Origin of the sequence: Rummeliibacillus sp. NPDC094406, assembly GCF_044763875.1 — a bacterium.
In the GTDB taxonomy this organism is placed as follows: Bacteria; Bacillota; Bacilli; order Bacillales_A; family Planococcaceae; genus Rummeliibacillus.
In genome coordinates this window covers 115344-173014 of record NZ_JBIWGZ010000005.1, presented here as the reverse complement: position 1 = coordinate 173014, position 57671 = coordinate 115344, and the positions used below count along the sequence as shown (strand labels likewise).

The 57671-nt window shown below is 36.6% G+C and carries 58 protein-coding genes, 1 pseudogene and 2 riboswitches (2 of these 61 cut by a window edge); of the genes and pseudogenes, 42 read left to right on the top strand and 17 right to left on the bottom strand.

What is annotated here, in order from left to right:
• Window positions 1-461, top strand: partial view of a MetQ/NlpA family ABC transporter substrate-binding protein gene (locus ACIQ4I_RS14625; RefSeq protein WP_403097178.1) — the 3' portion only. The gene continues 379 nt to the left of window position 1, outside the view; only the last 461 of its 840 coding nucleotides appear in the window; its start codon lies off the left edge, out of view; the stop codon is at window positions 459-461.
• Window positions 462-582: 121 nt separating this feature from the next.
• Here the strand turns inward: ACIQ4I_RS14625 and ACIQ4I_RS14620 are convergent, their stop codons facing one another.
• A complete protein-coding gene (locus ACIQ4I_RS14620; RefSeq protein WP_403097175.1) occupies window positions 583-1218 on the bottom strand; it encodes a hypothetical protein in 636 nt (211 codons plus the stop codon).
• Between the two features lie 244 nt (window positions 1219-1462).
• Here ACIQ4I_RS14620 and ACIQ4I_RS14615 point away from each other — a divergent pair, with 244 nt between their 5' ends.
• Window positions 1463-2410 carry an L-threonine 3-dehydrogenase gene (locus ACIQ4I_RS14615; RefSeq protein ID WP_403097172.1) on the top strand — a complete coding sequence of 316 codons (948 nt, stop codon included), beginning with the start codon at window positions 1463-1465 and terminating at the stop codon, window positions 2408-2410.
• A 131-nt stretch (window positions 2411-2541) separates the two neighbouring features.
• Here ACIQ4I_RS14615 and ACIQ4I_RS14610 read toward each other — a convergent pair whose 3' ends face one another.
• Window positions 2542-2868: a YflT domain-containing protein gene (locus ACIQ4I_RS14610; RefSeq protein WP_403097170.1), complete on the bottom strand. Its 327-nt coding sequence runs from the start codon at window positions 2866-2868 to the stop codon at window positions 2542-2544.
• A 289-nt stretch (window positions 2869-3157) separates the two neighbouring features.
• Here ACIQ4I_RS14610 and ACIQ4I_RS14605 point away from each other — a divergent pair, with 289 nt between their 5' ends.
• Window positions 3158-4765, top strand: a complete 1608-nt coding sequence (locus tag ACIQ4I_RS14605) for a long-chain fatty acid--CoA ligase (RefSeq protein WP_403097167.1) — start codon at window positions 3158-3160, stop codon at window positions 4763-4765.
• 66 nt (window positions 4766-4831) lie between these two features.
• Here ACIQ4I_RS14605 and ACIQ4I_RS14600 read toward each other — a convergent pair whose 3' ends face one another.
• The gene (locus ACIQ4I_RS14600; protein WP_403097165.1) at window positions 4832-6013 is read right to left on the bottom strand and encodes a DUF418 domain-containing protein; all 1182 of its coding nucleotides are present in this window, start codon (window positions 6011-6013) and stop codon (window positions 4832-4834) included.
• A gap of 103 nt (window positions 6014-6116) precedes the next feature.
• A complete protein-coding gene (locus tag ACIQ4I_RS14595; protein ID WP_403097162.1) occupies window positions 6117-6608 on the bottom strand; it encodes a QueT transporter family protein in 492 nt (163 codons plus the stop codon).
• Between the two features lie 7 nt (window positions 6609-6615).
• Window positions 6616-6660, bottom strand: a riboswitch (PreQ1 riboswitch).
• A gap of 407 nt (window positions 6661-7067) precedes the next feature.
• On the opposite strand from ACIQ4I_RS14595, the gene ACIQ4I_RS14590 reads away from it, so the two are divergent.
• The 4 genes from ACIQ4I_RS14590 (at window position 7068) to ACIQ4I_RS14575 (ending at window position 10888) form a co-directional block, all read left to right on the top strand.
• Complete coding sequence (locus ACIQ4I_RS14590; RefSeq protein WP_403097160.1) at window positions 7068-8075, top strand: ABC transporter substrate binding protein; 1008 nt, start codon at window positions 7068-7070, stop codon at window positions 8073-8075.
• A 17-nt stretch (window positions 8076-8092) separates the two neighbouring features.
• Window positions 8093-9118, top strand: a complete 1026-nt coding sequence (locus tag ACIQ4I_RS14585) for an ABC transporter permease (protein WP_403097158.1) — start codon at window positions 8093-8095, stop codon at window positions 9116-9118.
• Window positions 9111-9908 (top strand): ABC transporter ATP-binding protein, encoded by a 798-nt coding sequence (locus tag ACIQ4I_RS14580; RefSeq protein WP_403097155.1) that lies wholly within the window; start codon window positions 9111-9113, stop codon window positions 9906-9908. Before ACIQ4I_RS14585 ends, ACIQ4I_RS14580 begins: the two co-directional genes overlap by 8 nt.
• Window positions 9909-10381: 473 nt before the next feature.
• On the top strand, window positions 10382-10888 hold the full coding sequence (locus ACIQ4I_RS14575; RefSeq protein ID WP_403097153.1) for a hypothetical protein: 507 nt from the start codon (window positions 10382-10384) through the stop codon (window positions 10886-10888).
• A gap of 301 nt (window positions 10889-11189) precedes the next feature.
• Here the strand turns inward: ACIQ4I_RS14575 and ilvA are convergent, their stop codons facing one another.
• Window positions 11190-12452 carry a threonine ammonia-lyase IlvA gene (gene ilvA / locus ACIQ4I_RS14570; protein ID WP_403097152.1) on the bottom strand — a complete coding sequence of 421 codons (1263 nt, stop codon included), beginning with the start codon at window positions 12450-12452 and terminating at the stop codon, window positions 11190-11192.
• Window positions 12453-12634: 182 nt separating this feature from the next.
• Between ilvA and ACIQ4I_RS14565 the strand changes: the two genes are divergently transcribed.
• Window positions 12635-14797, top strand: a complete 2163-nt coding sequence (locus ACIQ4I_RS14565) for an ATP-dependent helicase (protein ID WP_403097149.1) — start codon at window positions 12635-12637, stop codon at window positions 14795-14797.
• 274 nt (window positions 14798-15071) lie between these two features.
• Window positions 15072-16250, top strand: coding sequence for an amidohydrolase (locus ACIQ4I_RS14560; RefSeq protein WP_403097148.1), 1179 nt, complete (start codon window positions 15072-15074; stop codon window positions 16248-16250).
• Window positions 16251-16424: 174 nt separating this feature from the next.
• Here ACIQ4I_RS14560 and bshB2 read toward each other — a convergent pair whose 3' ends face one another.
• Together bshB2 and ACIQ4I_RS14550 are read right to left on the bottom strand one after the other, a co-directional pair.
• Window positions 16425-17117: a bacillithiol biosynthesis deacetylase BshB2 gene (gene bshB2 / locus ACIQ4I_RS14555; RefSeq protein WP_403097145.1), complete on the bottom strand. Its 693-nt coding sequence runs from the start codon at window positions 17115-17117 to the stop codon at window positions 16425-16427.
• A 15-nt stretch (window positions 17118-17132) separates the two neighbouring features.
• On the bottom strand, window positions 17133-17486 hold the full coding sequence (locus tag ACIQ4I_RS14550) for a YojF family protein (protein ID WP_403097143.1): 354 nt from the start codon (window positions 17484-17486) through the stop codon (window positions 17133-17135).
• A 624-nt stretch (window positions 17487-18110) separates the two neighbouring features.
• On the opposite strand from ACIQ4I_RS14550, the gene ACIQ4I_RS14545 reads away from it, so the two are divergent.
• Window positions 18111-19556: a hypothetical protein gene (locus ACIQ4I_RS14545; protein WP_403097141.1), complete on the top strand. Its 1446-nt coding sequence runs from the start codon at window positions 18111-18113 to the stop codon at window positions 19554-19556.
• Between the two features lie 120 nt (window positions 19557-19676).
• Here the strand turns inward: ACIQ4I_RS14545 and thiD are convergent, their stop codons facing one another.
• Window positions 19677-20510: a bifunctional hydroxymethylpyrimidine kinase/phosphomethylpyrimidine kinase gene (gene thiD, locus ACIQ4I_RS14540; RefSeq protein ID WP_403097138.1), complete on the bottom strand. Its 834-nt coding sequence runs from the start codon at window positions 20508-20510 to the stop codon at window positions 19677-19679.
• Between the two features lie 171 nt (window positions 20511-20681).
• Entirely contained in the window at window positions 20682-20951 is a 270-nt protein-coding gene (locus tag ACIQ4I_RS14535) for a hypothetical protein (RefSeq protein WP_403097135.1), read from the bottom strand.
• 154 nt (window positions 20952-21105) lie between these two features.
• On the opposite strand from ACIQ4I_RS14535, the gene ACIQ4I_RS14530 reads away from it, so the two are divergent.
• From ACIQ4I_RS14530 to ACIQ4I_RS14515, 4 genes are all read left to right on the top strand, one after another.
• Window positions 21106-21849, top strand: a complete 744-nt coding sequence (locus ACIQ4I_RS14530; protein ID WP_403097133.1) for a DUF4230 domain-containing protein — start codon at window positions 21106-21108, stop codon at window positions 21847-21849.
• A 6-nt stretch (window positions 21850-21855) separates the two neighbouring features.
• The gene (locus ACIQ4I_RS14525) at window positions 21856-22533 is read left to right on the top strand and encodes a uracil-DNA glycosylase (protein ID WP_403097131.1); all 678 of its coding nucleotides are present in this window, start codon (window positions 21856-21858) and stop codon (window positions 22531-22533) included.
• A gap of 306 nt (window positions 22534-22839) precedes the next feature.
• Window positions 22840-23130, top strand: a complete 291-nt coding sequence (locus ACIQ4I_RS14520; RefSeq protein WP_403097129.1) for a YwdI family protein — start codon at window positions 22840-22842, stop codon at window positions 23128-23130.
• A 17-nt stretch (window positions 23131-23147) separates the two neighbouring features.
• The gene (locus ACIQ4I_RS14515; RefSeq protein WP_403097424.1) at window positions 23148-23528 is read left to right on the top strand and encodes a DUF423 domain-containing protein; all 381 of its coding nucleotides are present in this window, start codon (window positions 23148-23150) and stop codon (window positions 23526-23528) included.
• 110 nt (window positions 23529-23638) lie between these two features.
• Here the strand turns inward: ACIQ4I_RS14515 and ACIQ4I_RS14510 are convergent, their stop codons facing one another.
• Window positions 23639-24028, bottom strand: coding sequence for a spore coat protein GerQ (locus ACIQ4I_RS14510; protein ID WP_403097127.1), 390 nt, complete (start codon window positions 24026-24028; stop codon window positions 23639-23641).
• Between the two features lie 20 nt (window positions 24029-24048).
• Window positions 24049-24300 (bottom strand): annotated as a pseudogene (locus tag ACIQ4I_RS14505) (cell wall hydrolase); the annotation flags it as partial.
• Window positions 24301-24576: 276 nt separating this feature from the next.
• Between ACIQ4I_RS14505 and ACIQ4I_RS14500 the strand changes: the two are divergent.
• Window positions 24577-25341 carry an HAD-IIB family hydrolase gene (locus tag ACIQ4I_RS14500; protein WP_403097126.1) on the top strand — a complete coding sequence of 255 codons (765 nt, stop codon included), beginning with the start codon at window positions 24577-24579 and terminating at the stop codon, window positions 25339-25341.
• Window positions 25342-25388: 47 nt separating this feature from the next.
• Here ACIQ4I_RS14500 and hemQ read toward each other — a convergent pair whose 3' ends face one another.
• Window positions 25389-26156 (bottom strand): hydrogen peroxide-dependent heme synthase, encoded by a 768-nt coding sequence (hemQ, locus tag ACIQ4I_RS14495; RefSeq protein WP_403097124.1) that lies wholly within the window; start codon window positions 26154-26156, stop codon window positions 25389-25391.
• Between the two features lie 165 nt (window positions 26157-26321).
• Between hemQ and lipL the strand changes: the two genes are divergently transcribed.
• Window positions 26322-27155 (top strand): octanoyl-[GcvH]:protein N-octanoyltransferase, encoded by an 834-nt coding sequence (lipL, locus tag ACIQ4I_RS14490; RefSeq protein WP_403097123.1) that lies wholly within the window; start codon window positions 26322-26324, stop codon window positions 27153-27155.
• Window positions 27156-27393: 238 nt separating this feature from the next.
• Here lipL and ACIQ4I_RS14485 read toward each other — a convergent pair whose 3' ends face one another.
• Complete coding sequence (locus ACIQ4I_RS14485; protein ID WP_403097121.1) at window positions 27394-28035, bottom strand: RsfA family transcriptional regulator; 642 nt, start codon at window positions 28033-28035, stop codon at window positions 27394-27396.
• Window positions 28036-28203: 168 nt separating this feature from the next.
• Here ACIQ4I_RS14485 and ACIQ4I_RS14480 point away from each other — a divergent pair, with 168 nt between their 5' ends.
• From ACIQ4I_RS14480 to ACIQ4I_RS14470, 3 genes are all read left to right on the top strand, one after another.
• A complete protein-coding gene (locus ACIQ4I_RS14480) occupies window positions 28204-28464 on the top strand; it encodes a YuzB family protein (protein WP_397536998.1) in 261 nt (86 codons plus the stop codon).
• A 248-nt stretch (window positions 28465-28712) separates the two neighbouring features.
• Window positions 28713-30011, top strand: a complete 1299-nt coding sequence (locus tag ACIQ4I_RS14475) for an HD domain-containing protein (RefSeq protein WP_403097118.1) — start codon at window positions 28713-28715, stop codon at window positions 30009-30011.
• Window positions 30012-30035: 24 nt separating this feature from the next.
• The gene (locus tag ACIQ4I_RS14470; protein ID WP_403097116.1) at window positions 30036-30542 is read left to right on the top strand and encodes a YwgA family protein; all 507 of its coding nucleotides are present in this window, start codon (window positions 30036-30038) and stop codon (window positions 30540-30542) included.
• A 344-nt stretch (window positions 30543-30886) separates the two neighbouring features.
• Here ACIQ4I_RS14470 and ACIQ4I_RS14465 read toward each other — a convergent pair whose 3' ends face one another.
• Window positions 30887-31072 (bottom strand): 2-hydroxymuconate tautomerase, encoded by a 186-nt coding sequence (locus tag ACIQ4I_RS14465; protein WP_397537001.1) that lies wholly within the window; start codon window positions 31070-31072, stop codon window positions 30887-30889.
• Between the two features lie 68 nt (window positions 31073-31140).
• Between ACIQ4I_RS14465 and ACIQ4I_RS14460 the strand changes: the two genes are divergently transcribed.
• Complete coding sequence (locus tag ACIQ4I_RS14460) at window positions 31141-31653, top strand: YwhD family protein (protein WP_403097114.1); 513 nt, start codon at window positions 31141-31143, stop codon at window positions 31651-31653.
• A 356-nt stretch (window positions 31654-32009) separates the two neighbouring features.
• On the opposite strand, the gene ACIQ4I_RS14455 is transcribed toward ACIQ4I_RS14460, so the two are convergent.
• Window positions 32010-34064 (bottom strand): transglycosylase domain-containing protein, encoded by a 2055-nt coding sequence (locus ACIQ4I_RS14455; protein WP_403097111.1) that lies wholly within the window; start codon window positions 34062-34064, stop codon window positions 32010-32012.
• A gap of 274 nt (window positions 34065-34338) precedes the next feature.
• Entirely contained in the window at window positions 34339-34485 is a 147-nt protein-coding gene (locus ACIQ4I_RS14450; RefSeq protein WP_403097108.1) for a GGDEF domain-containing protein, read from the bottom strand.
• A gap of 176 nt (window positions 34486-34661) precedes the next feature.
• Between ACIQ4I_RS14450 and ACIQ4I_RS14445 the strand changes: the two genes are divergently transcribed.
• Together ACIQ4I_RS14445 and argS are read left to right on the top strand one after the other, a co-directional pair.
• Window positions 34662-35102, top strand: coding sequence for a YwiB family protein (locus ACIQ4I_RS14445; RefSeq protein ID WP_403097106.1), 441 nt, complete (start codon window positions 34662-34664; stop codon window positions 35100-35102).
• Entirely contained in the window at window positions 35099-36766 is a 1668-nt protein-coding gene (gene argS / locus ACIQ4I_RS14440) for an arginine--tRNA ligase (protein WP_403097103.1), read from the top strand. The genes ACIQ4I_RS14445 and argS overlap by 4 nt, the downstream gene beginning before the upstream one ends.
• 520 nt (window positions 36767-37286) lie before the next feature.
• Here the strand turns inward: argS and ACIQ4I_RS14435 are convergent.
• Window positions 37287-37838 (bottom strand): DUF4822 domain-containing protein, encoded by a 552-nt coding sequence (locus tag ACIQ4I_RS14435; protein WP_403097101.1) that lies wholly within the window; start codon window positions 37836-37838, stop codon window positions 37287-37289.
• 164 nt (window positions 37839-38002) lie between these two features.
• Here ACIQ4I_RS14435 and ACIQ4I_RS14430 point away from each other — a divergent pair, with 164 nt between their 5' ends.
• The 20 genes from ACIQ4I_RS14430 to icmF form a co-directional block, all read left to right on the top strand.
• Window positions 38003-38542 carry an NADPH-dependent FMN reductase gene (locus ACIQ4I_RS14430; protein WP_403097099.1) on the top strand — a complete coding sequence of 180 codons (540 nt, stop codon included), beginning with the start codon at window positions 38003-38005 and terminating at the stop codon, window positions 38540-38542.
• A gap of 152 nt (window positions 38543-38694) precedes the next feature.
• Window positions 38695-38889, top strand: a riboswitch (cobalamin riboswitch).
• Between the two features lie 100 nt (window positions 38890-38989).
• On the top strand, window positions 38990-39958 hold the full coding sequence (locus ACIQ4I_RS14425) for an ABC transporter substrate-binding protein (protein ID WP_403097096.1): 969 nt from the start codon (window positions 38990-38992) through the stop codon (window positions 39956-39958).
• Window positions 39959-40002: 44 nt separating this feature from the next.
• Window positions 40003-40950 carry a FecCD family ABC transporter permease gene (locus ACIQ4I_RS14420; RefSeq protein WP_403097422.1) on the top strand — a complete coding sequence of 316 codons (948 nt, stop codon included), beginning with the start codon at window positions 40003-40005 and terminating at the stop codon, window positions 40948-40950.
• Window positions 40951-40954: 4 nt separating this feature from the next.
• A complete protein-coding gene (locus ACIQ4I_RS14415; RefSeq protein WP_403097094.1) occupies window positions 40955-42430 on the top strand; it encodes an adenosylcobinamide amidohydrolase in 1476 nt (491 codons plus the stop codon).
• 1 nt (window position 42431) lies between these two features.
• Window positions 42432-43388 carry an adenosylcobinamide-phosphate synthase CbiB gene (gene cbiB, locus ACIQ4I_RS14410; RefSeq protein ID WP_403097093.1) on the top strand — a complete coding sequence of 319 codons (957 nt, stop codon included), beginning with the start codon at window positions 42432-42434 and terminating at the stop codon, window positions 43386-43388.
• The gene (locus ACIQ4I_RS14405; protein WP_403097090.1) at window positions 43375-44463 is read left to right on the top strand and encodes a pyridoxal phosphate-dependent aminotransferase; all 1089 of its coding nucleotides are present in this window, start codon (window positions 43375-43377) and stop codon (window positions 44461-44463) included. Before cbiB ends, ACIQ4I_RS14405 begins: the two co-directional genes overlap by 14 nt.
• Window positions 44436-45014: a bifunctional adenosylcobinamide kinase/adenosylcobinamide-phosphate guanylyltransferase gene (locus tag ACIQ4I_RS14400; protein WP_403097087.1), complete on the top strand. Its 579-nt coding sequence runs from the start codon at window positions 44436-44438 to the stop codon at window positions 45012-45014. Before ACIQ4I_RS14405 ends, ACIQ4I_RS14400 begins: the two co-directional genes overlap by 28 nt.
• Before the next feature lie 16 nt (window positions 45015-45030).
• Complete coding sequence (cobS, locus tag ACIQ4I_RS14395) at window positions 45031-45807, top strand: adenosylcobinamide-GDP ribazoletransferase (protein ID WP_403097084.1); 777 nt, start codon at window positions 45031-45033, stop codon at window positions 45805-45807.
• Entirely contained in the window at window positions 45780-46379 is a 600-nt protein-coding gene (locus ACIQ4I_RS14390; protein WP_403097082.1) for a histidine phosphatase family protein, read from the top strand. The genes cobS and ACIQ4I_RS14390 overlap by 28 nt, the downstream gene beginning before the upstream one ends.
• The gene (locus ACIQ4I_RS14385; RefSeq protein WP_403097080.1) at window positions 46331-46729 is read left to right on the top strand and encodes a bifunctional adenosylcobinamide kinase/adenosylcobinamide-phosphate guanylyltransferase; all 399 of its coding nucleotides are present in this window, start codon (window positions 46331-46333) and stop codon (window positions 46727-46729) included. Before ACIQ4I_RS14390 ends, ACIQ4I_RS14385 begins: the two co-directional genes overlap by 49 nt.
• Before the next feature lie 15 nt (window positions 46730-46744).
• The gene (locus ACIQ4I_RS14380; RefSeq protein ID WP_403097077.1) at window positions 46745-47341 is read left to right on the top strand and encodes a cob(I)yrinic acid a,c-diamide adenosyltransferase; all 597 of its coding nucleotides are present in this window, start codon (window positions 46745-46747) and stop codon (window positions 47339-47341) included.
• Window positions 47342-47347: 6 nt separating this feature from the next.
• Entirely contained in the window at window positions 47348-47830 is a 483-nt protein-coding gene (locus tag ACIQ4I_RS14375; protein WP_403097075.1) for an ECF transporter S component, read from the top strand.
• The gene (locus tag ACIQ4I_RS14370) at window positions 47831-48511 is read left to right on the top strand and encodes a hypothetical protein (protein WP_403097073.1); all 681 of its coding nucleotides are present in this window, start codon (window positions 47831-47833) and stop codon (window positions 48509-48511) included.
• Window positions 48512-48806: 295 nt separating this feature from the next.
• Entirely contained in the window at window positions 48807-50951 is a 2145-nt protein-coding gene (locus ACIQ4I_RS14365; protein WP_403097071.1) for a heterodisulfide reductase-related iron-sulfur binding cluster, read from the top strand.
• 202 nt (window positions 50952-51153) lie between these two features.
• Window positions 51154-52362: an acetyl-CoA C-acetyltransferase gene (locus tag ACIQ4I_RS14360; protein ID WP_403097069.1), complete on the top strand. Its 1209-nt coding sequence runs from the start codon at window positions 51154-51156 to the stop codon at window positions 52360-52362.
• Window positions 52359-53210 (top strand): 3-hydroxybutyryl-CoA dehydrogenase, encoded by an 852-nt coding sequence (locus ACIQ4I_RS14355; protein WP_403097067.1) that lies wholly within the window; start codon window positions 52359-52361, stop codon window positions 53208-53210. The genes ACIQ4I_RS14360 and ACIQ4I_RS14355 overlap by 4 nt, the downstream gene beginning before the upstream one ends.
• A 91-nt stretch (window positions 53211-53301) precedes the next feature.
• Complete coding sequence (locus tag ACIQ4I_RS14350; RefSeq protein WP_403097065.1) at window positions 53302-54432, top strand: acyl-CoA dehydrogenase; 1131 nt, start codon at window positions 53302-53304, stop codon at window positions 54430-54432.
• 256 nt (window positions 54433-54688) lie between these two features.
• Complete coding sequence (locus ACIQ4I_RS14345; protein ID WP_403097062.1) at window positions 54689-55825, top strand: acyl-CoA dehydrogenase; 1137 nt, start codon at window positions 54689-54691, stop codon at window positions 55823-55825.
• 78 nt (window positions 55826-55903) lie between these two features.
• Window positions 55904-56455, top strand: coding sequence for a TetR/AcrR family transcriptional regulator (locus ACIQ4I_RS14340; RefSeq protein WP_403097059.1), 552 nt, complete (start codon window positions 55904-55906; stop codon window positions 56453-56455).
• A 112-nt stretch (window positions 56456-56567) separates the two neighbouring features.
• Window positions 56568-57671, top strand: the 5' end (the start) of a protein-coding gene (gene icmF, locus ACIQ4I_RS14335) for a fused isobutyryl-CoA mutase/GTPase IcmF (protein WP_403097056.1). The gene runs 2145 nt beyond the window's last position; only the first 1104 of its 3249 coding nucleotides appear in the window; the start codon lies at window positions 56568-56570; its stop codon lies off the right edge, out of view.

Below are 57671 nucleotides of genomic sequence, written 5' to 3'. Positions count from 1 at the left end.
ACAAAACAGTAGATGATATCAAAAATGGTTCAACAGTAGCAATCGCAAATGACCCATCAAATGAAGCGCGTACATTGAAGTCTTTACAAGAGCAAGGGCTAATTAAAATTAACGATAAAATCGATCAATTAAAAGCTTCAACAAAAGACATTAGAGAAAACCCTAAAAACTTAAAATTCCAAGAAATTGAAGCAGCTGGTTTGCCACGTGCTGTTGAAAGTGCAGATCTTGTCGGGGTACCAGGTAACTTCGCATTAGCAGCAGGTATGAATTTACAAGATGCTGTATTCCTTGAAAACATGCCAGATCAATTCCGTAATGTCGTAGCAGTACGTGAAGCAGATGAAAAATCTCAATTGTCTAAAGATATAATCGAAGTAGTAAAATCTGCTGAATTTGAAAAAACAATCGACTCAGACTTCAAAGGATTCGGCAAGCCTGACTGGATGAAAAATAAATAAATTTCAGGGGAATACAATTTAGTTATTATAAAAGTATTAGCAACAAGCTTTTTTCTACAAATATAAAGGACCACCTCAAACTGGAGTGGCCCTTTTTGTATACACAAATATTGAAATATCTCTACTTCAGTTTTGCCTCCATCTCCTGAAAACTATGGGTGAGTAAGTATTTTTGAATACCTCGCGCTTGTTTAATGGCTTTTGTGGAGTAGTGTTTGAAATTTTCCTCATCCTGCCTTTTAAATGAGATCAAACTTTCAATCGAAGATGACATCCATTTTTGCGTTAGCTTAGGCAGTAGAGCTTCTGCTTGTTCAAAATTTCCTAAGTACGCTTCGCTGTGAGCGATCATGTAACTATGGAAAGGTTCTTTTGCAATTTGCTTTGCTTCAGATAAAGCTTGGTCATAATTATTCTCAAGAATAGCGAGTAGGGCTGCGTAGTTATGTTTTACATAAGGTTGCTTATAGGTAATGATAATTTTGTGTAGAGCCGCTTTTTGCTCGGCTTTGGATTGATTGGCGATGGCATATGGATAGGCATATAGAGCTTTGTGTTTATTTACCTCAAGGAAACGTTCTACTTTTTTTAGATTATTGGTCCATAATAATGCGTTGAAGTGAGGATACATGGTGAATAAAAAAACATAAAGAAAAAGTAAGATGAAAATTTGCCATTTAGGAACATCCATCAGCAATAAAAAAGTGCAAGCAATAATTGCGAATAAATATATAAGCGTTAATTTCCATAACTGCATCAATTTCACTCCTTTTTGCCTATTATAAACAAAATTTTCAGAAAAGTCTTTTTCGGCATATGTACATTGATAGGAAACAAATATTGTGTTTTTAAAAAATACATTATATAATCTATCTAACGGAAAACGTTGGTGAAACGTTGAAAATAGGTTAATAAATGTACTTTCCATAAATACAATTGTATTTATATAAAATATGTACACTCCAAAAACACATATGTAACTGACTAGAGGAGGAAATAAAATGAAGAAAATCATGATTACTGGTGCGTGCGGTCAAATCGGTTCAGAGTTAGTAGCGAAACTGCGCGATGAATATGGCAAAGAAAATGTATTAGCAACAGATATAAGAGAAGTTTCAATGCAAGCAGGACCTTTTGAAGTACTTGATGTCATGGATGCACAGCGTATGCACGATATTGCTAAAGACTTTGGTGCAGATACAATGATGCATATGGCAGCATTGTTATCAGCAACTGCTGAAGCAAAACCACTATTTGCTTGGAATTTAAACATGGGTGGTCTTGTCAATGCATTAGAAGTCTCTCGTGAATTAGGCTTGCAATTCTTTACTCCAAGTTCTATCGGTGCATTTGGGCCATCAACTCCAAAACACAATACACCACAAGACACATTACAACGCCCAACAACGATGTACGGTGTGAACAAAGTAGCTGGTGAATTATTATGTGATTACTACCATACCCGCTTTGGATTAGATACACGCGGCGTTCGTTTCCCCGGCTTAATCTCAAACGTTACACCTCCAGGTGGTGGTACGACAGACTATGCAGTGGATATTTATTATAAAGCTGTACAGGAAGGGAAATATACATCTTATATTGCGAAAGGTTCATATATGGATATGATGTATATGCCAGATGCCTTGCAAGCAATTGTTGATTTAATGGAAGCAAACCCAGAAAAATTAATCCATCGCAATGCATTCAACGTAACAGCAATGAGCTTTGAACCTGAAGAAATTGCAGCGACTATTCGAAAACAAATGCCAGACTTCCAAATGGATTATGATGTAGATCCAGTTCGCCAAGCTATTGCAGACAGCTGGCCAGATTCAATTGATGCAAGTGCCGCAAAAGAAGAATGGGGATTTAAAGCAAAATACGATTTAGATGCTATGACAATCGATATGTTAAAAAAGTTGGAAAAAAAAATTAGTCATTCAGCATAAAGCGAAAATTCAATCAGTAATAGCCACCAACACATGGATACTAGATTGTACAATCAAAAAGAGCGCTCTATAAGCCTAATTTAAAGGCTTACAGAGTGCTCTTATTTTTTGTTAAGAGGGAATAAATCTATTTATTGTAAACCTTTAGCAATTATAATAAGCTTTCCTTTGTCTAATTCCTTCTCTGCAGCAGCTGCTTCTTCTTTACTTAAGCCAATAGCTTGCATTTGACTACGGAGTTCATCACCACGAGAAACTACATAATTTTTCATCGTATTAAAAAATCCTTGATCTTTCATATTAACTTCAGCTGTATCTAATGCATCTGTAATATCATCTTCTCTTTCTTGGAAATGAGCGAAAATATAAATATTATCTCGGTTGTAACCTTGTGACTCTAATTTTGCAATTTGATCTCTTGCTTGTAATGCATTTTCCACGGGAATATTGTTAATCATTTCAATCTCCTCCTATTTGGACTCTACTTATGGTATTCCCAAAAATAAAAAGATTAAACGTTCATCTTTCTTTGTGTAAAAAGTAATACCTTTTTATAGTAATCATTCATAATTTTGAACGAAAAATCATAAATAATAATTAGGTTGATAGAACCTTTTATAGCAATATTTGATTCGATGAATAACCAATGTTGATGAAGAAGTCACTACTGAGCAAAGTTTTGTATTACAGTAGGTAGCCTAAATGCTTTGAAGTAGTACTTATACAAACAAAGGGGGTTGGTTAAGTATGATGCAAACACCATTAGTATTAACAGATTTTATAAAGAGGGCAGAGCGTTATTTTCCAAAGAAATTAATTATTTCAAGAACGGCTGAGAATACGATCCATCGTATAACTTACAAAGAGTTCGGGAAACGTACTAGAAAGTTAGCCGCAGCTTTAACGAAACTTGGTATGAAGCGAGGAACAAAAGTAGGATCTTTTGCATGGAATCATCATCGACATCTAGAGGCCTATTTTGCTGTTCCTTGTGCAGGAGCTGTCTTGCATATGATCAATATTCGACTATCACCTGAACATATTATTTATATTATCAATCATGCAGAAGATGAAATTCTATTGATTGATGGAGATTTATTCCCATTAGTTGAGAAAGCGATTCCATTGTTGAAATCTGTTAAACATATTGTTGTAATGCAGGATGGTCTAGAACTACCTGAAACAGAATTAGAAAATGTTTATTCATATGAGCAATTACTAGCGGAGGCAGGAGAGGATTACGAGTTCCCAGAAGATTTAGATGAGAATATGCCAGCTGGGATGTGCTATACAAGTGCAACTACAGGATTCCCAAAAGGAGTTGTTTATACTCATCGAAGTTTAGTGCTTCATAGTATAGCGCTTGGGTTAGCAGATTCGCTTGGGCTTCGTGAAAATGATGTAGCAATGCCTGTTGTGCCAATGTTCCATGTCAATGCATGGGGAATGCCTTTTGCAGCAGTTAATTTTGGGGCAACGCAAGTGTTACCGGGACCAATGTTTACACCTGCATTGTTACTCGATTTAATTGAACAGGAAAAAGTAACATTGACAGCAGGTGTACCAACCATTTGGCTAGGAGCTTTAAAAGAACAAGAAGAAAAACAAAGAGATCTTTCTTCATTGCGTGCAATTATTTGTGGCGGATCTGCATCACCGAAAGGTTTAATTCAAGCTTTTGAAGAAAAATATAAAGTTCCTTTTATCGTTGGTTATGGAATGACAGAAACAACACCAGTTGTGAGTTTATCAACCTATACTTCTGAAATGGAGCAATGGCCAAAAGAGAAAAAGCTGGATATTCGTGCAACACAAGGTTTAACAGTATCCTTAGTTGAAACAAGAATTGTGAATGAAAATGGGGAAGTTCCTTGGGATGGCAAAACAATGGGAGAGTTAACAATCAAAGGACCATGGATTGCAGATGAATATTATAAAGATGAAAGAACGGCAGAAGCATTTAAAGATGGATGGCTATATACAGGCGATATTGCTGTGATGACGCCAGAGGGCTATATTAAAATAACTGACCGAGTTAAAGACTTGATTAAAAGTGGTGGAGAATGGATCTCTTCTGTTGATTTAGAAAATGCATTAATGACACATGAAGGTGTGTTCGAAGCAGCGGTTATTGCAGTGCCAGATGAAAAATGGCAAGAAAGACCACTCGCTTGTGTTGTTTTGAAAGAAGGAAGCAGAGCCACGAAAGAAGAATTACTTACTTATTTGGAAGGTCAATTTGCAAAATGGTGGGTGCCAGACGATGTTGTATTCCTTAAAGAAATTCCAAAGACGTCTGTCGGTAAATTCTTGAAGGCAAAACTTCGCGAAGATATAAAGGAACAAAAATTATAATTTGTTTAAATAAAGCAGTCGCCTGACTCAGTAGGACTACGGAGCTTTGACGACTGCTTTTTATTTCTAAACCTTTTCTGATCTTATACGTACTTTACCATTCCAAGAGAAGTTTGTTACTATTCGAAGGATAATCTCTAAAGGACCACGTTTGAACTTTTTTAAATAGAGTGTACTGATATAGCCTTGGATAGCAATAATTATTATTCCAAGAATAATGCTATTGAATGTACCAAAGTTCTCAAACCAGCCGAAACCATAGCCATAAAATAAAGTTGTACAAATAATGGTTTGCATAATGTAATTTGTTAAAGATAATTTACCAATACTCTCGAATCCTCGGAAAAGGAAATGAGAAGAATGTTTCGTATATAGATGGGAAAAAGCAGCGATATAGCCAAGCGCAAGAATCGGACCACCAATGATTAATCCTATACCTGACCAATTACTATTTTCCATTAAATGTCCCCAAGCCTTCAATGCAACCCCAACGGGTATTAACAAAACCCATTTTTTGTAAGTTGCGAGAAGCTTATGGGGATCAGAAAATAGATTAAGTTTAGCAGCCGCCATTCCAAGTAGAAATAGGGGGGCAGATAAAATAGGCGTAATCATCAAGATGAAGAATATAATAACGGGATTTTCATCAAGCATACCAGATAAGGGATCTTCCTCATTATTACGAAAATCATAAATTTGGCTATAAGATCCATCACCATAAATAAGTTTAGATTTTTCAATATAGTCACTTGTTAGTTGCGTATCCAAATTTGTTTCTTCTAATTGGCCATAACCAAATGGTATTGTTAATACGAAAGAGATGATCGCCCAAATAATTAATGTTTTTGGTTTTCTCTTTATGAAGAACAATAAGAGAAATCCAAATAGACCATAGAAAGTTAAAATATCTCCTTCCCAAAGAAAAGCAGAATGTAATAACCCCATTGTCAAAAGCATAAGAAATCGACGAACTAAAAACCATCTGGAATGATAACCGCGATTATGTAAAGATTCTACTAATTTTATGAGAGAAAAACCGAAAAGAAATGTAAAAATAGGAAGAAAAGTTTCTTCTATAAATATTTGTATAAATTTATAGGAACCGTAATCGAAATTGGATAAATCGAAATGATTAATTTCATCTTTCCCGAAGATTCCATATTGAAATATAAGCATATTAGCTAGAAGAATTCCAAGTAAACTAAAACCTCTTAAACTATCAATTAAATGAATCCTTGCTGTTTGCATAGCGTAACTCCTTTAACGTTTCATTTATTATCAGATAAAGAAAAAAGCATTTCCATGTTGATTTTAACATGAAAATACTTTTCTTGAATTTTATAGAAAAAAATCAATCTTCAATTAATTTCTTGAAATTGATGCGCTTATTTAATGCAGTCATTAAAGGAATACTTACAGCCATAACTGCAAATTCGCCGGCAGCACAAAAAAGCCATGTTAATAGAAATGGAAGCTTAGAAAGAAGATGTATTTCTATAGCTATGATGAACATTGTAAAAGTAAATACGACCGTATTGAAAATCATACGTGTTAGCTGTCCTTTAATAAAGCGAGCAGAGAAAATAGTAAGTCCAAGTGCAAGAATTGATTGCCCTACACCAAATACTAAATCATACGTACCATATGGTGAGAAGAACAGATTCGTGATAAATACACCAATTACGATGCCAATCATATATTTTTTGTTGAAAACAACAAGGTGGTTGAACATTTCTGATATACGAAATTGCACATTAGTAAAGCTAATAGGTGCAATAAGGATTGAAACCGCAATGTAAAGAGCAGCAATAATTGCGCTGACAGTTAAAGATTTTGTCTTCATTATTTAGTTCCCCCTAGTTTTTTTACGTGGGATGGTTTCGAACCACGTTATTATTTAGAAACAAAATAACATTGTAAATATATTGAGTGAATATGTCAAATTGCATTTTACTAATATTTTACCCGTGGCTCGCTTTCCAGCAGGACTATGAATGAACTTCTCTGAATTAATATCGCACGAGTAAATGCGAATGTATTTAATGTATTTTCAGGGAGTCGCCATCATTCGCTCAAATCTAGCTTTAAAAAGTTCACAAAATAGACATGAATAGGTGGAGGTGTGTAAAAACCTTATATATAATCGATTTATTGAATTGAAGCGTTGAAGTTCAGTCTACTAAAATAGTCAAAAAATTCATAATATTATTGACTATTGTAAAAGCCTTCTGTAATATAACAATAATTAGTTGCTTTCAGTAAAGAAAAATAAGAGATAACAAGAAATCGAGGAGGAAACTTCATGAAAAAAATGAAAAAGTATGGATTACTTTTAATGTCAGTGATCATCGTATTAGCGCTGGCTGCATGTGGTAGTAAAGATGATTCATCATCAGCTGATACAAAAGATAAGAATGCAGCGACAGATGAAAAAACTTATAAAGTTGGAATCACGCAAATCGTTGAACATCCATCGTTAAATGAGGCAACAAAAGGTTTCAAAGCCGCACTTAAAGATGCGGGCTTAAAAGTTAAATATCAAACTGAAATCGCTCAAGGAGATCAAAGTGTTAATACAACAGCTGCTAATAACTTAGTAGGTAGTGGAGCAGATTTAATTTTTGCCAATTCTACGCCAAGTGCTCAAGCAGTAGCTGCCGCAACTTCAGATATTCCAATTGTATTTACTTCTGTAACAGATGCAGTTGGTGCCGAACTCGTAAAATCAATGGACAAACCTGGTGGTAACGTAACGGGTACTGTTGATACTCACCCAGATGCTATTCCAAATACAGTAAAATTCTTATCAGAACAATTAGGTGCTAAAAAAGTAGGGATGGTGTTCAACTCAGGTGAACAAAACTCGCGTGCACAAGTAGACAACGTGAAGAAAGAAGCAAAAAAAGCAGGTATTACAATCGTTGAAGCTTCTGCAGCAACTTCAGCGGAAGTAAAACAAGCAACTGAATCATTAGTAGGTAAAGTAGACGCAATCTACATCATCACAGATAATACAGTAGTTTCAGCTCTTGAATCTGTATTAGATGTAGCAAACGAAAAGAAAATCCCAGTTATGGTAGGGGAACTTGACTCCGTAAAACGCGGTGGTCTTGGGGCATACGGCTTCAGCTATTATGATATCGGTTACGAAGCAGGTCAAAAAGCTGTCGAAATCTTAAAAGACGGTAAAAAACCAGCGGATATTCCAGTAGCATATCCAGCAAACTTAAAACTTGAAATTAACAAAACAACAGCAGATAAAATCGGTGTAAATATCAAAGAGGATTGGAAAGCAGAAGTAGTCAAATAGATTGGAGATGATTCTATATGTTTACAGCAATTTTTGGCTCAGTGGAGCAAGGGATCATCTATGCAATAATGGCACTCGGAGTGTATTTAACATTCCGAGTGTTAGATTTTCCTGATTTAACAGTAGACGGTAGCTTTGTGACAGGTGCCGCGACAGCAGCAACGATGATTACACTAGGGTACAATCCAATTATTTCCACGCTATGTGCAACATTAGCTGGGTTTGTTGCCGGTTCCATTACAGGTCTTCTTCACACAAAAGCAAAAATCAACTCACTGTTAGCAGGGATTTTAATGATGATTGCTTTATACTCCATTAACTTACGAATTATGGGAATGACGACAGATACAGCTGTCGGGCGTCCGAATATTCCACTCGCAAATTCTGATTCACTATTCACATTATTCTTTGGATTTTGGGAAAAACTCGGGCTAGACAAAGCTTTAAATGGTATGTTATCAAGCATGGGTATAGAACATGTACCTAAAACTTGGGGCACGATATTTATCATGTTCATTTTGACATTTGCCATTAAGTTTGTCTTCGACTGGTTCTTAAAAACAGAAGTTGGTTTAGCTATTCGTGCAACAGGTGATAATGACAAAATGATTCGTAGCTTCTCTGCAAGTACAGATACACTAATCATCTTGGGATTAGGTTTATCAAATGGATTGGTTGCATTATCAGGTGCGCTGATCGCTCAATACGGTAAGTTTGCCGATGTTGGTATGGGAATTGGGATGATTGTGATTGGGTTAGCCTCTGTTATTATTGGTGAGGCTATCTTTGGTACAAAAACAATTGTCCGTACAACATTTGCTGTTATTTTTGGAGCAATCATTTATCGAATTGTTCTTGCACTAGCACTACAAGTTGAGTTTTTGGATACAGGCGATATGAAATTAATTACAGCGGTAATAGTAGTAATCTCGTTAGTTGTCCCAACATTAAGAGCTAAACAAAAAGAAAAATCCCGTATAGCTAAACGTCGAGCAGAACGAGCTGCCGTAGTAGTGAAACAGGAGGGGAAGCCGATTGCTTAAACTAGAAGGAATCAATAAAATCTTCAATGAAGCAACACCCGATGAGAAAATCGCGTTAGATACTATTAATTTGGAATTAAAAGCAGGAGATTTTGTCACTGTAATCGGTAGTAATGGTGCCGGTAAATCTACTATGATGAATATGATTTCTGGCGCTTTAATGCCCGACCTTGGTCAAATAAGAATTGACGGAAACGATGTAACGCGTCTTCCAGAATATAAACGTTCACGCTTTATTGGTCGCGTGTTCCAGGATCCAATGGCTGGTACAGCACCAACGATGACGATTGAAGAAAATCTAGCAATCGCTTTTTCTCGTAATCAAAAACGATCTTTACGTATCGGTGTAGATAAAAAACGCCGTGAATTTTTCAAAGAATCCTTAGAAACATTAAATCTTAATTTAGAAAATCGCTTAAATGCAAAAGTGGGCCTATTATCTGGTGGTGAGCGCCAAGCGTTATCACTATTAATGGCTACTTTTACCAAGCCGAATATTCTCTTATTAGATGAACATACCGCCGCACTGGATCCATCAAGAGCAGAGTTAATTACCAATTTAACAAAGCGATTGGTTGAAAAAGATAAGCTGACGACATTGATGGTAACACATAATATGCAACAAGCAATTGATTTAGGTAATCGTCTCATCATGATGGATAAAGGGCAAATTATTCTAGAGGTGGAACCTTCAACGAAAAAAGCCTTACAAATAGACGACTTAATGACCCAATTCCAACGCATTCGTGGAGAAAAAATGGTGTCGGATCGTACTTTATTAAGTGTTTAATATAGAAAAAAACCTGCATGTAATTGTGCAGGTTTTTCTTTATAGCTTTAAAGGGAGCTCAAGAATATACATAGTTAACGAATCGAGCAAACATGTCCTTATATCTTCGGGAATTTTGAAAACTGTAAAAGTCCTATGCAAATTCTTCAAAAAAATCTAAGGGCATTTTGATAGAAGCTATTTTATAGTTTTGGATCATTTGCTGAAGATTTATCTATTTTATTAGTTATTGATGCTTAAAGGATATAAATTTTTTAAAGTTAATATATAATAAAGGTTCTGATATTAAATATCCGTTATAATAGAATCAAATTAGTTACCATACAAGAAAATGATCATAACTCTACATCCTAGAGAGTAAGATTCCGGAAATGTTTAAATGAAATGATCATTGTTGTAACATGTATATCTTTTTTTAAATAGATTAAGTATTACCGATAAAACAAACCTTTTTGCAATAAAGGAGCATTCATATGAATAAATTTTTGCCAAATTTATGGAGTACATTATTATTATTGATTCTAGGTTTTTTAACAATTGTTGGTGTCATTGCACAAATTGCTAGCAATCCCAATTTAGATAGTTGGACATGGCGTCAATTCGTTATGCTTGTTGTCGGTATTTTTGTCTACTTTACATTTTCATTTGTCGGGTTTTATTATTTAATCGCTCGTACGAAGAAACGCGGGATTTGTTGGGATAAAGAAGGCGTGTATGTCGACTTTAGTAATCACAAAATATATTGGTATGAAATTGAAGATATACACCGCATGAACTACCCTGGAATCGGTAAGGCAACAGTTATTTCTACATCAGTAGAATACGGACAAGAAATCCAAAAGCGCCTCGATAAATGGAAATCAACAGTTTCAGGATACTCTTTCGACATTTTTTGGCTTAGTGTACAACAATCAAAAGTGATGCATGAACAGCTTCTTCATGAGTTTGAGCAACATAAAAAAAGTAATGCTACAGCCTAAATAATAGCTATCTTATAAAATAAAGCCTCCAAAGATCATGGCTTCTTTTGAGGCTTTTAATTTATATTTACGACTGAAGCTTTTAGTTTTTTTATATCTATATGTCTCATCACACTTAGGGGTGACTTGCGCTCTTCCAGTGTCATTCCAGGGGGTGTCCGATGAGCCGCTTCACTCACTGCGTTCGCTCCAGGGTCTCATCTGGACGCTAATCCCCTAGGAGTCACACTGGCTCCGCTCTAGCCAATCTACACTATATTATAAAATAGTAACCCCAACTTTGGGTGAAGATCCATCTATTCTACACTAACAACGCAAACAACGTACTATCATTATTCACTTCTTTGAATGAGAAGCCATTATGCTTCATGCGATGAAGTAATCCTGCGTAATCTTCAGGGTATTTTAATTCAATGCCGACTAATGCCGGACCACTTTCTTTGTTATTTTTCTTTGTGTACTCGAATGTTGTAATATCATCTTCAGGGCCTAGTACATCAGTAAGGAATTGGCGCAGAGCACCAGCACGTTGTGGGAAGTTGACTAGGAAATAGTAAAGTAATCCTTCATGAATCAATGATTTCTCTTTAATTTCTTGCATACGGCCGATATCATTGTTGCCTCCGCTTATGATGCAGACTACAGATTTCCCTTTGATTTGATCTTTGTAATAATCAAGTGCCGCCACAGATAGAGCGCCAGCAGGCTCTGCAATGATGGCATGCTTATTGTATAAATCTAAAATGGTTGTACAATCTTTGCCCTCTGGCACTACAACGATATCATCTACATATTTTTTGCATAATTCAAACGTTTTTTGACCGACACATTGAACAGCAGCCCCGTCTACGAATTTATCAATGTGGGCTAATTCAACAGGATGGTCTTGAGCGAGTGCTTCCTTCATACTAGCAGCACCAGCAGGCTCAACACCGATAATAGAAGAGTGTGGTGAAAGATTTTTCACATACGCAGAGATACCAGAAATTAAACCGCCACCGCCGATACTAGCGAAAACGTAATCTACTGGTACTTCAATGTCGTTCATAATTTCGACAGCGACCGTTCCTTGACCGGCAATAATATCTGCATCATCGAATGGGTGGATAAAAATATGACCATCCGCATCTGAGAATTCCATTGCACTTTTCGCGGAATCATCGAAAGTATCACCAGCTAAAATAATTTCGACGAATTCACGACCAAACATACGAACTTGGTCAATTTTTTGTTTTGGCGTTGTTGTAGGCATGAAGATATGGCCGTGAATACCTAAATGAGCACAAGCATAAGCAACACCTTGAGCATGATTACCAGCACTAGCACAAACAACGCCTTTTTCACGTGCTTCCTCTTCAATTGTTTTGATTTTATAGTAAGCTCCTCGTAATTTAAAAGAGCGAACATGCTGTAAATCCTCACGTTTTAAGTAAATATTACAGTCATATTTCTCGGATAAATAGTCATTCTTTTGTAAAGGTGTGTGTACGACGACGTCTTTTAAAAATTGATAGGCGATTAGTACGTTTTCCACCTGTACAGTTTTTTCTTCTTGCACAGTCATATTAAAACCTCCTACTTTCTGTAAACATCAATATAGTTTAATTTATTATAGCGCTAAAATTGCTAAATTTTAAGTAAATTCTAAATTTTTGTTTAATAAATATAAAATTCAAGAAAAAGATAACATAGTAACGTTTCCGTTATAATAGAAGAACATAGAAACAATAGAAAGGTCAGTGCAGTATGAACTTTTTTGATAAGATGCAAGAATTGACGGGGGTATGCTTAAATGAGGTGCAGCAAAAAGCTGTGCGCTATGCAAAGGGCCCCTTATTATTACTTGCATCCCCAGGATCCGGGAAAACAACTACATTAAATATGAAAATTGGTTATTTACTATTGGTGAAAAAAGTACCCGCACATAAAATCTTAGCCATTACATTTAGTAAAGCTTCTGCTGTAGATATGGCTGCACGTTTTGACCAATTTTTTTCTACTATTATAAAGGACCGAGTTCACTTTTCGACGATTCATAGTATCGCTTTTCAAATTGTACGCGAGTATTTCTCAATGCATCACCAAAACTTCGAAATTATTGAGGGGAATAGTAACCGTGATTTTGATAAGAAGACGATTCTTCGAAATATTTTCATACAGAACCGCAATACTATTCCTTCTGAAGATGAAATGGACGAACTATTTTCTTACAGTAGTTTTGTGAAAAATAAAATGATTCCTGATGAGGATCTGGTTCAGAAGAAAATGATGATGCCTGGGTTGGTAGAAATGTATAAGCAATACGAAGCTTATAAAGTTCAAAATCCGGGTTTAGTCCTACTAGATTTTGATGATATGTTGTCCTATTGTTATAAAGCTTTATATGAAGATTCTTATTTGCGAAATAAATACCAACAACGGTTTGAATATATTTTAACGGATGAAAGTCAAGATAACTCGGTTATTCAGCATGAAATCATCTATCTATTAGCAGCTCCGCAATTTAATATTTGTGTCGTGGCGGATGATGACCAATCGATCTTCATGTGGCGAGGTGCAGATGTACAAAAGTTGCTCGATTTTAAAAAGAACTATCCGAATGCTAAAACGGTCACAATGGCACAAAACTATCGATCGACGCCGGAAATTGTGGATACAGCAAATGAATTTATCAAACGCAATCGTAATCGATATCCAAAGAAAATGTTCACAGAAAATGTATCGGGAGAGTCAATTGAAATTCATAATGTAAAACGCTATGATTTGCAATTGAATTATGTTGTGGAGGAAATACAAAAAGCTGACAATCCATGTGAGGTTGCCATTTTGTATCGTAATAATAATTCAGCCATTCTTTTAGTCAACAAGTTTTTTGAGGAAGGGATTCCTTTTTATATGAAAGATGTTGAATTGAAATTTTTTCATCATTGGATTGTAGAGGATATCTTGAATATTATGCGACTTTCTTATAACGATTCACGAGTGGATATTTTAGAAAAGGTATATTCGAAGATCAATGCCTATATAAAGAAAAATCAAATCATGCAATTACAAAGTCATTCGAGTAAGGAATCGGCATTCGACCGTTTACAAGAAATCATCCATGCACCCTATCAAGAGCAAGTGTTGAAGCGGGTAAAGCAAACCATTCGCAAGCTTCAAATGCAGGAACCGTATGAAGCGATCCAAACGATTCGTCAAGATTTAGGGTATGACAAATCTCTTCAAAATTCAGCAGAACACCTACGGATGAATGAAGAAAACCTGTTTGATATTTTAAATACTTTAGAACAAATTGCGAAAGAACTACCAACTCTTGAAGCTTTTGCACATCGTTTAAAAGAAATTGAACAACTGATGCGCACTTCCAAAAAGTATAAAGGACAAAATGTCATTACACTCTCTACTCTGCATAGTGCAAAAGGATTGGAGTATGACCGTGTTTATATGATTGATCTAATTGAAGGAATCCTCCCAAATAACGAAGATATAAAAGAGTATGAAGTAGGGAATATCGGAGAAATGGAAGAAGCAACACGCCTTTTTTATGTTGGAATGACAAGAGCGCGTCACCATTTAGAATTGTTAACTTACAATGTTCGCAGTGGTGCTCGTGTGAAAGAATCTCGCTTCTTGCAAAATGTACGGAAGATCATAGCACCTGAAGAGAACCAGAAACCAATTGAAAAGAAAAAGACCAAACAACCGAAATTCAGACCAATGCAGGATCATGCCATCACAAATGAAGCTGAACTAAATCTAGGAATGCAAGTAGAGCATCATTTATATGGAGCCGGGCAAATCACAAGTTTACTTCCAGATTCTATTGAGATTGATTTTGAATCGGTTGGTTCTAAAAAATTCATGCTTGATTTTTGCTTAATACATGGATATCTTAAAAAAGTTTAAAGCCAACATCGATGAAAAGTATATTTTCATCGATGTTTTTTTGTTGTATATGAAGAAAAGAAAAAGATGATACTATTCTAATAATTTTCAAATTAAAGATGAGAAAAAAAGGAATAACAATCTATTAAGAGAAATTATAGATATGTGATATTCTCTTTACCACTAAACATATATTAAAAGATGTAGATTCAAAACAGTTGAGATAAGTTAAATTCTATCTACATTCATTAACGAATGGATTTTAAAGAATAATTCAATTGGAGGGCTAAAATCAATGAATGTATTGCATCAAACAAAGGTGAATTTCCAAGAGATTGTAAAGGAAGTAGTTGCATGGAGACATTATTTACACCAACATCCAGAGTTATCTTTTCAAGAAGTGAATACGTCTCAATTCATCTATGATAAACTATCTGAATTTGAAAATTTAGAGATTACTAGACCAACAAAAACAAGTGTGATGGCTCGTTTAATTGGTGCACAACCAGGTAAAGTTTTAGGAATTCGTGCTGATATGGATGCTTTACCAATACAAGAACAAACAGGAATAGACTTTGCATCTGAAAATCCTGGTGTTATGCATGCTTGTGGCCATGATGCACATACAGCCATGTTATTGGGGGCTGTGAAAATCTTGACTTCGATGCAAGATCAAATTAAAGGCGAAATTCGATTTTTCTTCCAACATGCTGAAGAGTTACTACCAGGCGGTGCTAAAGAAATGGTCGAAGCTGGTGTAATGGAAGGTGTCGATATAGTGATTGGAGCCCATGTAATGTCCGATACGCCAGTTGGTAAAATTGGTTTTGTATATGGACCAATGATGGCATCTCCAGATGGATTTAATTTGAAAATTCAAGGGTTTGGAGGTCATGGGGCGTCTCCGCATCAAACAGTGGATAGTATAGCTATTGCTGCACAAGTGATTACAAATTTACAGCATATCGTATCACGTAATATTGACCCATTAGAAAGCTTTGTCATTACAGTAGGTAAAATTTCTGGTGGAGAAGCATCTAATGTGATTCCGGATTCAGTGGAACTCAGTGCTACTGTCAGAAGTTTTGGAGGAGACCTAAGAGCCAAAGCGAAAGAGCGTATTGAGCGTGTTATTAAAGGGGTGACCGAAGCTCATGGCGCTACGTATGAATTAGATTATATGTATGGTTATGATCCCGTTGTCACAGATCACAAAATTACAAAGATAGTAGAAGATTCAGTAAGAGAGCTTTATGGAGATGACTCAATATTAATACAAGCACCTAGAATGGGTGGAGAAGACTTCTCAGCTTTCTTAAATCAAAAACCAGGTACGTTTTTCATGATTGGTTCACGTAATGAAGAAAAAGGAATCATCTATCCACATCATCATCCAAAATTTGATGTAGATGATGATGCATTGCAATATGGGGTTAATATTTTTGTTAATGCAGCATTTAAGTTATTAAAATAAAATGATAAAGACACTTCATTCAAAATGTCATTTCTATTTAGAAAATATGATTTCACATTAGCAAGTGAAAGTCATAATTGTAAGTAGTAAATGAATTGTAATGAGTATAAAAGAGAAGGGCTATCCGAAAGGTGGTAATAAACCATCTATTGGATAAGCCCTTCTATCTATTTATTAAAATTTTTCTTCGAAATCTTTATTCCAGCGATAAGAATACATGCGTTCAATTGCGAACCAGTTATTTTCTTCTGTTGCGCCTTCGTCTCTACGTTTTGTTTCTTCTTGTAGCATCCATCCTGTTTGTGAGATATGGGCACTCATTGAATTCCATTTGGCTTCTTTTACATCACGGATATCATTCACGATATCTGGTTCACCAAGACCTTGTTCTGTGTCATTTGCAAAAGCCACTCCATAAAGACGTGGACGATTTGTTTCAGGAATTCTGCGAACTGCTCGGACAACTGCTTTTGCTGTTGCTTCATGATCAGGGTGTACGGCATAGTTTGGATAGAAGGTGATGATTAATGATGGATTTAATTCATCTATCAAGTTCGTCATCATTTGAACCATTTTCTCATCATCTTCAAATTCAACTGTTTTATCACGTAAGCCCATCATACGCAAATCCTTAATACCGATTGCTTCACAGGAAGCTTTTAATTCTTCTTTACGGATAAGCGGTAGTCCTTCACGTGTTGTGAAAGGAGGGTTTCCAAGATTACGGCCCATTTCTCCTAAAGTAAGACAAGCATATGTAATCGGTGTACCGGCTTGTGCGTATTGTGCCAATGTTCCAGATACTCCGAATGCTTCATCATCAGGATGGGGGAACACGACAAGAATTTGACGTTCAGGTTGTAGCATCTTTTTCAACTCCTTTTAATAAGCAAATGGTGTTTCGCTAATTTCTAATGCGACTGCAAGTTTGCCATCATAGCCATGCCCAGCCATCAATAAGCGATTTTGTTCATCTAATTCGTAGTGAGTAATGCCTTGTGCATATACCCAGCCATCGCCATGCAATTTCAATCCAACACGATGAGGTGCATTAGGTGTCACCTTCCCTAATTCATAACGTAATTTCACATTGCGTATAAACGCACCAGCGTTAAACATTTTTTCGTCGAAGTGACTTGCATATGCACCATTTGTTGTTTCTAAGTGTATATAGACATCTTTATTCGCAAAGGAATTAAGAAGTTCTTGTAGTTTTTGTGTATCTACTATTTCCATCTAAAAGCTCCTTCCAAAGATAGAATCTATTCTATAGTATAGAGAATTCTTTTTATAAATGCGATTGCTAAGCATTTTTAGATTTATAGAGATTGAATGTATGGAATGAACAAGTTAGTTTTTCACCTGTAGGAATCAATATCATAATGCAAAATTTATATAAAATATACGAACGTAATGATATTCGATTTTGTTCATTGCAACCTTTCGAAGGCGAGCCCTCAAAAATGCGTTCACATTTTCTTCGTGCCAGGTTCATTCAATGAGGTTCATTCATAGTACTATGGGAAAAAGCTTGACTAAAAGCCCCGCAGGAACGTAGTGGAGGCACTGGAAAATGATTTAATTCCTAATTTTTATAGTACAAATCTACTGTAACATGAAGTGGAATCAGCTTCGCTTTCCGCGGGCGAACCGACGAGCCTCCTCGCTTTCCCGCAGGAGTCTTCGCTGATTCCACTTCAATAAAAATTGCATCACAAAATTTTATCGTTAAAATCATTTATGAAAATGATTCGTATATTTCTTCGATTGATTGAAAAAAAGACAGAAATTACTTCAATCCCTAATTGATGTTTATAAAAAAAGTTTCTATGGGAATACTGTTTTAAGGAGATGATTCGGATGAAATTAACAATACCAAATGTTGATGAGGATAGTAAAATTTCTAAAGCATGGATGACGTCTATGATGCCGTTTTTATTTATCGCGAAGAAGGATAAAATGTTGGCGGAAGAGCTATTATCTAATGGATTTAAATTTTTTGACTTACAAGATGAATCACAGCAGTCTGCATATTACGGGGATATTCATATTTCGAACATTGCTTTAAATCAGCATTTTTTGCCTTACATAGAACGACGTCTTTTTCCGAATAGCATAGACGACGATGCATTTCATCGCTTTTCGAAAGCGGTCCCTAAAAAAGGAGAGTTGGTTATTCATGAACGGCATTATCTATTTCAAATATTAAGTGTAGATGTAGTCCTATGTCCATTTGGAGTAGGGTTTGTCACGGTTCGAATCGAATTAGAAAAAGACTATTCTTTATCTGAAGCGCTTGATTTTATGCATCATTTTCGAATACTAGAACCTAAAACACTGGATGAAAAGGGTGTTCGACTGTATGTATCTTCGTTTACTTTTCATAACATCAACGATTTCATCATGCTCTATCTATGTCCAGAAATTCAACCATATATCATTCATGATGAAATCCGAAATGGATACTATGGCAGTTTACCCTTTTTTGAAGATGAACGGATGCTTGTATCTGCTTATATTGAGGTAGACGAGGACCATTTGCCAATTGAACAGTTATACAGAGCTAGTCAATTAGATGGTTATACGGAGGATGGCGTACCATTAATTTCTGCAGGAAATACCGAACATATGGAAGAGTATTTAAAGACGAAGATGAATTACCGTTATATGCCGAAATTATGTGATATCACGACAGAGCATGTTCAGACAACCATTGTATTTCGGCAAGCAGATGATGTATTGAAAGAGAAAGCGAAAATTCGATTTATGGGTATACATTATTATAATGTATTACTACATTACTTTTATAAATTAACATTACTTGAGCTATCTTTCAGATATAGCGAGTTGTCATGGAAAACAGACGAGGTATATGTAGAAAGATTAATGAAACAAATTACAATGTTTTCGTCTAAATTTTATTTTCAAGAAGTAAGCAGTCGTTCATCTAGTAGGGAAACCGCAAAGAGGTTGCGGAGCATCTTTCGAATCGATGAACTATTTGGCGATGTAGCAAAAACACTTGACGCACTTTATGTTAATCAAGAAAAGACTGCCGATCAAAGACAAAACCAATTACTATTTATCTTAACGATGTTCTCGGTTATATCTGGAATTTTCGGTATGAACCTGGTCGTTATTGAATGGAATGATCATTATGATTGGTCGAAGGTCTTCGGTTATTCGATATACGAATGGATCTGTTTAATAACAGCGGTAGCGGGGATTTTAATGTCTGCTGGATTATTGCTGAGTACGATCTATACATGGGGAAGACGTAAGATTCAATTTAAAAAATGGTACTGAAAATGATTAAATAAAGCATAAATGAATTTTGTCCTATCATAAAATGCAAAGAAGCTTCCACTCTTGATATGGAGTGGAAGCTCTATTTTTGTAAAACGAATGTAAATATACTGTTGCCAATTAAATTTCAGTTACTGTAATTTCTGGAGCTCCGTAAACGCCCTTTGCGCCGTGCATAACAGGTCCAACGAATTGGTTCAATTTCCAACCGTGTGTGATGGCAGCAGCAACAAATTCTTTTGCTTCAACAACGGCTTCTTTAACATCAAGTCCGTTTGCAAGGTTTGCTGTGACAGCAGCAGCGAAAGTACAACCAGCACCATGAGTGTAAGTTGTATCGATTTTAGCTGTTTCTAATAAATAATGTTTTTCACCATCGAAGTATAAATCGAATGCTTTAGTAGGATCGATTGAACGGCCGCCTTTGATGACAATATTTTTTGCACCAAGTTCATGAATTTTTTCGGCGGCTGCTTTCATTTCTTCAATGTTCTTAGGTGTTTTCATACCTGCTAATTGTCCAGCTTCAAATAAGTTTGGAGTTATTACTAAAGCAAGAGGAAGTAAGTATGTGATCATTGCATCAACATTTCCTGGATTTAGTACTTCATCTTCACCTTTACATACCATTACAGGATCAATCACTACATTTTTTACACCAGAAGCTTTAATCGCTTCACCAGAAGTTTGAATCACTTCTTCTGTTGATAACATACCTGTTTTTAAAGCATCGATACCTGTAGAGAAAGTTGTTTTTAATTGTGCTTTCAATGTATCAGTTGGTAATGTATAAACTCCATGAGACCAGTTGTTGTCTGGATCCATTGTAGCAATAACAGTGACAGCTGCCATACCGTATGTGCCGTGTTCTTGGAAAGCTTTTAAATCTGCTTCTAAACCAGCACCACCTGATGCATCAGAACCAGCAATTGTTAAAGTTTTTTTCAATGACATAGTGAAGACTCCTTTAAAAAATATAGTTATCAAACTTTTCGGATAACGATTGATATAGGTTATCCATTTAAGGCTTAATAATAAGCCGCATTTTTTGTATTTCGTTTAACTTTTATTATATGTACTGAACTGGCTAGAATAAAATAGTCAAAAATTATAAATTTAATGTGGTCAGTTTTTGTTTTCAAGAGAATCTGCATGAATAACTTTCCACAAAAAGAGTAGGCAACCGATACTGATGATGGCTAGAAAACTAGCAACAACATAATGATTTTGTTGGAACATACCAATCACAAAAAATAGTAGCACAATTATAGTAATTGCAAAAAATAAATAAAAGAAGAATATACCTACTGACTTTGCTTTGTCAGGTACGTATTTTCCACTTTCCGTTGTTTCCATAACTTTTTTTAATTTTTCTTTCCACTGTAAGTTTGCCATTTGGATCCCTCCAGTAATATCGTAAATGATTTTGGACATAAAAAGAACTATTTTGTGTAACCGTACATTTCGACAAAAGGTCTATTTTATCGCTACAATACCTTTAAGTAGTGTAATAGAAAGGTATAATGTTAGAAGGAAAAGAGGGAAGTCTATGACAAGAAAAAACAAAGATCTAGAAAAAGTGCTAAAAGACTTTCATATGGAGGAACAGCAAGCAGCGACAATCATGGAAGCTGCAACAGCCTCTCGCTCTCGTATACGTTTTAGAAATAATTTATTAATCGGTCTATTTAAGAATTGGTATACATGGGTAGCGATTATTATTATATTAGCAGTTTTGGTCTTACCTTTTGTCACATGGAAACTATTACAGGGGGATAGTTTCTCAGAACAAAAGGGTTCACTTGTTGAACGAATTCAAAATCTCAATGAACTAACAACTGCAGAGGCTTATACGAAGGTCATGATTGAACGTGAAAATAATGAGTTATTTGGGAAAGAGATTGGCGTGGATATTCCAGGAACAAAACGTGAGCTATTAGTTGTTATTCCAGGTGGGGTAAAGGCTGGAGTTGACTTTTCAGGTGTAACCGAAAAAAACATTGATATTAATGAGAAGCAAAAAACAGCAACGATTACTTTACCCGCCGCTAAAATTTTAGGTGAACCAGAAATTAACTTTAATAAGGTACAAGTTTTCTCTAGCGAAGGACTATTTCGGAGTAAACCAGATATAAAAGAAGCTTATAGTCTAGCAGCAGATGCAAAAAAACAAATGATTGAGGAAGCTACAACTCAAGGTGTACTTAAAACAGCAGAGAAAAATGCTATAAATTCAGTAGCGAATATGTTTTCTTTAGTAGGATATGATGTAACAGTTAAATTTAAGGAGTAGTTTAGATTGACGAAGATTAATTTTGATAATGATTGGCAAAATGTACTTGGTGCAGAATTTAATAAACCATATTATTTACAGTTACGAGAGTTTTTGAAGCAGGAATATTTTAAGGAAACCGTTTATCCAGCGATGGAGGATATGTGGAGTGCATTTCGCTATACGCCTTACCATAAAGTGAAGGTGGTCATATTAGGACAGGATCCTTATCATGGACCAGGGCAGGCACATGGAATGAGTTTTTCAGTGAAGCCAGGAGTACCACATCCCCCAAGCCTGCAAAATATGTTCAAAGAATTACATGATGATTTAGGATACGATATCCCACTCGATGGTACATTAGTCAAATGGGCCGAGCAAGGAGTGCTGTTATTAAACACGGTACTAACAGTTCGTGCTCACCAAGCCCATTCACATAAAGATCATGGCTGGGAAGTGTTTACAGATACAGTAATACAAAAACTATCAGAACGCATGGAACCGATAGTGTTTGTGCTATGGGGAAGAGCTGCTCAGCAAAAAGAACGTCTTATTGATGCAAGTCGCCATGCAATTATTAAAGCACCACATCCAAGCCCTCTAAGTGCATATCGTGGTTTCTTTGGTAGCAGTCCATATTCTAAAATTAACAGTCAGCTTATCGAATGGGGTGAGCAAACAATTGATTTTGATTTGACAAAATAGGGGAATACTACGATAAACGTTTAAGTTTTAACACTTCACGTCAACTTTTAAGCATGGTAAAGTTGTATTAAAAGTGGACGCCGTTTGTTCAGGTATTATAGCTGAATAGGAATAGACGGGGGGACGTAACATAACATGCAACAGAGTTGTTTTAAATGCAAACATTTTTTTGTAACTTGGGATCAGCAAAATCCGAGAGGGTGTCGTGCCTATCAATTCAAAAGCAAAGCGGTTCCATCGGTTATCGTAAAAAATTCTTCTGGAATGGATTGTTTAAAGTTTGAGCAGAAAGAGAGGAGCTAGACAATGATTTCGTACGAAACGGTTATAGCGGAATTAGCAAAACACGTATCACGAGCACAATCAGTAAGAAATGAGGCACAAATGCGTGAAGAACTTTCAGCCATACGTGCGTTATGTGATGTGGCACTACATAACAAAGCACTACAATCATCCTCTAATCATAGTATCCCAAAAAAGATGACAAATACGGTACATGAGCTACCACAGCAAACTTCAACACAGTTGGCTCACACTTTAACAGCAAACAAGCTTGAAGAAGAAGATGCAAATGGGGATTCTATTTTTGACTTCTAGAAGGGAAAGTGAAAATGATGAAATTTAATATTATTGCTGGCGCTGTATACGCTTTTTTATCAGTAGCAATTGGTGCATTCGGTGCGCATGGATTGAAAAATGTCTTAACAGAACAATATGCTAAGGTATGGGAAACAGGTGTCCAATATCAAATGTTCCATGCCATTGGTTTAATTGTCATAGGTATTTTAATGAGTAAAAGTTTAATTGGTCCAAGCTCACTATTGTCACGTGCTGGTATTCTGATGTTCATAGGTGTTATTTTGTTCTCAGGTAGTCTTTATGTGTTAGCTATTACTCAAATTAAAGTATTAGGTGCTATTACACCAATTGGAGGCGTATTATTTTTAGTCGCTTGGTTATTGGTTATTTTAGCTGCTCTAAAAATCGGTAAATAAATTATTAAGTGAAAATCGCTCTAAAGATAAAACAAACACTGGAGCATGAAACTCGATAGAAAACTTAAAAATGCCTTGTGTTTTTTGATAAACACAGGGCATTTTTAAGTTTATGGGGTTTGAGGGAAGTAATTCATTTGCTCGTCATATTCTGCATAGTCAAAGTAAATCATTGGGAAGAGGAATCGATGATTCGTTTTGAGTTCTCGTAAAATAACATGATCTCGTCCTGCAGCTTCAACAACACCTCTTACAGTGAGGGTGTTTCCAGAAGGAGATACTGCATGTTCGAAAGAAAAGTGGAAATTCCCCGGTTTTCCACGATTTAAACGTAAAATATTTTCAATGAATGATTGCTCTCTTGCCGGGAAGGCTGGATTTGTTCCAGGTTGCACAGGTTGCCCAGGAGGCACTTGTGTAGTACCAGTTGGAAATGGTGTACCACTAGGATAAGACGGTGTAACAGTAGGATAATTGGGTGTCCAATAATATTGAACCATAACATCTTCCTTTCAAATTATTATACTTGTGGGCAATCCTCTACTGATGGGGTAAAGAAGCAATGGGCTATAAAGCGGCCTGTGTTCAATTGCCCATACCAGTTATCTGGGCAATCACCTTCAAGGCAGAAAAGCCATAAAAGCTAGGGTAGCGGGGTGGAAACGTTCACCATTAATCACACGCTGGGCAATTTCCAATCGGAATCCCTCGCTCGTTGGTAAAAGTAACCCTGTGTAGTTGCTTCAAAGCCACCAGGACTTTGAAAGACCATTCATCCTCTGCCCAATGAGTCTAGCTAATAGATCCAGTTCTCTTGGAGTTAATTTCACAACAGGCATCACATAACCTCCTCTTCTTTATATATGAAAATTCAAGAAAATAAGAACCATAATATGTGTATAAATTTGTCGGGACTAGGGAAATAATTTTAAAAATGAAACGTCCCTTCAAATGTGACTAGAAAGAAAAAAGATGGATTTTTTTGTATAATTTCAAGTAGGGTCAGAATGTAATTGATGTAATAATACAGAAAGAAGTGTTCGTTCATATGCAGTTTATTTTTGATTTAGATGGTACGATTTGTTTTGGAGGTAAGCCTGTTGCTGAGTCTATTTTATATAGTTTAGAGAACTTAACAGAAAAAGGTCATGAGGTGATTTTTGCTTCTGCTCGTCCGATTCGCGATATGCTACCAGTATTACATAAAAGATTCCATGGCTATAAGATGATAGGTGGCAATGGGTCTTTAATGTGTAAGAACGGAAATGTGAAGCAAAATGCCGAGTTTGATGTTATTACCCTAGAGCACATAAAAAGACTAATGGCAGAATACCATGCTACGTATTTAATCGATAGTGAATGGGATTATTCCTATACAGGATCAGCAGATCACCCTATTTTAAAAAAATTAGACATCAAAAAACTTGCAGTCAATAGACCATTAGAAAAGTTAGAACATGTAGTTAAGATAGCTATTCTGACTTCATATAATATGGTGGGTTTACGAAAAAAATTGGAGAAATTAGATGTTATTATACATACTCATCATCAAGAGGGTATGTTAGATATTAGTCCATGTGGAATTCATAAATGGAGTGCTCTACAAAAACTAGGTGTTCGAAAAGGAAAATATATTGCTTTCGGCAATGATGCGAATGATGTAACCATGTTCGAAAATGCTCAACATAGTGTTATGATTGGACAACATCCCCTGTTAGCACACTATGCGGATGAAAGTATTGAAGATGATACGTTAATAGAAGAAAATATTATTGAAAAGCTTGCGGAATTAGATAAGCGATTTGCGTATTAAAAAAATCCAGCTCACCTTGTTAAAAGGGTGCTGGACTTTTTCATTCATTATTTAACAGCTAAGTATTTTACTAATTTTTCGTTATCCATAATGTTGCCAACGAAGAATTCACCGAAGTCAGCGTAGCGAGCTGAAACTTCATCAAAGCGCATTTCGTAGATTAATTTTTTAAATTCTAATACGTCATGAGCAAATAATGTAACGCCCCATTCATGATCATCAAAACCGATAGAACCTGAGATGATTTGTTTTACTTTACCTGCATAACTGCGGCCGATTAAACCGTGAGAACGCATTAATTCACGACGTGCATCCATTTCCATCATGTACCAGTTAGCGCCTTTTTGACGGCGTTTATCCATAGGGTAGAAGCAAATATGTTCCCAACGTGGTAGTTCAGGATATAAACGTGCACGAACATGTGGGTTTTGATATGGATCTTCTGCTGGTTCATCACCAGATTGTTTTCCTGCTAAGTAGTTAGAAAGTTCAACTACAGATACATAAGAATAAGTAGGAATTGTAAAATCAGCAATAGCTAATTTGTTGAATTCGTTTTCAAGATCTTGTAGTTCTTCCATTGTTTCGCGCATCGTCATTAACATGAAGTCTGCTTTTTGACCCAGAATAGAGTAGAAAGCATGACTACCAGTTTTCGCAATATCAGCTTCGTTAATTTTTTCTAGATAATTGATAAATTCATCAACTGCTGCTTGACGTTCTTCTTCAGAAACTAATTTCCAAGAAGCCCAATCGATTGAACGGAAATCATGTAATACGTACCAGCCATCTAGTGTTTGTGCTGCTTCGATCATAAGTGTGGACACTCCCTTTTATTGAGAATCATTCCCTTTGATTTTAACATAAATGCGTAGTAGAAGTATCTAGAACGCTTTAGTTTCATGAATTTGACATGAGATATTTGGCTAAATCATGTATGCTTATTATACCAACATAAAATTAATTCAGGAGAATGAACGATGAAGGATTATTTACAACAATCAGTTTGGCGTTTTTGGGATCAATCTGTAAGTGGAAAAGGTCATTCGCCATTAGAATCATTTGCGGCAGATGATACACTATGCCAATTAGTAGGTCAAAGTCAATCACCATCCACCATTAGAACGTGGGTTCATGATGAATCGGTTGTTCTTGGTATTCAAGATCACCGTTTACCACATATTCAAGAAGGGATGGAATTATTAACAAAGAGAGGGTTTGCACCCATTGTACGTAATTCAGGGGGGCTAGCTGTCGTATTAGACCCAGGGGTATTGAACATTTCAATTGTTTTATCTGAACGAGAGAATAAAATTGATATTAATGCAGGTTACGATATTATGGTTGAGTTAATTAAGCGATTATTTCCTCAAGCTGCGGATAAAATTGAAGCATATGAAATTGTGGGTTCATATTGCCCAGGTTCGTATGATTTAAGTATTGATGGCAAAAAGTTTGCAGGGATTTCACAAAGACGTTTGCGTCAAGGAATTGCGGTACAAATCTATCTATGTATTGAAGGAAGCGGAGTAGAAAGAGCAGAACTTATACGAGATTTCTATAAGGTTAGTTTGCAAGGGGAAGAAACGAAGTTTAAATATCCTGTTATTCACCCAGAGGTAATGGCTTCACTATGTGAACTACTAGATGAACAGCTAACAGTGCAGCAAACCGTAATAGAGTTACAACAATTATTAGCAACTCTATGTGATGAACTAAAAATAGGTACATTGCAAGCAGATGAATTGGATTTATATACATTTTATTTAAAAAGAGTTCTCGACAGAAATCAATCTATGCTGTCAAAAGATTAATTCCTTCGGTATTATTTCTCTCATGCTGTCGATTTCCCGGGAAATTTGCTATTTTATTTTCTATAATGCGCTGTTAATATATGATCGTTAATATTGAAAAAACAGTACCCATTAAAATAGCATTCTAAAGAAATTGTTCAAAAGCTTCTTGGACAACCTTTTTGTGAAGAGTAACCGCAGGAGAACGCAAAAAAACCTGATTGCTAAACTTTTAAGTTTAGCAATCAGGTTTTTTCATTCATTCCTCGACACCAACAGATGCATCATCTTTTTTAACAAGATTTCCATTTCGCTCCATTGTAAAAACAGGTGCAATATGTTCATCTTCTGTGCCAAGTGTCATTAAACGTCTTGCGCGGTTCATTACGTGCATAAATTGATCGTAATCTTTTTTCATATTACGATGTTCTTTCTCTAAACGGAGTACTTCTTTTTCTAATCGTGATGCTTTGTCGTTTGCTATATTTGCTAAATGACGCCATCTTGTCACTTCTTCATCGTGGAAATCACTTTGTTGTAAACGCATTAAGTATGCTATTACAAGATCAATTGACATTGCAGAAAGTGGAATCGTACGCGTTACTTCAGGATGTTTTTCATTTGGTAGTAAATAGAGTCCAGCTGTTCTTCTACGAGCTGACGTACCATAAATACGCATTCTTTCCTTACGCTCTTTTTTTGCAAGAGATAGTTCTTTCTCATAGTTTTTACGAACCACTGCATTCCAACGGAAACCGCAAGCAGCAGCAGTACGATTCAACGCATCACCTGCTTCTTCAAAAGCGGTGAGTTGTGTACTCCCTTCTTTAACATGACGTAATACAGCTTCAGCTAATAATTCATCATTTTCATGTAACCAAGCATCTTGTCTAGTTTTCATTTTTTAAACCTCCTATATGATTCATAGGATTAGCGTAGACAGTTTTTATCTTTTTTATTCATAAACTTATAATAGTTTTGTGAGTATTATGTCTTGAATGAAAGATAGAAAATACGATACACTATTACATAGACTTTAAACTGAGATATAGAAAGGGTTGTAGACAAGATGGCAAACGAATTTCGTGTTTGCGATGAATGTCAGGCCGTTAATTTAAAAACATTAATTCCAAAGCTGAAGGCAATAGATCCTGATGCAACGATAGATATTAAATGCCAATCTTATTGTGGGCCTGGACTTCGTAAAACATTCACAATCGTCAATAATCGTCCATGTGCAGCACATACAGAAGAAGAGTTAATGCCTAAAATTATCGCCAAATTGAAATCACAACACAAATTACCAGAGAGTTATCAAGAAAAAATCTAAAAGTGGAGAATGCTTATTCAGACTAGAAAATCATTAGAAATCCCGAATCAAAACGTTTTTCCGGTTTTCAAACGAGGAACTGAAATGACTCGAAGTACTAGCGCCTAAATCTGGATTAATAGAAATATATCAAAAAATTCTTCATAACACGACTTTTTCCACCTTTTAATAAGGTGGTTTTTTCATTTATAATGAAAAAATATAGTACATCATGAAACTTTTTAAGAGAGTGAGCGGAGGTGCCAAATTTGAGTTATGCGACAAAAAAATTAGCAGAAGAAAAAGTATTTAAAGATCCAGTTCATCGCTATATACATGTCCGAGACCAAGTAATTTGGGATTTAATCAGTACAAGAGAATTTCAACGTTTACGTCGTATTAAACAACTTGGGACAACTTATTTAGTTTTCCATGGAGCAGAACACAGTCGGTTTAGTCATTCTTTAGGAGTTTATGAAATTGTACGTCGAATGGTTGATGATGTGTTCAAGGGTAGACCAGAATGGGATGAAAGCGAACGTTTAGTCGTACTATGTGCAGCTTTATTACATGATTTAGGTCATGGTCCATTTTCGCATGCATTTGAACATGTTTTTGACCTTGACCATGAAGAATTTACAAGAGCGATTATCAAGGGGAACACAGAGGTAAATGAAGTATTAACTCGTGTCGCACCTGATTTTCCACAAAAGGTTTCAGATGTCGTTGCCAAAACATACGCAAACAAACAAGTGGTCAGTATGATATCCAGTCAAATTGATGCAGACCGCATGGATTATTTACAAAGAGATGCGTATTTTACAGGCGTTAGCTATGGTCACTTTGATATGGAAAGAATACTGCGTGTTATGCGTCCGCAAGAAGAACAAGTAGTGATTAAATCGAGTGGTATGCATGCTGTTGAAGATTATATTATGAGTCGCTATCAAATGTACTGGCAAGTTTACTTTCACCCTGTATCTCGAAGTGCAGAAGTAATTTTAACCAAAATCCTTCATCGTGCAAAAGAATTAAGCAAAGAGAATTATAAATTTATCCAAGAACCTACTCATTTTAAGGCATTTTTTAATAACAAAATTGAGTTGGAAGATTATATTTCACTAGATGAAAGTATTCTATTGACCTATTTCCAAATGTGGACAAAAGAAAATGATCCGATATTAAGTGATTTAAGTCGCCGTTTTATAAATAGAAAGCTATTTAAATACATTGAATTCGATCCAGCAAATGAATATGAAAAGCTAAGAGATTTGGAAGATTTATTTATCCAAGCGGGGATGAATCCTAAATATTATTTAGTGCATGATTCAATATCTGATTTACCATATGATTTCTATCGTCCGGGTGAAGAGGAAGAACGTGTACCTATACAATTATTAATGCCAAATGGAGATATTAAAGAATTATCCCGTTGTTCTGAAATTGTTGATGCGGTCTCAGGTAAACGTCGATCAGATCATAAATTATATTTTCCAGAAGATGCATTATTACAAAACGGAAAACAAAAAACATTACGAAAACAAATACTAAATGTGTTGAGAGGATAAATCTTCTCAGGGAGGAGAAAAAATGTGCTAGAAGAACACGCAAAAGTTGTACAATTTGTGTCGTTAGCAAAACAAGTCACTGGTCGTAAAAAATTACAAAAGATGGTTTATATCGCAAAGAAAATGCAATTTCCATTCCATGAAAAATATCATTTTCACATCTATGGTCCTTATTCAGAAGAGTTAACATTACGCGTGGAAGAACTATGTACGATGGGCTTTTTAACAGAGCAAATGGAGGACAAGGGTTCATATGTTCAATATTGCTATAAGGTAACAGATAAAGGGAAAGACTTTTCTAATGCTTTGTGCGAGGAGCAACAAAATTTAGGTCAAATTGTTGATATATTGAATAATAAAAGTGCAAGATTCTTAGAGCTTGTATCAACATTGTTGTACTTTGATGAATTACCTAAAAATGAACAAATTGAAAAGATACATGTCGTAAAAGGAAAATTAAATTTTACAGAACAAGAAATGGATGACGCTTTTGAAATAATTGGCGCAATTTCCCAATTTAAAGTCAACTAATTTTTTGATCAATAAAAAGTGTATTCGATTTTTCTGTCGGATACACTCACTTTTTTAGGCATTATTTTAGGCTATTATCAATTAGAATAGAATGTCTATGAAGCGGAAGATGGCGACTCCTGCGACGAAGCTAGCGAAGCGATGCAGGAGCACAATGTTTTAGCTTCCGAGGAGGCTCACCGCTCGCCCGCGGAAAGCGCCATCTGGAGCGGAATACTAAGTTTGATCATCTTAAAATAAAAAAGAAAAAACCTGTAGACTATAATATTTCTAGTTCATCTACAGGCTAAGCCACATACTTATATGTGGCTTTTTGTATACGATATAAATCCAAAACGAGATTATTATTGTTCGCTTTTTCGAACGCCACCGATAGCATAGTGTTCTTTTTTCATTTCTTCAATGATAATTGTTACATTTTCTTTTGGAGCATTGACAGTTTCTGAAATGGCTTCTGTTACTTTTTCAACTAGGTTATGTTTTTGTTCGTCTGTACGACCTTCAATCATTTTAATAGTAACTACAGGCATTCTAAGTCCTCCTCGTGTAAAATATAGTGTATATTCGTTATAATAACAGAACGGAGGGATTTAGCGAAATGGCAAATGAAGAAAAATCTAAAAAAATGGAATTTACAATTATAAAAAACAATCCAACTGATGGTCACAAAGGATTTGGCATCGGATCACTATCACTTGAAAATGTTTCACCGGTTATTATCGATATCAACGAAAAAACAGCAGAAGTTGATATCGGTGCTATGCATGCTCGTAGTGCAGTAGAAAAAGGGATAAAATTTACAACAGACCGTACCGACTCAGAAGGTGGAAAACCATATTGGTTAGTTTGGGTCACTATCGAACAAAAACCAGAAGGCGCATATTATGCTGGTGTAACAGCGTGTGAAATGGTTGTTAATCGTGAAAAACGCCGTGGCTATAAAATACTAGCAGACCATGTTAATAAAATGGATAAATCAATGAAACGACACATTATCGTAGATCATATGGATGCGTCTTCTAAACAAGTGTTAGGAGAATTCTTAAAGAACTTTAACGAAGAAATGTGGCAACAAAGTGATTCTATTCTACGTAAAGAATTAGGGTTTTAGAGTGTGATTCCTTGAATTATCTATGACATTTTCTAAGCTTTTCAATACATAGTTGAAACTGTCATGGAAAGGAAGTAAACTTAAAACAAAGCTTACAAAAGTAGGCTAGGACAAATGCTTATAGAATTTGCAGAAGTGTTATGTGGCATTTTGTAAAAGACCAAGCCTAATGCTCCATGTTTCTCATATTTCCGTAAGCAAAAAAGCTTTCACTCCAATGGATAACGGACTCTGTTGGATTGGAAGCTTTTTATTTAGGACTATGATGTTTTGATGCTCATTAGTAATTAGGGTTAATGCAAAAGGCTTTGCCAACAGTCAAACAAACTGAAGGCAAAGCTTTAACTTGTTAAAAATTATTCAAAGAACGAAAACGGAAATAGACTCCACGATTCATCAGTATCTTTCGTTAAATCTTTTAATATGGTTGGATCTGTACATTTTTTCTTTGGAACATCTTTTTTCTTTAGATAAACAACTCGTTGTCTACTACAGCTTTTTGTTGCAATACCACCTGTTTCTACATCGACGATTGCTGCTTCAACTCCATTTGGCGCGATAAAAGGTTCACTAGCCATATCTTTTTGCGCTTTTTCCATAAAGTCAATCCAAATTTGCTTCGTAGCACGACTATCTGCGTCGCTTGTCATTTGTTTTCCTTGATCATAACCATTCCAAACACCAGCTGTTAATGAAGGAGAGAACCCAATCATCATTTGATCTGTAATAGTTGTTCCAGATTTTGCAGCATACGGTCTTGTTTGTTTGTTTCGAAGGCTAATGCCCGTTGCAGGAGCATAATCATTAAATACAGGGTCGAACATGCCCGTCATTAATTGTGTCAAAATGAATGCATCGTCTTTTTTCAATATTCTTTTTGATTCTTTATGTTTATCTAATTTGTAAATAACTTTACCATCTACATCTTTGATAGATAAAACGGTAATAGGAGTTCTCTTAACCCCACCTGCAGCGATAGTATTATATGCAGAAGTAATATCTTTCAAGGAAACTTCCGTTGTGCCTAAAGCTACCGATGGTGTATTTTGTACAGTTTGGCCTATCCCAAAACGATCTAACATTTGTTTGAATTTACGATAGCCAACTTCTTCAAACGTTTTAACTGCATAAATATTGTCTGAAATCGCAATAGCTTGTGCCATTGATAATGGATGATTTGCAAATTTTCCATTTACATTCTTTGGCTCGTATTCAGAGCGTCCACCATCATATGTGAAGATGGTTTGTTCTGTATTCATAAATGTTAAAGGTGAGAAATTATTTTCTAAAGCAGTAGCATACAAGAATGGTTTAATAGCTGAACCAGGTTGTCTTTTAGCTTGTATAGCACGATTAAATGGACTTTTAACATACTGACTTCCACCAACTAATGCTGTAATATAACCAGTTTTCGGATCCATGCTGACAAAACCAACCTCAAGTCCTGATTTAGGTAGATTTTTTTCAATTGCTGCTTCAGCTGCTTGTTGATGATAAGGATTTAATGTTGTTTGAATGGTCCATCCACCTTCTTCAATTCTTCGGCCACTCTTCTCTAATATTTTTTGAGCTTCTGCCCATACTGTATCGATAAAGTATGGTGCATTCGATTTTTCATTGTCCCATTCATCATATTTGAAAGTTAGTTTTTCTTGTTGTGCGCGTTCCTTTGCATCTTTTGATATCATATTTTGTTTTTGCATTATTGATAATATAAGTTGTTGTCTTCCATGATTTTTTTCTTCATTAGCAAGTGGCGAGTAAATACTAGGGCCTTTTGGTATTGCGATTAATGAGGCTGCTTCTCCAAGCGTTAAATCTTTGGCAGATTTAGCAAAGTAGTACCTGCTCGCTGCCTCAACTCCATACATTCCATGCCCAAAGTAAACTGTATTTAAGTAACCTTCAAGTATTTTATCTTTATCGTAAAAAGTTTCTAAACGATAAGAATATAGGGCTTCATTTATTTTTCTTAGCCACGTTTTATCATGTGAAAGATACAAGTTCCTTGCATACTGTTGTGTAATTGTACTGGCACCTTCTACTTTTCCCATAGCTTTTAAGTCTTTTAGTAAAGCTCCCGCAATACGAGTGTAGTCAAACCCATGATGATTATAAAAATTCTGGTCCTCCGTAGCGATAAGTGCTTCGGTTACGAAGGGAGAAATTTCATCAAGACCTACCCAGTAGCGTCTTTGCTGTGAAAACTTATCTCCTATTTGATCTCCATTTGCATCTAAGAAAATAGTTGCTTTCGGGACAGTTAAGGAAGGAGCTCCTGTAATTTGAGCATATATGCGGAGTGAGAACAGAGCGGTTGCAAATGCTGAGCCGCACACAATAACCCAAACTATTATTTGCCGTAGTCTTAGCTTCTTTTTCCGCTGCCGATGATATTCAGCTCGGTTCATTCAATCGCTTCCTTTCTTATTGTTAGAATCTAGTATGTGAAGTGTTTGGATAAACTAAACGGAAGAAAACCACGAAATTTGACAAATAAAAGCGGAGGCGACTCGCTAAGTTTTGTCGGTCAAATGTTCTTCACGCGAAGTGGGTGCTTGCACTTCAATCACGAGATGATGAAATGACCTAGAGTTTAAATAAAATAAAAAAAGATACCAATTACCATTTGGTAATCGACATCTATCATTTAATCTAAATGTGAATATTATTATAATGAATAATTTAGTTTTTACCTTGTGAGGTTGCTTGCATCAAAGCCCGGTCTGTTGCTGTTACAAGTTCTGAAATACTTTTTCTGTTATCGGGGAAGTTAGCAATGCCGATAGAGATGGTAATTGAAATTTTATGTCCATCCATTATAGTATTCATTAAACAAAGCTCTTAGAAAATAATCCGTATTTTGGCAAAAAACAATATAAAATGTAGTATTATCTATGTTTTATAGAAATAATAAGCATCTATTAGAATGTTGTATCTTGAAAACAAGTGTAATCCTATCCTATAATAAAAAGGTTATATTAAGAAGAAAACGGAGGCGTCGTAAAATGTCAGATGCACTTACAGCACCCGTAAAATTAAAAGTAATAACAACCATTACACAACAAGATACAAAGCCCGAGCAGTATGAACTATGGTCTGAGGGTACGATTATGCAAAAACGTGATCAAATTTATTTGCGCTATGAAGAAGTACAAGAAGGACAGCACATGCAAACGACTCTACGATTTGGTCAAGAAGATGCCATTATCATCCGCAATGGCGATATTAAAATGCGCATGCCATTTGTACTTGGACAAGCACAAAAGGGTCACTACAATAGTGAATATGGACAATTACCAATCGTTACTCTAACGAAAGAGATTAAATTCGAACCGTCCGAATCTTTACAAAACGGTCGATTTTATTTGCAATATGAACTACTAATCGGCGGACAATCTGTCGGAGACTATGCTTTAGAACTGAACTATACGGAGGGAAATAAATGAATGCAGTAGAACAAGTTCAACAAGCCGTTAAAGAAGCGCTTGTTGCAGCGATTCAAAAAGCAGAACTTGTAGAAGATACAAGTGCATTGAACATTCACTTAGAAACACCAAGAAACAAAGAAAACGGTGACTACGCAACAAATATTGCGATGCAACTTACAAAATTAGCAAAAAAACCACCACGTGCTATCGCAGAAGCTATTTTAGCAAGCCTTGATACAGAAGGTACAAATATTGAAAAAATAGAAATCGCAGGCCCAGGATTCATGAATATCACTTTACGCAAAGATTATTTAGCTGAAGTCGTAACAACTGTTCTTAATCAAGGTTTAGATTATGGCCGTACCAATGCTGGCAAAGAAGAAAAAGTCCAAGTTGAGTTCGTATCTGCAAACCCTACTGGCGATTTACACTTAGGGCACGCACGTGGAGCATCTGTTGGTGATTCTCTATGTAATGTTTTAGATTTTGCAGGTTACAATGTATCACGTGAATACTATATCAATGATGCGGGGAACCAAATTACAAAATTAGCAAAATCTTTAGAAGCACGCTACCGTGAAGCGCTAGGTTTAGAATCTAATATGCCTGAAGATGGTTACCATGGTAAAGATATCATCGTAATTGCTCAAGAATTATCTAAAGAATTTGGCAAAGATGTATTAGAAAAATCGGATGAAGAACGTTTTGAATTCTTCCGTGAACATGGTTTAAAACACGAGTTCGGTAAACTTCAAAAAGATTTAAAAGACTTCCGTGTAGATTTCGATGTATGGTTCTCTGAAACTTCTTTATACAAAGAAGGTAAGGTACAAATTGCACTTCAAAAACTAAAAGACAATGGTCATGTGTTTGAACAAGATGGTGCAACTTGGTTCCGTTCTACTCCATTCGGTGATGATAAAGATCGCGTACTTATCAAATCAGATGGTTCTTACACTTATCTAACACCAGATATCGCATACCATGAAGATAAATTACGTCGTGGCTTTGATAAACTGATCAATATTTGGGGAGCAGACCACCACGGTTACATCCCACGTATGAAAGCAGCTATCGAAGCACTTGGATATGACCGTGACACATTAGAAGTAGAAGTAATCCAAATGGTTAACCTTCTTCGTGATGGTGAAAAGGTCAAAATGTCTAAACGTACAGGAAATGCAGTAACATTACGTGAACTAGTAGAAGAAGTAGGATTAGATGCAGTACGCTACAATTTTGCAATGCGTGCTGGCGATACTCACTTAGATTTCGATTTAGATTTGGCTGTTAAACAATCAAATGAAAACCCAGTATACTATGCACAATATGCACACGCACGTATTAGTTCAATCTTACGTCAAGCATCAGAAAAAGGTCTTGCACCTTCAACTGAACATCTTGACACATTATCATCAGAAAAAGATATTGAAGTATTGAAAAAAGTTGGTGACTTCCCACAAGTCGTAGCAGATGCAGCACGCGTACGCGCACCACACCGTATTGCAAACTACATCCAAGAATTAGCAGCAACATTCCACAGCTTCTACAATGCAGAAAAAGTTCTAGATGCTGAAAACAAAGACCGCTCTGAAGCACGCCTAGCCCTAATCACAGCAGTCCGCATAACAGTCGCAAATGCACTAAAATTAATCGGAGTTTCTGCACCAGAAAAAATGTAATATTAAGTGCTGAGGACGCTCGATCAGCTTTATCGGCCAAATGTTCCTCCGACAGAGGGGCGTTTTTGCCCCGTCCGAGGAGGGTTATCTGGCCCGAAAAGCTAGCGTCCGAAGCCGGATAATATTAAGTACTGAAGGCGCTCGTTTAGCTTTATGAAAGGAAGTTCGGCTAAGTTCGCCACTTCCTGTGGCAACGCCGAACGCCCTCGCATCCCTGCGAGGCAAATGTTCCTCCGACAGAGGGGCGCTTTTTGTGCCCCGTCCGAGGAGGGTTATCTGGCCCGAAAAGCTAGTGTCCGAAGCCGGATAATCTAAGTGTTAAACGCTGCGTCGGTCCAACACTGGCACTTGTTCCAGAAATATAAGAAAGGACATTACATATTTAGTTATGTAATGTCCTTTTATTTACTTTTTTTCTTTATTTTGATCTTGATAAGGCGAAATTCTATTTTTGTTACGGAGTGAATTACTGTTTCAATTTAGTAAAATGGAATTGTGATAATATCATTTCCTCTAATGTTTATTCTGATTCAGAAAAAGCAAGTTTACCTTCGGTATAAGGTATATGTTCCACGAAAACTTCTACATCATTTCCGTTTGCATCTTTCCCCATTCTTTTATAAGTGTATTTTTCCTCAGTTACTTCTGTTAACTCTACAACACTTTGTGTTCCTTTAGATTTAGATTTGAGAATACGAAATTTTCCACTATTCGTGATAAAGAAAGTTCCATTATCGCGGCTATCTTTTGATGTTTTATCATAGAATTCGTATCTCGATGTTTTATCGTCATATTTTGCAAGGGCAATGAAGTTTGTGTTTTGTTGTGTTAAATCATTATTATTTTTATCATATACTTTTGTTCCTTGCCAAGTTGTACTTCCGAGAATCTTTGCAATTTTTACTCCTGTATTTAACGTTGACTCTTCAATACCCTTTACTTCTGAATTAACGGGTATTTTTGTTCCATTTTTACTACCTGTAGTAATATCTTGTTTACCGAATCCTTGCCATTGACAAGCAGATAAAATTAACATATTTACTAGGACAAGTACCATCAATACTTTTTTCATATTTCAGCCTCCTTAATTTACTACCAGTACCAATGTTACCAATTTATAGAGTTTTAATACTTCTCATTCAACCTCTTTGAGTATTGTGGCGATAATCCAGCTGGAGGTATAAAAAATATAAAAAAGAGAATGATATGTTGAATTCTATTTTGGGAGGAATCATTATGAAAGTTGTTGCAATTGTAGGTAGTATCCGAAAAGATTCATATAACAAAAAACTAGCTGAATTTGTAAAAAAACATAATGCAGATAAGTTTGACATGGAAGTCTTAACTTTAAATGATTTACCTATGTACAATCAAGATAACGAAAATGATCCACCGCAATCTGTTGTAGATTTTAAAGCGAAGGTAAAAGCTGCCGATGCGGTACTTTGGGTAACACCAGAGTATAATGGGTCCATTCCGGGAGTATTGGGTAATGCAATCGATTGGCTATCACGAGTAGATCAAGTCATGATTGGTAAACCTTCTTGGATTATGGGTGCTTCGATGGGAGTATTGGGAACTGCGAAAGCACAAATGCATTTACGCGACATTTTATTTTCAATAGGATTATCATCTCCAATACTAATAGGCAATGATGTATATATTGGGGCTGTGCACACGAAATTTGATGATTCAGGAAATCTAACAGAAGAAGGAACGGTTCAATTTTTAGATAAAATAGTTGGTAACTTTTTAAAGTGGATGAAACAATATTAATTTATGCATGATAATCGTGAACAGCAGTAAAATCTCCTAGAAGAGAAGCTAACTGCTGTTTATTTTATATGTAATTTGTTATTTAGAGAAAAAACAATTGCCAAAACTTATCTTTCACAAAAACCAAATATTCGGTATAATGATAAACAATTCAATATATAAAGAAGTACGGTTCTCGACATATACCAAATGTTGAGTGAAAAGGGAAATCGGTGAAAATCCGATGCGGTCCCGCCACTGTAAGTGTGAGCAACTCGTAAACGGCCACTAAAAAGAATTGATTTTTTGGGAAGGCACGATGCGCGATGAACACAAGCCAGGATACCTGCCGAACTCAGATCACCAAATAACTACGAGGATAGAGTGGGTGCTAGTGTACTTGAATATACTGGAATCATGATGCCTCTCAAAAATACGAGAGGCATTTTTTATGGAGGAGGCATTTTTGTGAAAAAAATTTGGCAACTGGGTTTCTTACTAACAATGGCGTTTGTTCTACTTGTTGGATGCAATCAAAGCGAAACTCAAAAATCATCAACTGAAAAAAGTGAAAAGACTACTCAAACTACGGACAAAACAGCTACATACCCTATGACAGTAAAAGATGCGCTTGGGAATGAGGTAGAATTAAAAGAAGAACCGAAAAAAATCGTATCACTGATCCCAAGTAATACAGAAATCTTATTCGCACTAGGTTTAGACGACAAAATCGTTGGTGTAAGTGATAACGATGATTATCCAAAAGCTGCTACCAAAAAAGAAAAAGTAGGCGATATGCAGAAAATTAACATTGAAAAAGTACTAAGCTTAAAACCAGATGTCGTATTTGCACATGAATCGAATGCAAAGTCAATTGAATCGGGATTACAACAATTGAAAGATGCAGGGATTACCGTTTTTGTCGTAAAAAATGCAACAAACTTTGAAGAAACATATGACACCATCAAACAAATCGGTCAAATTACAAATCAACCACAAAAAGCGGATAAAATCGTTGCTGATATGAAAGCGAAAGTAAAAGAAGTACAAGATAAAGTAGCGAATGTTAAACAACGTACTGCTTTTGTTGAAACATCAGATGTACCTAATATTTACACAGCAGGTAAAGATACATTTATGCAAGAAATCTTCAACTTAGCGAATATAAAAAATGTTGCGGATGATCAATCAGGTTGGTTTAAAATTGATCCAGAGCAAATTGTCAAACGTAATCCCGATACTATTATTGTGATGGAAGATTATGTTCCAAATATCGTAGAGAAAGTAAAAAAACGTCCAGGCTTTGACAGTATTACTGCTGTTAAAAATAACGCAGTTGTGCTAGTAGATCAAAATTTAACAGCTCGTACAGGTCCTCGCCTTGCTGAAGGGTTAGAGGAAGTAGCGAAGGCTGTTTACCCAGAGGCGTTTAAGTGAAAAAGATCATAGTCGGTTATATCGTAGCTGTAATCATCCTATTGATGAGTATATGGCTCGGTATTTCCGTTGGTTCCGTAAAGGTGCCAATCAGTACGTTATGGAATATTGGAGTGGATGAAACAGCAACGAATATTTTATGGAACATTCGAATGCCTAGAGTAATTTTAGCAGGACTTGTTGGAGCAGCATTAGCCGTTGCAGGAACTGCCTTTCAAGGATTGTTAAAAAATCCACTTGCAGATCCATACACGTTAGGAGTGTCATCAGGTGCCTCAGTAGGCGCCGTGATGACGCTCTTTTTCAGTATTTCAACCCCTATTTTAGGTATCTTCACATTACCAACTTTCAGCATGATAGGGGCGCTCTTTGCAATGTTTGTTGTTTTAGGGTTTGCTAAATTAGTCGATCGTACGATGAAAATGGAAACCCTTATTTTAACAGGGATTATTGTGAGTTCTTTTTTAAGTTCCGTGATATCATTGATGATTGCCTTAACAGGAGAAGAACTTCGCCAAATTATTGATTGGTTAATGGGTAGTGTATCGATGAGAGGATGGCCATATATCAAAATGATTTTGCCGTTTATTACTTTCGGAACAATTTTATTATGGCTTAATCGACGTGAACTGAATGCCATGCTGTTTGGTGAAGAACGAGCAAAGTATTTAGGTGTAAATGTGAAGAGAAGTAAGTGGATGCTATTACTCGGTGGTTCTATGTTAACGGGCTCTGCTGTAGCAGTATCTGGCACGATTGGTTTTGTTGGTTTAGTTGTGCCACATATAACACGACTTTTATTTGGAACAGATCATCGTCATTTAATTCCATTATCTTTTATTAATGGTGCATCGTTACTTATTCTATGCGATTTGATAGCACGAACAGTTATTGCACCTACAGAGTTACCGATCGGTGTGATTACATCGTTTATTGGGGCACCAGTTTTTGCTTATATTTTCTTCCGTCAACGTAGAATGAAGGGGGCGTAATAGTATGCTTGCTGTAAAACAACTTAGTGGTGGTTATGATTCCAAGAAGCCAATTGTAAAAGATATTTCGTTTACAGTTGATAAGGGGAAGTTTATCGGAATTCTAGGACCGAATGGTAGTGGAAAGTCCACTCTAATCAAAGTGATAAGCGGGATTTTACCTGCTACTTCTGGAACTGTTCAAATTGATGGCAAAAACTTGAAGGATTATTCCACAAAGGAATTAGCGCGTAAAATGGCTGTGTTGCCACAATTGCATGCTCATGCTTTTTCACATTCTGTTCGTGAAACAGTATCAATTGGTCGTTACCCACATCAAAGTAGCTGGTTTTCAACATGGTCGAAAGAGGATGAAGAAGCAGTTACAGAAGCAATGCAACAAACAGGTATTGCTCAATATGATAATCAAAATTTAGAGTTTCTTTCTGGTGGAGAACAGCAACGAACCTTTGTTGCACAAGCATTAGCACAGCGCTCAGATTTGTTACTATTAGACGAACCAACAAATCATTTAGATATCGAACATCAAAGAAGATTGATGGATATGATTCGGCATGAAGTTGTACATAATGGTCTGACGGTTGTTTCTATTTTTCATGATATAAATTTAGCCTCACTCTATTGTGATCAGTTGATCTTACTTGAGGACGGGCAAATTTATTCAGAAGGTGAACCACATGAAGTATTAAAGGAAAAACATATTAGGGATGTTTATCGTACGGAAGTGTCAAATTATCCACATCCAGTGCTACCGAAGCCACAAATTACGTTAATACCGAAACCACATAATGATATACAAAAGGCAACTTCTATTACAGCCGAGCAAATTAAAGTACGTGATGAGTTTGTTGAGTTGCAAACATCATTTCCATTAAAAACTGTATCATCTGCTGTTCATAATGCAGGATTTGGATGGTTCCAGACATTTATTAATCGTGCCGTAGATATCAAATATATGTGTGAAGATGCGCATGAAGAATTAAAGCGATATTTAGAGAAACACGGTTTTTCACCTTCTAACACAGTTGCAATGATGACAGCCGTTGCCGCGAAGCATGTAGTTATTAGAGAGTTTTCTTCTACTATTAGTAGTATTGTTGTTGCAGTAACCGCAGGTGTTGGAAATGCGGTTGATGTATCAAAAGCCTATGAACGTCCGGAAAAACCACATATAGGAACAATCAATACATGGGTTTTCATTAATGGTACTCTTACGGATGAATCCTTTATGCAAGCGATGATTACGGCAACAGAAGCAAAAACGAAAGCATTAGTAATTGAAGATATAAGAGATACTATTTCAAATACGGTTGCTACTGGGACGTCAACAGATAGTGTGCTCATTGCTGCTACACAAAAAGAACCGTTCTTTGAATATGCAGGAACCATAACAGGAATCGGAAAGCTCATTGGTCACGGTGTATTTGAAACAACACGTATTGCATTACAAGAGTACAAACGTGCGAAAGGAATGCTATAACATGTTTGCACATTTAATTGCTTGCTCACTTGGGGTAATTCTTGATCGATTAATTGGGGATCCACCTAAAATGCCTCATCCTATAAGATGGATTGGTAATACAATTCAGTGGTTAACAAAACGATTAAACATTGGGAAGTTTCGTAGGATGAAGGGGCTTTTACTTGTTATAGTAGTTGTTGGTATCACCACAATTGTAACTTATTTAATTGTTATTGCGGCATATACAGTAGGAACGATTTTCGGTATTTTAGTTGAAAGTGTGATGATTGCTGTTGCACTTGCACAAAAGAGCTTACAACAAGCAGCAAATGATGTCTATACCCCGCTTGTAGAAGGAAATTTGAAAGAGGCCCGTGAGAAGCTATCTTGGATTGTTGGTCGAGATACCGATAAGCTCTCTGTACCAGAAGTAACGAGAGGTGTTGTCGAAACGGTTTCCGAGAATACGAGTGATGGCGTAACAGCACCATTGTTTTGGGCATTTCTCTTTGGGGCGACAGGAATCTGGATGTACAAAGCAGTGAACACGCTCGACTCCATGGTTGCTTATAAAAATGAAAAATACGGTGACTTTGGATTTGTTGCTGCACATACAGACGACATTTTTAATTACATACCAAGTAGAATAACAGGCTTTCTCATGTTGATTGGGACGAAAAAAGAATCGTCACAGCCATTTTCTTATCGTTTGAAAGGTTGGTTAAGAGATGCTAAAAAACATCCAAGCCCGAATAGTGGATTTTTAGAAGCAGCAACGGCCTATCAACTTGGCATTCAATTAGGTGGTACGAATAGCTATAAAGGTGTAATTTCTGAACGAGCAAAAATGGGAGAGCCAGAAACAGAGCTTGCACCAAGACATATTAAAATAGCCATTGAACAAATGCATGCTGTAACAACATTGTTTTGGCTTACAGGCGTAATCATAGGAGGAATTCTCATTGTCGTTACCTAATCATGGTGCCAATCCGCATCTTTTATATGAACAACTTTCTATTGAAAAACCCGGACAAATCATTGATTTTAGTGAAAATGTTAACCCTGCAGGACCGCCGGAATTTATTAGGCAGAATTGGGATGATTTACAGCATCTTGTTGAACGGTATCCAGATCCACAGGGGCAACCATTTTTGTCAGCTGTAGCAAAATACCATGGCGTTCGTGTTAATCAAGTTTTGCTTGGTAACGGGGCTGCGGAAATTTTTTCATTACTTGCGTCAATGTTTCAAAAAAAGCGTGCCATTCTTATTCACCCGACTTTTTCAGAGTATGAAGCTACTTTATCAGCAAACGATGTAGAAATTATTCATCTTGAAGTCGAAGAGATCGTAACGTGGCAACTCCCAATCAACCAAATAATTGAAGAAATGCAACAGGCGGATGTCTTGTATTTATGTACGCCAAATAATCCAACAGGTGTATTGCCGCCAATAGAACAGCTCCTTTTGCTCATAACAGAAGGAAAAAAGGCAAATTGTCATATTGTTTTAGATGAAGCATTTATCGATTGGATTGATGAAGACGCATCAATGATTCCCTATTTAGAAGAAAATCCACATGTTATCATTGTACGTTCTATGACAAAAATGTACGCTATTGCTGGTGTGAGATTAGGCTATATGATTGCATCACCAAGCATTATTGAAAATTTACAAAGAAAAACATCCCATTGGCATATTAACGGATTAGCAGCTGTCATTGGTACAGGATGTTTGGAAGAAAGAGAATATCGAGATCAAGCTATTCGTTATGCACAGAAAAGTAGAGAAGAATTCACTGCTTTTTTACAACAACTAGGCTGTAAAACAACAAAGAGTGTTACGAACTATGTTAGTTTTCAAATACCGATACCACAACATTCAAAAGAATTCTTTCATGCGATGCTCCAAAAGGGATTTGTCCTTCGTCATACGGAAAATTTCCGTGGTATGAATGGAGAATGGTTTAGAGTAGGGATGAAGAAGGAACAAGCAATGAAGGCTTTACAGAAGGGGATGACTTCATGGCTAAAACACAGCTCATCTTTATAACTGGTGGCGTACGTAGTGGTAAAAGTGCTTATGCTGAACAACAATTACGACAATTAGCCGATATGAACCACGCGAAACGACTTGTTTATGTTGCGACCGGGGTAGGGTTTGACGATGAAATGAAAAAGCGAATAGCGAGACATCAAATTGATCGACAAAAACAACAACTAAATTGGGTTACGTTTGAACAACCAACGAATCTGAGCAAATTGCTACATCTCATTCAACCAGGAGACGTGATGCTATGGGATTGTGTCACAACTTGGTTAACTAATGAATTTTATGAAGGCTTTGAAACAGGTATTTGTAATTGGCAACACCCCGAGAAGCTGGAGCAACGTATTCATGATATGAAGAATACTATTTTACAATTACATTCTTTGCAAATCCCGATTGTCATTGTTTCCAATGAAGTGCTTGATGAACCCATATCAAGTAATCAGGAAGTACAACTGTATCAAAGACATTTAGGAAAGCTCCATCAATGGTTTATAAAACAAGCAACACAAGCCATCGAAATTGAATATGGTCATGTTCATCAATGGAAATAGAAAAGGAGGTGAGACTATGAGTACTGTGGTGAAAGGAATATTATTGGCATTTCAATTTTTCACAGTTGTTCCGATTCATAAAGAATTACCATTAACGAAGAAAACAGTTACTGCAATGTTCTCCTTTTTACCGTGGTTAGGTGCCCTAATGGGGGCTGTTATGGCGGCAATATTTTATATAATCCAAACATATACCGAAATAAGTCCAATGTTAACAGGGTTTATCCTTATATTCGGTTATATAATTTGGACTGGCGGGTTACATTTAGATGGTTTTGTAGATATGGGAGACGCTTATTTTTCATATCGTGATATAGAAAATCGTATCGAAATATTAGACGATCCACGTATTGGAGCTTTTGGTGCGATGTCGTTACTATTTCTGGTATTAACGAAAATTTTTTTCTTATCAGAATTAGTAGGACAACAACAGTTCAATTGGATCTGGTTAATAGTGGTACCATTTTTATCCCGATTAGGGATGTCCATTTATTTCATCCAGACAAAAAGTTCTAAGGAAAAAGGATTAGGTTATTTTTTTAAGCAACATTTACATACGTCATCATGGCTAATAAGCACAATTATTTCTACTGTTATTGGTACAACACTGATTATTTGGATAAGTGGTGAAGGGCTTGTAGCAATAGTATTACTTGGAGTAGTAGTGGTAGCTGCAATGTTCTACAAATTGTGGACTATTCGTAATTTCCGTGGTAGCTCTGGCGATTTACTTGGTGCGTTTATTGAAGGAATGGAGGCAGTATTATGGATTACGCTGTTACTGTTTACTTAATACGCCACGCAAGAACGAAGAGTAATAATGAAAGACGGTATTTAGGGTGGGTAGATGAAGATATATTGACGAATCAAAACCTGCCTGTATTAGATAGCAGATGTGAAACGGTTTTTGGTAGCGATTTAAAACGTTGTAAACAAACCGCAGCATACTATTTTCCGATAGCTTCATATTTTGGGGATGTAGGATTTAGAGAAAGTAATTTTGGTGAATTCGAAGGCAAAACTTATGAAGAGTTAAAAGAGATTCAGCAATATCGAAACTGGATTGATGATCCACATCGTTTAGCACCACCGTCCGGTGAAACATTAGAAGAAGTTACGAAGCGTTGTATGGGAGCTATTGCTCGATTACCAAAAGGCTTGACTAGATATCCTCTCATTTTACATGGTGGAACAATTCGAATATTGCTTGTTCACCTTGCTCCAGAATCGAGTGGATTTTGGGATTGGCATGTTTCACATGACGATATGTTTACGCTTCAGTGGACTACTAGAGAAGCTTTTGAGGAGGGAAAACGATGCACATCTTTATCGGTGGGGCCTATAACGGCAAACATGAATATGTGATAAATTGGTTAAAAGAGCAAGATCTATTTGATGTCGAATGGTATATAGGGCAATTACCGCAAAATCCCACAAGCGAAACAATTGTTGTTTCAGGGCTTGAACGTGTAGTCAAACCACTACTTGAGCAAGATGAAAGAAAGTTAGCTACCCAGATTACGGAACAGCTACAATCATTTGATAAGAAGCATCGAGTCATCATTATTGCAACTGAGATGGGGAGAGGCATCGTACCAATTGACCAACATGACCGGCAACTTAGAGATACTTGTGGACGATTATATCAGCAATTATTTGCAGTAAGTGAACATGTAACAAGAATTTGGTACGGCTTAGCTGAAAAAATAAAATAGAAAGAAGGATGAAAGATGAATTTATACACACGTACAGGTGACAAAGGGAAAACAAGTATTATCGGTGGAAGAGTAGATAAAGACGATTTACGAGTTGAGGCATATGGTACGATAGATGAATTGAATTCATTCATCGGTAAGGCAATGACAGAGCTAGATCAGGGGAAATTCCAAGATATATTGCAAGACCTAGAAAATATCCAAAATGAATTATTTGATTGTGGTGGCGATTTGGCAAATGTGATGAAAGAACGTCATTACAAAATGACAGACGAACCAATTGAAGAGATGGAAAAGCGAATTGATATTTTAATGGATGAACCGCCTTTACTTGAGAAGTTTATCTTACCTGGTGGATCACCTGCAGCAGCAACTTTGCATATTGCTCGTACGATTGCGAGACGTGCTGAACGTCAAACTGTGACATTATTAAAAAATGCAAAAGAGGGAGATGTCCCTACAGTAGTGCAACGTTATTTAAATCGTTTATCTGACTATTTATTTGCGGCTGCACGTGTGGCAAATTCACGCTTAAATGTTGCGGATATTGAATATATCCGAGGTGCAAAGGTGTTTAGAAATGGCGGACGAAAAGACAAAACAAAGGACTAAATATTGATGAAATTAAGAATTATTACGTTTACAGCAATGATATCTGCATTATGTGCAGTAGGTGCAATGATTAAGGTTCCTGTAGGGGTTACGTCCGCTGCTCTTGATTCTGCTCCTGCATTTTTAGGAGCAGTTTTCTTACCAGCGCCTGTAGCAGGAATTGCAGCAGCAATTGGTCATATTGTTTCAGCTGAGATAGGTGGTTTTCCATATGGACCATTCCATATTTTAATTGCTTTTGAAATGTATATTGTAGTTTGGGGTTTTACAAAATTACATCAGAAGAATCATTCAATTTTAAAGTGGGTATATGCTATCATTGCCAATGGTATTTTGTCACCGCTACCATTTTATTGGTTAATCTCACCAGAAATGTTCTATAGCGTAACACCGGGGATTTTGATAACAACAATCATTAATGTTGTAATTGCAGGATTTTGTATGCCTGTATTATCAAAAGCTTTTGCAAGAAAAGAGGCTCATTCATAGATGAGAAATGCGTTACAATTGTCGAATGGCTTTATCGTAACTACCGACAATTCTGGAGCTATTGGACAGAAGAAGTTAGATGTTGTACACGTTCAAGATGATGTTACAAGTTATTTTTCTGCTCGTGTGACATTGCTCGAACAATGGGCAGAGGGCGCTGTACCTGAAGCAATCATTTTGCACAATTTCAGTGACGAAGATGCTTGGAATCGTTATATTACTGGTATCAGTAGATTATTTCACGAAATTGGTATAGGGTTACCTAGAATTACAGGTAGTACAGAATCCAATATGGAAACATTGCAATCAGGGATAGCTATTACGATGATCGGTGAATCTGTCAAAGATATTCCGCCTGTACAATGTTTAAAATGGTTTACATATGGCAAACCATTAGTTGGGGATAAATTAGTGACTGAACCAGAAAAAATCGCTGATATGAAATGTATTTATAAAGCAATCCAGCAAGATATAATCGGACGTATTTGGCCGGTAGGATCTAAAGGGATTTCAAAAGAAGTTCAAAACCTGTTTGGTGTAGAATCATTTGAATGTGCATGGGATATCCATGAATCTGCAGGACCATCAACAGTCGTTTTAGTTGGGATTTATGAGGAAAAAATACAACAAGCGCAACAACTTTTGGGAGAATTATTGCACCCGATTGTTATACATGCATAATCAAAACATCGAAAAATCTATTTACAATAGACTTTTTGATGTTTTTTTATAATTTTATTATAAAAAATATCATAGTATATTTGTATCTGTATATGATAGAATATTGAATTAACTTCAAGATTATTAATTAAGGGAGAAATTTTAATAATTTTAGAGAAATATTTGCAAGGTATTTTGAAATATGATTGACTGAATGCTCATTCATATTTTACAATATTTCTAACAATATTTTTCCATAAATCTACTATCTTGTAGATAGAGTGTAAGACAAGAAGCAACTTAGGGGGGAAGGAAAATGAATCCATTATTAATCATTAACTGGATTTTATTTTTAGCTGTAGTCGCATATGGATTAGGGCTATTCGCGTACTTGGTAAAGACACGCTATCAATTCATCAAAATGGGGAAAAAGGTTGAATTTGATAATGATGTCAAAGCAAGATTACAAAACATTTGGGTGTATGTTTTTGGACAAAAGAAATTATTGAAGGATAAAAAGAGTGGTGCCATCCATGTCATGTTCTTCTATGGATTCATATTAGTACAACTTGGTGCTATTGATTTTATCTGGAAAGGCTTAAACCCAGGATCACATTTACCACTTGGACCTGTTTATCCGTATTTTACATTCTTCCAAGAAATAGTGTCACTTGTTATTTTGGTTGCAGTTGTATGGGCTTTTTACCGTCGTTATATTGAAAAGCTTGTTCGACTAAAACGCGGATTAAAATCTGGGCTTGTATTGATTTTTATCGGTGGTTTAATGGTTTCTGTGCTTGTAGGTAATGGTATGGGAATGATTTGGCATGGAGAGGCAGCAACATGGTCAGAGCCTGTTGCTTCTTTAATCGGCACAGTATTCGGATTCTTACCACCAGTTGCTGCAACAGTTGTGTTCTTTATCATGTGGTGGATTCATCTGCTAATTCTTTTAACATTCTTAGTGTATGTTCCACAATCTAAACACGCACATTTAATCGCAGGTCCTGTAAACGTTTACTTTAATCGTTTAACACCTGTTGGCAAATTAACGCCGATTGATTTTGAAGCATTAGAAAACGAAGATGAAGAATCAGAGGAAGTACCTTCTTTTGGTGTCGGGAAAATAGAAGATTTCACACAACTTCAACTGATTGATCTCTATGCTTGCGTAGAGTGTGGACGTTGTACGAATATGTGTCCTGCAAGTGGGACAGGCAAAATGCTTTCACCAATGGATTTAATGACAAAACTTCGTGACCATCTAACATTTACTGGTGCTGTACAAACACATCAACAACCATGGGTACCAAAGATGTTCTTCAAAAATACACAAGGGAATCAGCTTGCTATTGCTGCAGGTGCAGAAGGTGTAACGATTGAAGATGTCTACAGTCCATCATTAATTGGTGATGTTATCACTGAAGAAGAGATTTGGGCATGTACTACTTGTCGTAACTGTGAGGATCAATGTCCAGTTATGAATGAGCATGTTGAGAAAATCATTGATCTTCGTCGTTATTTAACAATGACAGAAGGACGTGTAAATCCTGATGCTCAGCGTGCAATGACGAATATCGAACGCCAAGGAAATCCTTGGGGGATCAACCGTAAAGAAAAAGAAAATTGGAGAGATGCTCGTCCAGACGTGCATATTCCAACAATAAAAGAAGCTTCAAAAGCAGGTGAAGAAATCGAGTACCTATTCTGGGTAGGTTCTATGGGCTCTTTCGATAACCGTTCACAAAAAATTGCCTTAGCATTTGCTCACTTGATGAACGAAGCAGGCGTAAAATTTGCAATTTTAGGAAATAAAGAAAAGAACTCTGGTGATACACCACGACGTTTAGGAAATGAGTTTTTATTCCAAGAGCTTGCTGAAGCGAATATTAAAGAATTTGAAAAAGCAGGCATTACGAAAATCGTAACGATCGATCCACATGCATATAATATTTTCAAGAATGAATATAGTGACTTTGGATGGAGTGGAGAAGTGTATCACCATACAGAGTTGTTGTTTGAGCTTGTTCAACAAGGTCGACTAAAACCACAGTATGAAGTGAATGAAACCATTACGTTCCATGATTCTTGTTACTTAGGTCGTTACAACGATGTGTATGATGCACCACGTGAAATTTTAAAATCGATTCCTGGTGTCAAACTAGTGGAAATGGAACGCAATCGTGAAACAGCTATGTGTTGTGGTGCAGGTGGTGGGCTAATGTGGATGGAAGAACATGTGGGTAACCGAATTAATGTAGCACGTACAGAACAAGCATTGGCAGTAAATCCTACAATTATTTCTTCCGGCTGTCCTTATTGCTTAACGATGTTATCAGATGGCACAAAGGCAAAAGAGGTAGAAGAACAAATAGACACATACGATATTGCTGAGTTACTAGAAAAATCAGTGTGTGGTGAAGTTCAAATTCCTACAGAGCCTTTAGAAGAAACAGTGTAATAAGCAGAAGAAAATAACATATTGCATAAAAGTCAAAATTTTTATACAATATTTACAAGTGAAAAAGAGAGAGCAAGTGCCCTCTCTTTTTTTCTAAAATTTTATTGAGCGAGCGTTCAGTCAATCTGGAATTTCGAGCACTCGTTTTAATTATTCAGTCTGTGTAAGCGTATCCAATGACAATTTAAAAGGGGTGTCAAACTTGCAAAAAGCGGTAATTATTGATGGAGCACGAACAGCCTTCGGAAAACTTGGCGGAAAACTTAGTCCTTTAAATGCCAGTGACTTAGGTGGTGTAGCAATAAAAGAAGCGTTAAAGCGATCCAATATAGGAGAGACGCAAGTAGATGAAGTCATTATGGGAACAGTTTTACAAGCAGGGCAAGGGCAAATTCCTTCGCGTCAAGCAGCTTCAAAAGCAGGAATTCCATACTCTGTAAAAACAGAAACTATCAACAAAGTCTGTGCTTCAGGTTTGCGAAGTGTAACTCTAGCAGACCAACTAATCAGACTTGGTGAGGAAAGAGTAATTGTGGCTGGTGGGATGGAGTCCATGTCTAATGCACCGTACTATTTACCAAAGGGTCGATTTGGTTTGCGAATGGGAGACGCAACACTAGTTGATGGTATGATTTATGACGGTCTTTCATGTTCGTTTCATCCACAGCGCGTACATATGGGCACATATGGAGACGAGACAGCAGAGAAATTCGAACTGACTAGAGAAACGCAAGATGAATGGGCATTACGAAGTCACCAAAGAGCAACGCGTGCAATTGAAGAGGGGAAATTCGCTGAAGAAATTGTAGCAGTGTCAATTTCTCAAAGAAAAGGTGATGACCTTATAGTTGATACTGATGAAGCACCGCGTAAAGACACGTCGCTAGAAATTCTTACGAAATTGAAATCGGCTTTTAGTAAGGATGGTACGATTACAGCTGGTAATGCTCCTGGGGTGAATGATGGTGCATGTGCAGTTGTTGTAACAAGTGAGGAATATGCGGAAGAAAATCAGTTGTCACCGCTTGCTTACATTGTTGGTCATGCTGAAGTTGGTGTAGAACCGAAAGATTTTCCACAAACACCAGGTCTCGTAATCAACAAAATTTTAGATAAGACAGGTAAGAAATTAGAGGATATTGATTTGTTTGAAATCAATGAAGCCTTTGCAGCAGTTGCACTTGCAAGTAGTAAAATTGCTGAACTTGACGCTGGAAAAGTCAACGTCAATGGGGGAGCTGTAGCATTAGGTCATCCAATAGGCGCATCAGGAGCAAGAATAATTTTAACTCTTGCATATGAGTTAAAACGTCGTGGTGGGGGACTAGGAATTGCAGCTATTTGTTCTGGTGGTGGTCAAGGGGATGCCATCATGATTGAAGTCCCAACACAAAAGGGAGTGGAGAAATGACAATTCAAAAAGTAATGGTAATAGGTGCAGGACAAATGGGTTCGGGGATCGCCCAAGTTTGTGCTCAAGCAGGATTAGAAGTCAAACTTAATGACATTAGTGAAGAATCTTTTGCAAGAGGTATTCAAACAATTTCCCAAAACCTTTCTAGAAACGTTGTAAAAGGTCGTATGACGGAAGACGAAAAAGATGAAATTTTGCAAAGATTCACAAAATCTTTATCTATTAATGATGCAAACGATGTTGATTTAGTAATAGAAGCAGCTGTTGAAAATATGGATATCAAGCAATCTATTTTTAAACAGCTAGATGAAGTTGCGCCAAAACATGCAATTTTAGCTTCCAACACTTCGTCACTACCAATAACAGAAATTGCAGCAGTGACAAAACGTCCAGAACAAGTAATTGGTATGCATTTTATGAATCCAGTACCAGTTATGAAACTTGTAGAGATTATTCGAGGTCTAGCTACATCAGATGAAGTGTACAACATGATTGAAGAACTAACGGAAAAACTCGAAAAGGTACCAGTGGAAGTAAATGATTTCCCTGGATTTGTAGCAAATCGTGTGTTAATGCCAATGATCAACGAAGCAATTTATACACTTTATGAAGGTGTGGCAACGAAAGAAGCAATTGATGAAGTCATGAAACTTGGTATGAACCATCCAATGGGGCCATTAACTTTAGCGGATTTCATCGGCCTTGATACATGTCTTTATATTATGGAAACATTGTATGAAGGATTTGGTGATAGTAAATATCGACCTTGCCCGTTATTACGAAAATACGTCAAGGCTGGATGGCTAGGGAAGAAAACTGGGCGTGGTTTCTATACTTACGAATAAAATCGGAAGTTGAAATAGCAATAAAGTGAACCTTCATTCAAAGAAGTGGGATCTTAATGCCCGTTAAAGCGGGATAAAGGGGAGATTCATCATGAATTTACAGTTCACGGAAGAACAATTGATGATGCGCAATATGGTTCGGGATTTTGCGAAGGATGTTATTGCACCGCAAGTCAGTTATATGGAAAATGGGGGTTTTCCACGTGATATTCTAGCCAAAATGGGAGAGCTAGGACTTATGGGTATAACAGCACCAGCAAAATATGGCGGTTCAGAAATGGATTTCACATCCTATATTATTGCCATTAACGAATTATCAAAGGTAAGTGCAGTCATCGGGGTGATTTTGTCTGTGCATACATCGGTCGGAACAAATCCTATACTCTATTTTGGCAATGAAGAACAAAAAAAGCGTTACGTTCCAAAACTTGCCTCTGGAGAATACTTAGGTGCATTTTGCTTAACAGAACCATCGTCAGGATCTGACGCGGGGTCTTTGAAAACGAGAGCAGTAAAAGCTGGAGATGATTACGAACTGAATGGTTCTAAAGTTTTTATTACCAATGGTGGAGAGGCGGATGTGTATATTGTCTTTGCCTCTACTAATCCGTCAAAAGGTGTAAGAGGAATCTCAGCATTTATCGTTGAAAAGGATACTCCAGGTTTAATCGTTGGCAAAGATGAAAAGAAAATGGGACTACATGGCTCGAGAACGGTACAGCTTACATTCGATCAAATGAAGGTCCCAGCTCACAATTTACTCGGTGCAGAAGGGGACGGCTTTAAAATTGCAATGGCAAATTTAGATGTCGGACGCATCGGTATTGCTGCGCAAAGCTTGGGGATTGCAGAAGCAGCTTTAGAAGAAGCGACAAGATATGCAGCTGAACGTAAACAATTTGGCAAACCAATTGCAGCAAATCAAGGAGTTTCATTTAAGCTAGCAGATATGGCAACAGCAATTGAAGCAGCTAAATTGCTTGTCTACAATGCAGCAAACTTACGGGCAATGGGGAAACCTTGCCGAAAGGAAGCATCAATGGCTAAACTTTTTGCTTCCAAAACAGCTGTTGATGTAACTACGGAAGCCATCCAAATTTTTGGAGGCTATGGGTATACCGAGGATTATCCAGTAGAACGCTACTTCCGCGATGCGAAAGTAACAGAAATCTACGAGGGAACAAGTGAGATTCAGAGAATGGTCATTTCGAGATGTTTATAAGAATGCACTAATACATTTGCTTGTTGATATTTGAAAAGAATATTGATTGTTCCAAAATGTCTTACATAAAGGGCGAGAAAGTTTTGCTATGGGATGAAAGTGAAGCGTCAAGAGTACCGAGCCTTGTGAGACAACAGAGTTGACTGCAGTTTGTGCGCTCAGCGTACTGGCGCTTTGGATAAAAAATTGGGCAATAACATGCATAAGAAAAAAGTGACAGTATATATAAATTTAAAATACAAAGGGGAAATACGGGATGAATTTTACACTATCTGAAGAACATGAAATGATTCGAAAAATGGTAAGAGATTTTGCGGAAAACGAAGTAGCACCTACTGCTGCAGAACGTGATGAAAATGAAACATTTGATCGTGCTATTTTCGACCAAATGGCTGAGCTAGGCTTAACAGGGATTCCTTGGCCAGAAGAGTACGGCGGTATCGGCTCAGATTATTTAGCCTACGTTATTGCAGTTGAAGAATTATCTCGCGTATGTGCATCTACCGGTGTAACACTTTCAGCACATACTTCACTTGCGGGATGGCCAGTTTACAAATTTGGTACGGAAGAGCAAAAACAAAAATATTTACGTCCAATGGCTGAAGGGAAGAAAATCGGTGCTTATGGTTTAACAGAACCAGGCTCAGGTTCAGATGCTGGCGGTATGAAAACAACAGCAAAACTAGATGGGGATCATTACGTTTTAAATGGTTCTAAAATCTTTATCACAAACGGTGGGATTGCAGATATTTACGTCGTTTTTGCGGTAACAGATCCTGAAGATAGAAATGGTACTTCAGCATTTATCGTAGAAGCAGATTTTGAGGGTTTCTCAGTAGGGAAAAAAGAAAAGAAAATGGGTATTCGTTCATCACCTACTACAGAAATCATTTTTGATAACTGCCGTGTACCAAAGGAAAATTTACTTGGTGCAGAAGGGGACGGTTTCAAGATTGCGATGAAAACATTAGATGGAGGTCGCAACGGTATTGCTGCTCAAGCAGTTGGAATCGCACAAGGTGCATTAGACGCTGCAGTCGCTTACTCAAAAGAACGCGTACAATTTGGCAAACCTATTTCTGCAAACCAAGGGGTGTCATTTAAATTAGCTGATATGGCAACTGCTACAGAAGCTTCAAGATTATTAACTTACCAAGCTGCATGGTTAGAATCAAATAATCTACCATACGGTAAGCAATCAGCAATGGCGAAATTAATGGCTGGTGATACAGCAATGAAAGTGACAACTGAAGCAGTTCAAGTCTTTGGTGGTTACGGTTATACGAAAGAATATCCAGTAGAACGCTTCATGCGTGATGCGAAAATTACTCAAATTTACGAGGGTACGCAAGAAATTCAACGTCTCGTGATCTCTCGTATGCTTTTAAAATAATATATGGCAAAAGAAAGTAAAAGACAGATTCAAACATCTATCAAAGATGAAAGCCTAATAGAAAAGAGAAGAACGGAAATGATTCAAGCTGCAGTTCGTCTCTTTAAGGAAAAAGGCTTTCATCGAACGACGACAAGGGAAATCGCAAAAGAAGCAGGCTTCAGTATAGGTACACTCTATGAATACATTCGCACGAAAGAAGATATACTCTATCTCGTTTGTAATAACATTTATCTAGAAGTTCGAAAAAGATTAGAACCTATCCAACAACATGAGGCTACTGTGGAAGGTTTAATATCGGCTATTAATCAATATTATTTACTTGTAGATGATATGCAAGACGAAATGCTTGTCATGTATCAAGAATCGAAATCATTACCAAAAGATGCTCTTGAATATGTATTATCTAAAGAAATTGAGATGGTTGGACTTTTTGAAAATCTATTAGCAGGTTGTGTGAAATCAGGAGAGCTAGAGATGCCTAAAAAAGAAATTAAACTTCTTGCACACCAAATCGTACTTCAAGGTCAGGCATGGTCCTTCCGTCGATGGGCATGGCGCAAGGATTTTAAAATAGAAGACTATATTAAAATGCAGACAAAAATACTAGTAAACGGTATTCAAGTATAGAGGGTTAGGGATGCGAGGGAGAAAAACACAAACAGGGGATGCTTGTTGTTTTCTTTACTTGCATTTTCTATCTGTGGAGAAATTGTTCATTTGAAATAAGGGGGAATTTAATATGACAAAGCTAGAAATTTATAGACCACAGCAACATGTCCGTTTTGTTACTGCATCCAGCCTTTTTGATGGTCATGATGCATCGATTAATATAATGCGTCGTATTTTACAAGCAAGCGGTGTTGAGGTAATCCATCTAGGTCACAATCGTGCTGTAGAGGAAGTTGTAAACGCTGCTATTCAAGAAGATGCACAAGGTATTGCTATTTCTTCCTATCAAGGTGGTCATATTGAATACTTTAAATATATGCACGATCTTCTAAAGAAAAAAGGGGCACCACATATCGGTATTTTCGGCGGTGGTGGCGGTGTTATTTTGCCGAAGGAAATTAAAGAATTACAAGATTATGGTGTAAAAAATCTATTCTCTCCAGAAGATGGCTTAACACTGGGATTACAAGGTATGATCAATAAAATGATTGAAAAAAGTGATTTCTCAACGGTAAAAGATGACTTGATTGATAAATTACAACAGCTGAATACCGAAAAACCTGAACTACTTGCACAGCTTATAACAGCAGTTGAAGAAGGAAAACAAGTTGAGATTGATGGGCTGTTAAAAACTGCAAGAGAATTATCTAAAAAGACGCCTGTATTGGGAATTACAGGTACAGGGGGAGCAGGGAAAAGTTCGTTAACGGATGAATTAATTCGCCGATTCCTACACGAATTTCCGGAAAAGAAAATCGCAATTATCTCTATTGATCCTACAAAACAGAAAACAGGCGGGGCCTTACTCGGCGACCGAATTCGTATGAATGCAATCTTCAATAATCGTGTGTATATGAGAAGTTTAGCAACACGTAATTCACATACAGAATTATCGGGGGCACTTGGTGATGTTTTAGAAATTGTTAAAGTTGCAGGATTTGATTTAATTGTGGTTGAAACGAGTGGTATTGGGCAAGGGGATGCTGCAATTACAAGTGTTTCTGATCTATCAATGTATGTTATGACGAGCGAGTTTGGAGCACCTACCCAACTAGAGAAAATCGATATGATCGATTTTGCGGATCTAATCGTGATCAATAAATTCGAAAGAAAAGGTTCAGAAGATGCACTGCGTCAAGTGCAGAAACAGTATCAACGAAGCCATGAATTATGG

Coding starts and splice junctions, on each gene's coding strand:
- ACIQ4I_RS14620 (WP_403097175.1), bottom strand. CDS start 1,218: ATGCAGTTATGGAAATTAACGCTTATATATTTATTCGCAATTATTGCT.
- ACIQ4I_RS14615 (WP_403097172.1), top strand. CDS start 1,463: ATGAAGAAAATCATGATTACTGGTGCGTGCGGTCAAATCGGTTCAGAG.
- ACIQ4I_RS14610 (WP_403097170.1), bottom strand. CDS start 2,868: ATGATTAACAATATTCCCGTGGAAAATGCATTACAAGCAAGAGATCAA.
- ACIQ4I_RS14605 (WP_403097167.1), top strand. CDS start 3,158: ATGATGCAAACACCATTAGTATTAACAGATTTTATAAAGAGGGCAGAG.
- ACIQ4I_RS14600 (WP_403097165.1), bottom strand. CDS start 6,013: ATGCAAACAGCAAGGATTCATTTAATTGATAGTTTAAGAGGTTTTAGT.
- ACIQ4I_RS14595 (WP_403097162.1), bottom strand. CDS start 6,608: ATGAAGACAAAATCTTTAACTGTCAGCGCAATTATTGCTGCTCTTTAC.
- ACIQ4I_RS14590 (WP_403097160.1), top strand. CDS start 7,068: ATGAAAAAAATGAAAAAGTATGGATTACTTTTAATGTCAGTGATCATC.
- ACIQ4I_RS14585 (WP_403097158.1), top strand. CDS start 8,093: ATGTTTACAGCAATTTTTGGCTCAGTGGAGCAAGGGATCATCTATGCA.
- ACIQ4I_RS14575 (WP_403097153.1), top strand. CDS start 10,382: ATGAATAAATTTTTGCCAAATTTATGGAGTACATTATTATTATTGATT.
- ilvA (WP_403097152.1), bottom strand. CDS start 12,452: ATGACTGTGCAAGAAGAAAAAACTGTACAGGTGGAAAACGTACTAATC.
- ACIQ4I_RS14565 (WP_403097149.1), top strand. CDS start 12,635: ATGAACTTTTTTGATAAGATGCAAGAATTGACGGGGGTATGCTTAAAT.
- ACIQ4I_RS14560 (WP_403097148.1), top strand. CDS start 15,072: ATGAATGTATTGCATCAAACAAAGGTGAATTTCCAAGAGATTGTAAAG.
- bshB2 (WP_403097145.1), bottom strand. CDS start 17,117: ATGCTACAACCTGAACGTCAAATTCTTGTCGTGTTCCCCCATCCTGAT.
- ACIQ4I_RS14550 (WP_403097143.1), bottom strand. CDS start 17,486: ATGGAAATAGTAGATACACAAAAACTACAAGAACTTCTTAATTCCTTT.
- ACIQ4I_RS14545 (WP_403097141.1), top strand. CDS start 18,111: ATGAAATTAACAATACCAAATGTTGATGAGGATAGTAAAATTTCTAAA.
- thiD (WP_403097138.1), bottom strand. CDS start 20,510: ATGTCATTGAAAAAAACTTTAACAATTGCTGGTTCTGATGCATCAGGT.
- ACIQ4I_RS14535 (WP_403097135.1), bottom strand. CDS start 20,951: ATGGCAAACTTACAGTGGAAAGAAAAATTAAAAAAAGTTATGGAAACA.
- ACIQ4I_RS14530 (WP_403097133.1), top strand. CDS start 21,106: ATGACAAGAAAAAACAAAGATCTAGAAAAAGTGCTAAAAGACTTTCAT.
- ACIQ4I_RS14520 (WP_403097129.1), top strand. CDS start 22,840: ATGATTTCGTACGAAACGGTTATAGCGGAATTAGCAAAACACGTATCA.
- ACIQ4I_RS14515 (WP_403097424.1), top strand. CDS start 23,148: ATGAAATTTAATATTATTGCTGGCGCTGTATACGCTTTTTTATCAGTA.
- ACIQ4I_RS14510 (WP_403097127.1), bottom strand. CDS start 24,028: ATGGTTCAATATTATTGGACACCCAATTATCCTACTGTTACACCGTCT.
- ACIQ4I_RS14500 (WP_403097126.1), top strand. CDS start 24,577: ATGCAGTTTATTTTTGATTTAGATGGTACGATTTGTTTTGGAGGTAAG.
- hemQ (WP_403097124.1), bottom strand. CDS start 26,156: ATGATCGAAGCAGCACAAACACTAGATGGCTGGTACGTATTACATGAT.
- lipL (WP_403097123.1), top strand. CDS start 26,322: ATGAAGGATTATTTACAACAATCAGTTTGGCGTTTTTGGGATCAATCT.
- ACIQ4I_RS14485 (WP_403097121.1), bottom strand. CDS start 28,035: ATGAAAACTAGACAAGATGCTTGGTTACATGAAAATGATGAATTATTA.
- ACIQ4I_RS14480 (WP_397536998.1), top strand. CDS start 28,204: ATGGCAAACGAATTTCGTGTTTGCGATGAATGTCAGGCCGTTAATTTA.
- ACIQ4I_RS14465 (WP_397537001.1), bottom strand. CDS start 31,072: ATGCCTGTAGTTACTATTAAAATGATTGAAGGTCGTACAGACGAACAA.
- ACIQ4I_RS14460 (WP_403097114.1), top strand. CDS start 31,141: ATGGCAAATGAAGAAAAATCTAAAAAAATGGAATTTACAATTATAAAA.
- ACIQ4I_RS14455 (WP_403097111.1), bottom strand. CDS start 34,064: ATGAACCGAGCTGAATATCATCGGCAGCGGAAAAAGAAGCTAAGACTA.
- ACIQ4I_RS14450 (WP_403097108.1), bottom strand. CDS start 34,485: ATGAATACTATAATGGATGGACATAAAATTTCAATTACCATCTCTATC.
- ACIQ4I_RS14445 (WP_403097106.1), top strand. CDS start 34,662: ATGTCAGATGCACTTACAGCACCCGTAAAATTAAAAGTAATAACAACC.
- argS (WP_403097103.1), top strand. CDS start 35,099: ATGAATGCAGTAGAACAAGTTCAACAAGCCGTTAAAGAAGCGCTTGTT.
- ACIQ4I_RS14435 (WP_403097101.1), bottom strand. CDS start 37,838: ATGAAAAAAGTATTGATGGTACTTGTCCTAGTAAATATGTTAATTTTA.
- ACIQ4I_RS14430 (WP_403097099.1), top strand. CDS start 38,003: ATGAAAGTTGTTGCAATTGTAGGTAGTATCCGAAAAGATTCATATAAC.
- ACIQ4I_RS14420 (WP_403097422.1), top strand. CDS start 40,003: ATGAGTATATGGCTCGGTATTTCCGTTGGTTCCGTAAAGGTGCCAATC.
- ACIQ4I_RS14415 (WP_403097094.1), top strand. CDS start 40,955: ATGCTTGCTGTAAAACAACTTAGTGGTGGTTATGATTCCAAGAAGCCA.
- cbiB (WP_403097093.1), top strand. CDS start 42,432: ATGTTTGCACATTTAATTGCTTGCTCACTTGGGGTAATTCTTGATCGA.
- ACIQ4I_RS14400 (WP_403097087.1), top strand. CDS start 44,436: ATGGCTAAAACACAGCTCATCTTTATAACTGGTGGCGTACGTAGTGGT.
- cobS (WP_403097084.1), top strand. CDS start 45,031: ATGAGTACTGTGGTGAAAGGAATATTATTGGCATTTCAATTTTTCACA.
- ACIQ4I_RS14390 (WP_403097082.1), top strand. CDS start 45,780: ATGGATTACGCTGTTACTGTTTACTTAATACGCCACGCAAGAACGAAG.
- ACIQ4I_RS14385 (WP_403097080.1), top strand. CDS start 46,331: ATGCACATCTTTATCGGTGGGGCCTATAACGGCAAACATGAATATGTG.
- ACIQ4I_RS14380 (WP_403097077.1), top strand. CDS start 46,745: ATGAATTTATACACACGTACAGGTGACAAAGGGAAAACAAGTATTATC.
- ACIQ4I_RS14375 (WP_403097075.1), top strand. CDS start 47,348: ATGAAATTAAGAATTATTACGTTTACAGCAATGATATCTGCATTATGT.
- ACIQ4I_RS14370 (WP_403097073.1), top strand. CDS start 47,831: ATGAGAAATGCGTTACAATTGTCGAATGGCTTTATCGTAACTACCGAC.
- ACIQ4I_RS14365 (WP_403097071.1), top strand. CDS start 48,807: ATGAATCCATTATTAATCATTAACTGGATTTTATTTTTAGCTGTAGTC.
- ACIQ4I_RS14355 (WP_403097067.1), top strand. CDS start 52,359: ATGACAATTCAAAAAGTAATGGTAATAGGTGCAGGACAAATGGGTTCG.
- ACIQ4I_RS14350 (WP_403097065.1), top strand. CDS start 53,302: ATGAATTTACAGTTCACGGAAGAACAATTGATGATGCGCAATATGGTT.
- ACIQ4I_RS14345 (WP_403097062.1), top strand. CDS start 54,689: ATGAATTTTACACTATCTGAAGAACATGAAATGATTCGAAAAATGGTA.
- ACIQ4I_RS14340 (WP_403097059.1), top strand. CDS start 55,904: ATGATTCAAGCTGCAGTTCGTCTCTTTAAGGAAAAAGGCTTTCATCGA.